The sequence below is a fragment of the Candidatus Falkowbacteria bacterium genome (assembly GCA_013336275.1).
GTDB lineage: Bacteria > Patescibacteriota > Patescibacteriia > Patescibacteriales > GWE2-39-37 > JAAXUA01.
In genome coordinates this window covers 115343-171391 of record JAAXUA010000001.1, presented here as the reverse complement: position 1 = coordinate 171391, position 56049 = coordinate 115343, and the positions used below count along the sequence as shown (strand labels likewise).

Sequence of the window (56049 nt, the reverse complement as noted above, 5' to 3'; positions counted from 1 at the left end):
TAACGGCTCAAACAAAGGCTATCACATCATCTTCAAAAGCAACGGCCACTTTGATGCCAAGCTGATAAGTGCCCTGAACAATGGTATCCAGCAGCTCAATGATTCTTGGAGCTCCTGGGTCAATACCGCCGAGAGTATCAAGACTGAAGGCGCTGCCACTGATTATGCCATCCCCGCTAACGGCATAATCTTCATCGAGGATGGCGACGCCTATGTCGAAGGTACGGTCAACGGTCGGGTCACATTGGTGGCCGCGACCTTGCCCGACCAGGTTAACAAGCGCCGCAGCATCATAATAAACAGCAACACCACCTATTTTGCCCGTGATGGCAACCACATCCTCGGTCTGATCGCTCAAAAGGACGTCAAAATCCCCAAACACGCACCTACCGATTTGACCATTGATGGATTTTTATTAGCCCAATACGGAAGAGTCTTCAGAAACATGTACAATCCGGCCGGGGTGCGCAACAATATCGAAGTCTACGGCGGCATTTTAACCAACCAGACCTGGACCTGGACCTGGGTCAATGGCTCAGGACAGGTTACTGACGGCTATGCCAGCACGACCTCGATCTACGATCCTCTGGCAACTTTCTCACCTCCGCCATCATTTCCCACGACAGGCGAATACACCTCAATCTCTTGGGCTGAAGAGTAAAAATATGCTATAATTTAAATGTGGTTCCGCATCTAAATATTTTATGCTACTCAGCAATACTTCCGAATTTCCCATCGGCCTGGACATTTCCGATTTTTCCCTCAAGCTCGTCCAACTGAACAAGGCCGGTGAATCATTTTCCATCCAAGCAATAAGCAAGATCGACCTTCCGGCCGGCATTATTGACGACGGCGAAATAAAGAACCGCGACGAACTGGTTAAATACCTGAAAAATCTGATAGACACTCCTCGCTTCGGCAAGGTCTCTTCCCATGAAGTGACCGCTTGCCTGCCAGAAAACAAAACCTTCGTAAAACTTATCGAGATTGACAACGGCCCGAACGACTTGAGAGAAACGATCTTGGCCGAGATGGAAAAGCATATTCCCTTGCCTGTCGACGAAATATACTTCGACTGGCAGATCGTCAGCAAGGATCAGGGCAAGAATCTCGTCCTGCTTGGCGCAGCGCCGAAGCAGATTGTCGACGACTACTCCAACATCTTTGATGAGCTGGGGCTTTCAGTCTTTGCCCTCGAGATCGAGTCCAGTGCCATCTGCCGAGCCCTCCTACCGGAAGAAAATAGCCGAATCAAAAGCGACCAGACCAACAACTATGCCATACTCGACATCGGAGCCAAGCGGACTAGCATGATTTTTTACGCGCACAAGACCATCCTTTTTACGGTCAGCTTGCCGATTTCCGGAGAGGCGGTAACCAAGAACATCGCCGACAACCTGAAGATAGACCGCGACCAGGCCGAGCGCGCCAAGATAATCTGCGGGCTGGATGAGGAAAAGGCCGAAGGCGTCATCCGTGAGATACTCGCAAGCCAGATCGGCGAATTGGTCAAAAAAATAAAAGAGGTCCTAAGCTATTATGAAACGCACTTCCCTGGGCAAGGCGCGATCGGCAGCGTTTTTTTGTGCGGAGGCGGTTCGAATATCGAGAACATCGACAAGATATTGGCCGATTCGCTCGGTTTGCCGGTTTTGCTCGGTGATCCGCTATTGAACATCAAGGATGACCGCGAAAAAATAAACCACCTTTTTGCCGAGACTTACAGCCTTTCACTTGATGCTGGTAAAAATAACTCCGGCGACGACCTTACATATACCCAAAACTCGAGCCTAGCATTCGCCACCGCTATCGGCCTCGGGTTGCGCGGATTATTCATTGATGAATTATAGTCGGCATGATTACCCTTAACCTAATCTCTGAACAAAAGAAGAAAGAGATAAAAATCAAGCACCTGCATCTTCTCCTTAAGAAAATCGACTTGGTCGTGATTATTTTCGTCTGCCTTATCGCCATCCTCATCCTGGTCGCAAAAATCTTATTGCAAAACACTTTCAATACCACCATCGACCAGACCACCCTCATCACCAAGAATACCCAGGGCTCAGCATCCAAGGTCCGCGACATCAACAACAAGATCACCTCAGTCGACCAGGTACAGACCGATTTCATCGTCTGGACCAAACTGCTGGACCAGCTGGCAACCTCGACTCCGGATGATATCGTTTTCACTTCAGTCAAGGCCAGCTCAGACAAGAATATCCGCATAACCGGCGTAGCCAAAACCCGCGATGCCCTCATCGCCCTGAAAAATTCCTACGAAGACGTCGTCATGTTCGACAAATTCGATTTTCCCCTCTCCAACATGCTGCAAAAGGAAAATATCAATTTCGAGATAGTTACAAAATTCAAAGTTGAGTCGTTAAAGCCATGAATCTTTCTTCCGTAAAAAAACTTGGTCTCAAGGAAAAAATACTGTTGATCAACCTGGTCCTGATCGGGATTTCAGGCTCGTTGATTTATTTCCTGATCCTGCCGAATATCGACGACATCAACAGGATCAAGAAAGAAATCGACACGCAGCTGATCGATCTCGAAGTAAAATACCAGCGCGGGCAAAGCATCAAGAAGCTTAATGCCAACCTTAAGAAAATCGAGCCGGATATCGCCACGCTTGACCAAGTCTTCATCAAGGAAACCGAGCAAGTCAACTTCATCACCAGCTTGGAGGAGCTAGCGACCAAGCATAACCTTAAGCAGAAACTTGCTCTAGGCAAGGCCCAGAAATCCAAAAGCAGCTTCAAAAAAATACCGTTGCAAATTTCCTTAGAAGGCTCATACCGCACTCTCCTGGCATACCTCCATGACCTTGAAACCTTAGGCAGTTACGTTAATGTCAAATCCATTGATATTATCAGTACCTCAGCCACCAATGTCGATGAGAACGGCATGACGCGAAACAATATTTCAGCGAACTTGTCGGTCGAAACCTACTGGCAATAATGCTAAATCTATGAAACTGAAATACAAGATCCCATACAAAAAAATAATTTTTTACGCCTACATCCTGATAGCAATTTCGGGTATTTTAGCCACCGCCTATACCGTCAACTTCCTTTATACCAACTTTTACCAGACGCTAACTTCCTCCGTTAGCCTTTTGGACCTAAAAGGCAAGGTCGCAAACGACTCGATCAACGTCAAGCGTTTTGACCAGATTCTTGGACGCATCAAAGCCAAGAAAGAACTGCCCGAACCCGATCGTACCCACGACATTTTTGATTAGTCCATAACAAAAACGCCCCCCAGCTTGGGGGCGTTTTTGTTATGGACTATTTCAATGGTGACATGTCCCTGAATCGCTTGATTATCGGTGGCAGGACAGTGATCAGCTTCTTAACGTCGGCCGGTGCACTGTGTTTACCCAGGGTAAAACGGATCGAAGTGTGGGCAACTTCCACCTTAATTCCCATAGCTATAAGCACATGCGAGGCCTTCAAGCTATTCGAAGCACAGGCCGAGCCCGTAGAGACGGCAATACCCTCCAAATCAAGGGCGATAAGGGTCGTCTCGCCCTCCACGCCGGGAAATGAAAAATGCGCGTGGGCTGGCGTGGCATTCTGGCGATCGGTATTAAGTATGGCCCCAGGAATATTTTTCAAAAGCCCCTCTGCCAGCAAGTCACGCAGCTTATAAATCTTGCGGCTATGCTTTTCTTGGTTTTCCGGCGTCAGATTACGCAAGGCTCGCCCCAGGCCGACTATGCCGGCGGAGTTTATAGTACCGCTGCGGCGGTTATTCTCATGGTGGCCACCAAGCTGCTGGGCCAGAAGTGCAACCCTTTTGTTTACATAAAGCAGGCCCACTCCCTTGGGACCGTAAATCTTGTGTGCCGACAAGGAAAGAAGGTCGACATATAAGGCCTGGGTGTTGCAAGAAAAAAAGTTGGCCGCCTGAGTGGCGTCAGTATGGAAATAGATAGGTCGTGGCTTTTCCGCGCGGAGTTCCGGCTTAAGATTATTCCAATCCTTCAATCTTCGGTCATTGATTTTAGAAATCGACTTTCCTATGGCCTTGATCGGCTGGATACTTCCGACTTCGCTGTTGACATACATGATCGAAACCAAGGCTGTGTTTTCCTTGATAGAGGCTTCGATCTTTTTCAAGTTGACTACGCCGTTCTTGTCTACTGGAACATGGGTAACCTCGACACCTGAACGCTCCAATTCGGCGATCGGTTCAAGGACGGAGTCGTGTTCGACCACAGAAGTTATGATGTGCAGTTTCTTGCCCGGCTCTTTCTTGCGCAAGGCCGCAATGACGCCTTTCAGCGCCAAGTTATTGGCCTCGGTGGCCCCTGAGGTGAAGACGACTTCATCTGTGGCGCAGTTCAGGAAATTAGCCGCCTCGGTCCTGGCTTGGTCAACTCCCGCCATAGCTCGCTGGCCGAACTGATGCACTGAAGAAGGGTTGCCATAATTCTCAGAGAAATATGGCAACATGGCTTTAAGGACATCGGCATCGACCGGGGTTGTGGCGCTATGGTCAAAATATATGGCTTTTTCTTTTTTCATATCAGGCAGCTTCAACGCTTTTGACTTCAGGGATATTCTCGCGGATTGTCGCCTCGATTCCCTGCTTCAAGGTGATTTGCGACATCGGGCAATGCGCGCAGTGGCCAAGCAGGCGGACTTCGAGTTTGCCGGTAGCCTCATCAAAGTTGACGAATTCGACATCGCCGCCATCCATTTGCAAGGCTGGACGGATCTTTTCGAGTTGTTTCTCAATCTTAGCTTTCATATTTTTGCTATTTTGAATTATATTGTTTGATCGCTTCATGCAAAGCCTCGAGACCAAGCATGGAACAGTGGATTTTCGGCGCTGGAAGCCCTCCTAAATCCTTAACGACATCGTCCTTGGTTATGGCCAAGGCCTCATCGATTCCTTTGCCCTTGACCCTGTCAGTCAGGGCCGAGGAAACAGCGATTGCTGCGGCACAGCCCAAAGTTTCGAACTTAATATCCTTGATTACCGGTCCGGGCTTGGACTTGGTCCCCTTCGAATCTATCTTCAGATAGATCTTCATCACATCGCCGCAAGCGGCATTGCCCTTTTGGCCGACAGCATCAGCATTCTTTATCACGCCCTGATTGTGGGGGTTCTTGAAATGCTTGATCACTTGCTTGGTATATATCATATTGTCTTTTGATCGCTTATTAATAAATTATTACAGCAGTGCCTACCTCGGCCCACTTATAAAGCTTTTCCGCTGGACCGACGCCCAAACGGATGCAGCCATGAGACACAGGCTTGCCCAGATGATTCGCCCCTTCTTTGTAACCGTTGGGCCACTCTGGCAATTCATGGAAACCGACTCGTCCGCCGGAAATGCCCATCCAATAAGGCATCCAGAGGCCGTAACTTTTCGACCAGGCGCGGCGGTTCTTGTTGGCTATTTTAAAGGTGCCCTTCGGGGTCGGCATCGATGGGCGGCCGGTAGAAACGGTTGAGGTGCCGAGCCTGACACTACCCAGGAAGTACGCGAGCTCCTGTTTGGCCAGATTGACCTCGATCCTTTTGGCCAGCTTCTCGTTCGGCTTGGTCGGGTCAAAGCCGTTCTTGACTTCTTCGTTGTCTCCGAAGCCATCGCCGTCTGTGTCGACCGCTACCGGGTTGGAACGGAAATTAAGTTCCATTCGGTCGGATAAGCCGTCTTTATCGGCGTCACCATCCTCAAGCCTAAGCGCTTTTTTGCCATCATATGGCGAATAGCCGTTCTTGAGTTCATCGCCATCGGTAAAGCCGTCATTGTCCGTGTCTGCATTCTGCGGATCAGTGTGGTAAACCAGGATTTCATCCTGATCAGACACCTTGTCATGGTCGGAATCCAGAGACGAATCGGCTTGAACGGCCTTAAAACCGAACATAACAACTAAAATAGCGAATACCGCTAACTTCGAGAGTTTTTTGTGTTTGATATGTTTATGATAAAAGCTTATCTAGCGTCAGATCAGTCAATGCGTTCTTGAGCGCATCATTGGTTTTTTTGAAAACCAGATTCACTCCGCAATGGCAATCCGCACTACAATGAATTTTACCATTTTCAGCCAAACAATAAAATAACTCCGTCTCGCCCTCAAGGGCAGAGATGATTTCAAAGACCGAAACGGCCTTCGGCTCACGAGATAACTGATAACCGCCACCTGACCCGCGGCTACCGACTACCAACTTCGCCTGTCTCATTTTGGCGAATAGTTGTTCCAAGTAAGACAAGGACATCTTTTCCTTTTGGGCGATCTCCGTCAATGACAAATCTCCCTGCTGCCAATTACGGCCAAGGCAAATCATCGCACGAAGGCCATAGGTGGTCTTGGTTGAAAATTTCATAATCCTACTAAATTACTTGGTATTAGAAATATATCAGATTATTTGCCCTTGTCAAGTCAAGACAAGAAATGGCTAGATTTATTAAGCAGTTCTTTTTCACTCCTTCGGGGCTGTTAAGAACCGAGTACTCACCCGCCGTCGAAATGTTGACATATGAGTAATTAAATGTTAAACTAAATTCATTATTAAATAAGCCCTACGGGATCTTATTTTTTTGTTTAATACTAGTAATAATTACTCGTTAAGCTCAAGTCGTGGCTTGGCAACAATTAACGGGCGGTTCCTATGTCTACAAAGAAATCGGGTGGCTCCACATCCAACGGCCGAGATTCGAACAGTCAACGTCTCGGCGTCAAACTTTATGGAGGTGAACAGGCTAAGCCAGGCGCAATCATCGTCAGGCAGCGCGGCAGCAAATTCCATCCAGGTGCCAATGTCCGCATCGGCAAGGATGACACTTTGTTCGCCACTGCGATCGGCGTCGTGAAGTTTTCAACCAAAAAAATCATTGGGTTCAACAATAAGCTTCGTCAGATCAAGATCGTCAATGTCGTTTCAGCCAAATAGTCTCATCTCAAAATAAATAAAAGAGCGGTTCGTACGAACCGCTCTTTTATTTATTATCGGGTCTTCTTTACTTGGATTGGGGCTTGGTCAGAAGCTCTATCGCCTTGTCCATCTGAGGATCCTTGTTGTTCTCATAGTCTTCACTCTTGAATTCCACGACCACATCAGGCGTTATGCCCTTCTCGCTTATATTATTACCCTTAGGCGTTAACCACTGGGCGATCGTGACCTTAAGCGAAGAACCATCCTTCAGCTTATCCAAAACCTGGACCGAACCCTTGCCGAAAGTCTGCTTACCGACAAGTTTGGCCACGCCAAGATCCTGCAAAGCGCCAGAAACGATTTCCGAAGCAGAGGCACTGCCCTGGTTCACGAGTACAACTGTCGGAATGCCCTTGAGCCTCGCCAGTCCGGCAGCGGGATACTCATCGCTTTTGCCATCACCGAACCGTTCGCTGACGACTACAGTACCCTTATCGAGCCAATTACCCGCCATGCTAACAGCGACATTCAGATAGCCACCAGGATTATTTCTCAAGTCCAAAATGATGCCTTTAGGCTTTTTGGCGACGATATCATCGACCGCCTGGTTGAATAATACTTCAGTATCATCATTAAAACTGGTAACTGCCACCGTATATATGCCATTTTTGCCCATCGAGGTCTTTACGCTTTTGACGACGATAACGCCTCGGGTTATCTTGATTTCCTTCACTGAATCTTCTCCGTTGTGATTGATAGTCAAAGTCACGACCGTATCCCTGGCACCACGAATCTTGCTCACAGCTTCGTCGACGTTCATGCCCAGGGTCGTGCTGCCATTGATTGCCAAGATGCGGTCACCTGCCCGCAGGCCAGCTTTCTCGGCTGGAGAATCGGGAAGCGGAGCGATAATCAGTAACCGCTCTTTCTTGATGCCGATTTCAGCGCCTATCCCCTCGAAAGTGCCTGCCAAATCATCGGCAAAAACCTTGGACTCTTTGGGGTCGAGAAATACAGTGTAAGGATCGCCAGCGGCGGCGACCATGCCCCTAATAGCGCCATAAAACAGGTCTTCTTCCTTCAGGCTGTCCTTTTTGACGTATTTCTGCTTCAATGTATCCCAGACATCCCAAAAAAGCTGAAAATCCACATTCCGGGCATTCGATTCAGGCGTGGCCTGATTGATGCCCAATATCTTTTCGATGACCTTGGACTTCGACTGTTCTGATGACAGTATCTGGTCTTGCCTGACATTTATTTTTCCGGCCACGAATCCGACTTGAAAAACGATCACTAAAAGGACCAGGCTTAAAGTAATAAAAACTAGCCGCCTCACAGGCCCGCGGCCTTCTTGGTTATAGTTCATAGTGTTGGGTTATTTTTTTTAATTATAACAATCATCTTATTTTTGGGCAAACGGCCAACCTTGAATTTAGGCTAAATTTGGTATAAAATAGTAGAGAATAATTAATAATCAAAATATGCCAAAATATATCATCGAAGGAGGACATGAGCTCGGGGGAGAAATCTCCGTAAAGGGTGCAAAAAACGCTGCCCTTAAGATTATTCCGGCCGCCCTCCTCTCAGCCCAGCCGATCTCCATAAGCAACCTGCCTCAGATCGAGGACGTGCACCAAGCGCTTGACCTGATCAAGGACCTTGGTGCTGAAGTGACGCTTGAGGGCGATAAATGCCGCATCCACGTACCCGAGGTCGCGACCAACGAACTTAAGCCGCAATTTGCCAACAAGCTCCGCGCTTCGATCGTTTTTGTCGGGCCGCTTTTAGCTCGCACCGGAGAAGTCCGCTTCCCTCATCCCGGCGGTTGCGTTATCGGCGCCGGCAAGAGGCCGATCGACTTGTTTCTCGAAGGCTTCGTAGAATTCGGGGCCAAGCTATCAGTCAAGGATGGCTACTACCACCTTGAAGCCAAGCGCCTCAAGGGCTGTTCCTATTTCTTTACCACCATCAGCGTAACCGGCACGGAGACCCTCATGATGGCCGCCACGCTAGCCAAAGGAAAAACCGTACTCAAAAACTGTGCTTGCGAACCGGAAATAAAGGCCCTGGCCGACTATCTGAATTCGCAAGGTGCCAAAATCGCAGGCGCCGGGACTCCGACCATGGTCATCGACGGCGTTGATAAGCTTTCGGCCGGGGATTTCCGCATTGTTCCTGACCGCATTGAAACCGGCACTTTCGCCATCTTGGCCGCTGCTGCGCAGGCGCACCTGAAGGTCACCGACTGCGTCCCGGAGCACATCGAGATACTGCTTAGCATCTTTGAAAAAATCGGAGTCAAATTCAAGACCGGCAATGATTTCTTGGAAATCTTCCCTAGCAGCAAACTCAAGGCTTACAGTATTAAGACTCATGAATATCCAGGCTTCCCCACCGATCTGCAATCTCCATACACCGTTCTAGCCACCCAGACCAAGGGCAGCTCCATCATCCACGAGACCATCTATGACCGCCGCCTGCTCTTTACGGACATGCTCACGCAGATGGGGGCCGACATCATCATGTGCGACCCGCATCGAGTGGTGGTCAATGGTCCGACGCCATTGGCCGGGCGCAAGCTGACTAGCCCTGACCTCCGCGCCGGCATCGCCATGATCATCGCCGGACTGATCGCCCAAGGCAAAACCGAAATCGATAATATCTACCAGATCGAGCGAGGTTATGAGATGATCGATTCACGACTGAGCTCGCTCGGAGCCAAGATTAATAAAGTTGAATAACCAGTCCATGACCTTAGCCAAACGAAGATTGCTATATTTCATATTTATCGGCGCTTTCTGCATCATCACCCCATTGGTGATACTTTACGCCAATGGCTACCAGCTGAGCTTCAGCAAGAAAGCTCTTGTCAAAACAGGAATGCTGATTGTCGACACCTACCCGCAGAATGCGGAAATCAAGCTTGATCTGCAGTCGCAAACCAGCCTCATCAACAGGTTGTTGAGCTTGAATGACAGAATCGCGACACCGGCAAAAGTAAAGAATCTGATACCTGGAGAATATGCCGTCCAGTTCAGCTTGCCTGGTTACTGGACCTGGAAGAAGATGCTGCAGATCAAGCCAGGCGAATCGACATACGCCGAAGATGTTACCCTTTTCAGGCAGGTGCAGCCAAGACTGCTGTCTGCTGGCGAAAAGACCGCGCTGGCTGCTTCGCCCGATGCGAAACTTTTTCTAGCTACGGGACACAAAACCGCTGAGGTGTTCGATGGCGAGATGCAAACGGTCGTCGCCAGCAGTTCGGCCAGCAGCTCAGCCAAGGCCATATGGTCAAGCGATGGCAAGCTTGCCCTGGCTGGCGAGACGCTGATCCGCCCTGGCCAAGACACCCAAGATATCAATATCGAAAAAATATTGGGCAAGAATATCTCGAATGCCAAATGGTCGGGTTCTAACGGGTCGATTTTGTTCTATCATATCGGCAACCAAGTCTTCCAATACGATATCAACGAGCAGAAAAGCGTGACGCTCTTTTCTGAATCAGCCATTCCACAAACCCTCAAGGGCCTGCCGCTCTTGGATTTCGTCCACATCGGCGACAAGCTCTATTTATCCTTTTATCGCCAAGCTAAATCTATCGTAGTCCAATACGACCTCGGGAGCGGAGCCGCGATACGGGAGACGGCCATACCGTCGTCGAAAGAAGTCGCCTTCATCAACTACGACCAAGGGCATGTGAACCTATTAGACCGGGCCAGCGGCAACTTGCACCTGTTGAATTTTGATAACTACTACCCGCTTGAAGATACTATCAGCAATATCACTAATGGCTATTGGGCCTCGGAAGATCGACTGCTAGGTTGGAATGAGTCCGAGATTTTCATTTACGAAAAGAATATCAAGCAGAAAAACCTCCTGACCCGCGTCGCCCGTCCTGTCCGCCAGGTTCTGTGGCACTCCAGCAATAATTATGTCATCTATGCGACTGACAACGAGATTACCAGTTTCGAACTTGATGATCGCGACAGGCACAATACGATCGTTCTAGCCGAAGGTGAAAACATCAAGAGCATCGCCCTAGACAAGAAATCGACCATGCTTTATATCATCGGAAAAATACAAGGCCAGCCAGGACTCTTTAGTCTCGAGCTCTAGCCATAAAAAAACGCGCCCACGAAGGGCGCGTTTTTTTATGGCTATTTCTTTTCCAACAAATCTTTAGCGAATTTTCTAACCTCCTTGCCTATATCTTTGCGGTCGAAGGCATATTTCATAATCGTAGTGATATAATTCAGCGGATCGCCAGTAGTCAGCCATTCGCCGTCTTCGACTGTCTTGGCCATGAATTTGCCCCCATTTTTGACATAAGTCCTGATGGCATCGACTATCCAGAGCTCGTTCCCTTTTCCCAGGGCGGTCTTTTTGAGGATGTCCACTATTTCCTGATTGAGGACCATGCGGCCGAAATCAGCCAGCCGTGAAGGCGCCTCCTCGATTGATGGCTTCTCGATGATGTCCTCGATTTCCATGGTCTTGCTCCTTAGCTTGACTATGCCATAGCGATTCACCTGGCTTTTCGGGACTTCTTGGACGGCGATTATGGGATTGCCATGTTTTTCATAATCCTTGACCATCTGCTTGGTGAATGATACTTTCGATTTCACCAGATCATCTCCGAAGCAAAAAACGAACGGCTCGTCCTCAACCAAGCTGGCTGCTGACAGGATCGGTGTGCCGTTGCCGTAAGGACCTTTCTGCCTGACGTAGATAAAATTAGCCATATCGGCGATCTTTTTGACCTCATCCAAAAGATGCTCCTTCCCTGCCTGCTTCAATTCATGGGTCAAAGCCCAGTTATAATCAAAATGATCTTCCAAAGGCTTCTTATCCCACTTGGTGACCAGGATAATGTCCTGGATGCCGGCTTCAACCAGTTCTTCGACAACCAGCTGGATGATGGGCTTATCGACGATCGGGAGCATTTCCTTGGGCATCGACTTTGTGGCTGGCAATAGGCGCGTTCCTGAACCGGCAACCGCCACGATGGCTTTCTTGATTTTCATAATTTTTATTTAAATTTCCATTTGAGAGAATATTTGAGCAAGGAACAAAGATGGACTCTGGACATCTTGTTGGCAAACAGCGCTACGAGCCAATGCTTCTTGGCGCTGGCCCGGCTATGGTGATGGACTACTCGCGCCGATGGCAGGTAGACCACTTTGAAGCCGGCAAGATTGATGCGGCGGCAAAGGTCGGTGTCCTCGAAATACATGAAAAAACGCTCATCAAAAAGCCCGACCTGATCCAAAACTTTCCGACGGATCAAAAGGCATGACCCCATGATCCAATCGACGGCCTGGGGTTTCTTAAGGTCAAGATTTTTTAATAGATAATAATCCAGATAATCTTTAGCAAAACCGCCCAAGAAAGTCCGCCTGACTAGCGGCAAGACCAGATTGGGGTAACGGTAGCATGAGTCCTGCGGGGTGCCGTCAGGATAGACCAGCTCCGGTCCGACCAGGCCTGTGCCCGGGTTTTGCCTGAGATAATAGACCATCGTCGCAATCGCCTTAGGCTCGACTTCCGTGTCCGGATTAAGCACTAGCACGAACTCGCCGCGCGACTGCCTGATACCGACATTGTTGCCCGCACCCATGCCGACATTCGCGCTGTTTTTGATAAAAACCAAGCCTTCAAGCGCCCTTTTAGCATCCTGTTCTATCGGTTCCGAAGAATCGTTGTCAACCAAAATAACCTCCTTCTCTAAGCCGAAAAAATCAGCACGAGCGAGCGAAGCCAGACAAGCCAAAGTCTTGTCGCGGGTATTATAATTTACGATGATGATGCTTAGGTCCATCTTGTTACCAAACTATTAAGCGCTTGATTGCACGCCAATAAACGGTGAAGATGATATTGGCAATCCGCAAAGGCAACGATTCCAGTTCCTGGAATTCGATCCTCGAGGCAAGCATATTAATTATCGCCCTGTCAGGCACTTTGCGCAAGTTTTTGACTCCGCGACGGCCGGCTAGGATATAGCGCCAGCTGCCGGGGTACAAAAAGTACGCATATACTCGAAGTTTCTCCTTAAACCAACCGCCCTTGGCCGCGAACAGAAGTTGTCCCACCTCCATAATCAACATAGCCGGCAGGATCAGGATAATAGTCGCCAGCTTATAATTCTTGAAAATTACGACTAGGCGGTTACGGTCCATCCAATAATATTTACTGATGCTGCGGCTGAACTCATATTTATGAAAAACCACCGCCTGCGGTGCTAAGTGGCAGCGGAGACCAGCCAGCCAAATTCGCCAGCCTAAATCCTGATCTTCGTTATACATCCAAAGCACCTCATCAAATAATCCGATGGTGCGCAAGGCCTCGGCTGTAAACATGACAGCCGCCCCTGAAGGATAAAAGATCGCCTTGTCCTCCATGCTTTTCAAATCAAGTTTCGCGCCGTCATTACCGTAACCCTCGCAATAACCGAAGCCCATGAAATGGGTAGCATTGCCCAGGCTGTTAACCTTCTCCTTATCCGGCCAAAGCATCAGGCGTGCTTGCACTGCGCCAATAGACTCATCGCGCTCAACCGCCTTGACCAATTCCGATACGGCGCTTTGGTGGGCGATAGTATCCATGTTCAGAAGCAGGACATAATCAAAACCTTGCTCCATCGCGCTACGCATGGCGACATTGTTGCCCTTGGCGAAACCTGCATTGTCGACGTTCCGAATAATTTCAGCCTCAGGAGCTTGGCTCTTGAGGTATGCGTAACTTTCCTCACTAGTCTCATTATCAACTAAAAAAAGCTTGGACTCACCGGTCCAATCTTGCGTTCTGACACCGACCAGGCAGTCGGTTAAGTATTTTTTGGCATAATCACGCCAATTCGGGCTGATTATGATAGCGACTTTTTTCGCCATAATATAGCTTAATTCAGATTATATTTTAGCTTATCTTAGATGATAAATCAATATCATTGAGCAACGTTGGTCAGACCGCAAGCCCCGTCGGCCCATAAGCCGCGCCCGCTGTTTTTAGCCTCAAGCTGGGCGGACTTGAACTCTTTCTGATACTTGTAGGGGTTATCATAAGTATACTCGTAAGCGTACCCCTGCTTGATTATTTCTAAGTTATAAAATAGCCCCTCTTTAGTCCTGACATAGCGTAGCAAGCGGCCGTACTTATCGCGGTCTGTCTGGGTCGGGTCGCTCTCAAGCTCGACCTCCTGACCGTTCAGAAACTCCTTCGCTTTGACGGAGGCCTCTTTGCCGAAACATTCCACCGGGCGGCGCGGGTCGACAGTTTCGGGCGTATTGATGCCGATCAATCTTAGACGCTGGGCTTTGCCCTCTATCTCCACATCGATCGTATCACCATCGATTACCTTAACGACTTTATAATAAGTCTTTTCAACCTTGATGGGGTCCTGTTCTGCCGTAGTCTTGGGTGCCGTGGGGAGGAGCTCCGCTTCTTCATTTATAGTTTTGACCCTCTGGTTGTTATACTCCGTAATTTCCTTGCCTTGGTTCAAGGCACCGACCAGAGTCTGGCTGTAAGTCTTTTTTGCCGGGCCTTCCGTTTCGGCGGCGCAACCTGCCAAGAGGAAAGCTAAAAGCGCAAATAGGTATATTTTTTTCATGGTTTTACAAAAAATAGCTAAAATTATATAATATCAATATCTTAATTTTACTTCATTAACCCATAATACTCAACTCATGAAAAATAACCTGCTAGAAATTGCCGTCTTTGTCAGCGGCGCGGTCGTCATGATTTTCGAATTGGCTGGATCAAGGATTCTAGCCCCCTACCTTGGCACCTCGCTTTATGTTTGGACTTCGATCATCGGTATAATCCTCGGCAGCTTAAGCATCGGCTATTGGCTCGGTGGAAAATTAGCCGACAAGAACCCCAGCCTTAAGCAGCTTTCTTTAATAATTTTTTTCAACGGTTTGTGCATCGGGCTGGCTGGAATCATAAAAGACCCGCTCCTGACTGCGGCTTTTCCGGTGATGAGGCACTTCACTTCGGTGTTTGCCATCGTTTCCTCATTGATTCTTTTTGCGCCAGCCAGCATCTTGGCCGGCCTCGTCTCGCCTTATGCCGTCAGACTCAAGATCGATAGTGTCGGCACCTCTGGCAAGACTGTCGGCAATCTTTACGCCATATCGACAATCGGCAGCATCGCCGGAACTTTCTTTGCCGGGTTTTTCCTAATTCCCACTTTTGGCACAAGCAACATCGTCTTTGGCCTGGCCATAACGCTGATTATCTTGTCTCTCGTGGCCTACCGGCAGGACTCGGTCATTCAGAAATCAATAGCCATCGCCGCTTTCGCACTGTTGATTTTGGTCCCAACTCCCATAACTAAGCCCTATGTCCGAGCGGACATCATAGATATCGATACCAGGTATAACCGGCTTTGGCTGCACCAGATAACGGATGAAGAGACGGGAAAGCCTGTACTGCTAATGCAAACGGATTTTAAAGGCGCCCAATCCGGGCGCTTTCTTGATTCTAATGAGCCGGTTTTCGATTATATGAAATATTACCAGCTGGCAGAGTACTTCAATCCGAAATCCACGAAGTCGCTGATGCTGGGCGGTGCAGCCTACACCTACCCCTCCTATTTTCTTGAACACTATCCCAAGTCGAGTATCGATGTCGCGGAAATCGATCCAGGCATGACCGAGGTGGCGAAGAAATATTTTCATCTCGATGCCGCCAATCCCCGCTTGCGCATCTTCCATGAAGACGCCAGAATCTATATGAACAACACTACTGAAAAATACGATGCCATTTACAGCGATGTTTTCGCTTCAACCAATATCCCCCACCAAATGACGACCGTCGAGACTGCCAAGCAGATGAGTTCCATCCTGAACGAAAACGGCGTAGTTATGCTCAATATCATATCGGGCATCGAAGGCAAGCGGGGCAAATTTCTGCGAGCTGAAATTGCGACTTTCAAATCTGTGTTTCCTCAGGTTTACCTCTTCCCGGTAAAGCCAGGCAAAGACAGTCAAACGACCCAGAACGTAATGCTGGTCGCCTCGAAGAACCCATCACGATTCGATTTCAAAACCGACGACAAACAATTGCAGACCATGCTCGACGCCAGATGGGTCAAACCTATAGAAGACGACATGCCGATTTTGACTGACGATTTCTCCCCCGTGGAGTACTATCACCAGCAAGCGCTATAACTTAAAAGACCATCCGACAAGGATGGTCTTTTAAGTTTTGGCGGTAGGTCTGACTTTAATCTTCTCTGCCAAGACGGCAGCGGTCCTGCCGATCGGCCAAGCCGATTTCAATATCCAATACTGCCAACCCGGGTGCCATTTTTTGAAATATTTGAGCATGCTGTCCTGAAAATATTTCTGAGTCGTGCCGCGCTTGACTTGCTTGAAGCTTTGTCCGACATAATCCACACACTCTGATACGGGCGTATACCAGACCTCTAAACCCTTCTTCTCTGCCCGACGGCAATAATCGACTTCTTCGAACCAGATAAAATAATCTTCGTCCAACAAGCCGATGTCGCGGACAGTCTCTTTACGGAGCATGAAAAATCCGCCACGGACCGAATCGACACGTGCTGGCTGGGTGTAATCAAAATCTTCTCTCAGATAGCGACCAAGAATGCCGCTGAAAAGATGGGGCAGCTTCAGAACGATCGCCAGCTGGTCGGCAAAAGCCGGAAAACGGCGCACATGCTTTACGGTAATACCTGTTTCATTGATGAGATGGCACCCGGCAATGGCCGCCTGAGGATTGATTCTCATCCAATCAACCATCTTGACCATGGTGTCAGGTGCGGGTTTCATGTCCGGATTGAGCAATAAAATGTAGTCACCTCTGGCCGAAACGATCGCCTGATTATTGGCCTTGGCAAAGCCGAGATTTTCCTTGTTGGCAATCAGATTAATCCAAGGAAACTCGCTTGCGACCATTTCGGCAGTGCCATCGGCCGAATCATTGTCCACGACAAAAATCTCGAAGTTCAACTCGCCGGTGCTAGCATGCAAGGCCTGCAGGTTTTCCCTGAGCTTGTCCTTTACATTCCACGAAACGATAATGATTGATAGATCGACTTTATTCATAGTATTTCAGCCCTCGCCTCTTTATGGCAATCTGCCTCAATTCAAGTAAGAGATAGGGTTCGAATAGGCAGACATACGCCAGAAGATAGCATTGCTGCCTGACTAGCCTCAATTTTTCAATAAAACCGAGCGTTCGCCAATATTTGCAATATATCAGCTGCTGATTGACGAACGACCAACTTCTGACCAGCCTCGATTTCCCGCTGCGGCTGCTGATGCGCGAAAGCAATCCTTCGCCCTTACCTGCTGCGGTGCGATCGTGATAGCCGACCGCACTGGCCACGAGCCGAGATTTGCTTCCTCTAAGTACTAAACGCATAGCAAGATCGCAGTCTTCCTTATACATGAAGAAGTGCTCATCGAAATATTGCCCCTCCTCCTTTATTCCCTCCAAGGATTCGAGGCGGAAAAGCCCTGCTGCACCCGATGGTCCGAGGATGTCAGCCTTATCATACTGCCCGTCATCATTTTCACCCTGCCCTAAGTCAAAAAATTGCAAGCTCGGCCGCAGCACGATGCCGCAACTATCGATCATGTCGGTCTTTTCAGATTTTTCAAAATTCCAGCGCCTCAGCTTAGGGCAAGCTGATGACAATGAGCTGTCGGCATCCAGCACCCCAGCCAACACGCTTATCGCTGACGCTTCCAGGATAATATCGGGATTCACTACGAAAAAATATCTTGCCCCGTCAGAAACTGCACGAGCGATCATTAAATTATATGCTTTGCCGAAGCCGAGATTCCTCCCGGCTGACAAAACCTCGACCTCAGAGCGGGAGTGCAGATAGTCAAAATTGGCGCTGTCGGTCTCGGTATTATCAAAGGCCACGACCTTCAGTTCGACGCCAGTTTGCCCGGCTAGCGAATCAAGAAAATACGGGAGGTACTTTAAAGTCGACTCGCCGTAAGCGATGAAACCCACCCAAATTTTCTCTTTATGGTCAGTCATTTAGATTACCATCTTGTCCTGCATCTTTTCTTTGGCAAAATTCTGGGCGTGCAGGAGGCTTTCGAAAGTACCGGCATCAAGCCACTCGCCATTGACCATGGCGACGTCTAATTCACCCCTTTCCAAATACCAGCGGTGAAGATCGACTATTTCATACTCGCCGCGAGCGCTCGGCTTGCAGTTCTTAGCCACTTCGACCACGCGATTGTCGTAAACGTACAATCCTGTCAGCGCGTAATCGCTAATCCAATCCTGCGGCTTCTCTTCGACTTGCACCGCATGCATCTGGTCATCAAACTTGACGACGCCGAAGCGCTCAGGATCAGAGACTTTCTTAGCAAAAACCTTGGCACCTGACTTGAAATTTTTGATATCGCTAGAAAAGTCGTCCTCAAATATATTATCGCCCAAGATCATGGTTACGTCGTCGCAGCCGATGAACGACTCGCCGATGACGAAAGCTTCCGGCAAACCGGCCGGCTTATCCTGGATTTCGTAGGTAAATTTGACCCCGAATTCTTTGCCTGACCCTAGAAGATTGAGGTAGTCGCCGGCCCGCTCCGGCGCGACGATGATCAGGATTTCCTTGATACCCGCCTTGATAAGGGTATTCAAGGGATAATAGATCATCGGCTTATTATAGACCGGCAGCAACTGCTTCGACGTGATTTTGGTCAGCGGCCTCAACCGTGTTCCCGACCCTCCTGATAAGATGATTCCTTTCATAGTTATTTCTTAATAGCTAAATATTCCTTCAAAGCATCCTGCCAGCTGCGCATCTTCTTGAGCTTGGTATTGAGCAGCGCTGAATATTTCGGGCGCTTGGCTGGACGCGGAAACTTATCCGAAGTCACCGGGATTATCTTGATTTTCAAACCTGCCTGTTTGAATAGTTCCTTTGCTGCATGGTACCAGGTGACAGGCTTGGCGTTAGTGACATGGTAGATGCCATAACCGTAATCTCCGTCAATGATATCCTTGGTCCTTTGGGCTAAATCCGGCGTATAGGTGAAGCAGCTAACTTCCTCATTGACTATCTCCAGCTCTTTCTTCTCGCGGGCTAATTTGAGCATCACATCGAAGAAACTCGGCTTGGCCAATTCGCTGGCGCCCTGCGGACCGAACAGTTTTGACGTACGGATGACATACCACTTCAACCCCCTGCCAGACAAGCGGATGATCTCCTGTTCGCCCTGCAGCTTGCTTTCGCCATATTTGCTGATCGGTCTGGGCTCATCGTCCTCCTTGTATCCGGCTTCGTTGTCGCCGGCAAAGACGTAGTCAGTCGAAAAATGAACCAAGATCGCTCCGATAGAAAGGGCCTCTTTAGCCAGATTGGCCACAGCCTCGACATTAAGCTTCTTGGCCACAGCCCAGCCTTCGTCAGTCTCCATGTGGTCAACAGCGTTATAGGCTACGGCGTTGATGATTACCGATGGCTTGAGGTCATCGATCTTCTTTTTGATCAAGCCCTTGTCGGTCACGTCGATCTCGCTCCGGTCCCAACCTATCACCGAACACATCGGGTCGGCGCTGAAAACCTTCACTAATTGTTGACCCAGATTACCCTGGGCGCCCAAAACTAATATTTTCATAAATTTCCGACTTTGTGGGTCGTCGTCAAGCCAAGTAGTATTTTCTTAACCGTGGTGCCTAGACTTAAGTTTCTGCCACCATTCAGGATTTTCCTTGTACCAAGCCACGGTTTTCTCGAGACCTGTCTTAAAATCTATCTTCGGGTACCACTCGAGCTCTTGTTTAGCTTTAGAAATATCCATAGCATAACGGAAGTCATGACCCTTACGGTCCTCGACATATTCAACCATCTCATCGCCGACACCCATCATCTTGAGGATATCGTTAGTGATTTCCAAATTTGAAAGCTCATTCTCTCCTCCCAAACAATAGGTTTCGCCGATTTTGCCGCGTTCGATTATCGCCTCGACGCCAGCATTATGGTCATCGACATAAATCCAATCACGGATGTTGGAGCCGCGTCCATAAACCGGGACTTTTTTGCCCTCCATAAGATTGGTGACGAATAACGGAATCAATTTTTCCGGGAATTGGTAAGGGCCGTAATTGTTAGTGCAGTTGGAAATGGTTACCGGCAGCTTATGCGTATGCCAATAAGCCCGCACCAAATGGTCAGAGGCCGCCTTGGAGGCGCTGTAGGGGCTCCTTGGGTCGTAAGGCGTGGTCTCGCGGAACTTGTCCCCATCCAGCTCCAGTGAGCCGAAAACCTCATCGGTCGAAACGTGATGGAAACGGATATTGCCATTATTTTTGGCGGCGTCAAGCAATACTTGCGTGCCAAGGACATTGGTCCTGACAAACGGACTCGAATCGCTGATCGAGCGGTCGACGTGCGACTCGGCCGCGAAGTGGACGATCAAGCTGACGCCCTGGACTAGATCGTGCACCAATCCTGCATCACAGATATCACCTTCGACCAATTCGTAATTATAGTTCTTCTCCTCGATATCTTTGAGGTTGTCGGCGTTGCCGGCATAAGTCAGCAAGTCAAGATTGACGATATAATCGTCAGGATGATTCTTGAGCCAGTAACGGATGAAATTGGAACCGATGAAGCCGGCGCCGCCGGTAACGAGTAGTTTCATATTATGATAATAACTTTTTAACATTAGTAACCTTGACTACGATGGCGCTCCTGACGTCATAACCTTCATTGTCCGGCATCTCTTTGACGAACTCGAACCACTTGCCTTCGGTCTGGCTTTCAGCCGTGCCTCGAAGCTCGAAGCCCACGCAAGCCTCCTCCCACTCCTTGTTCCAAACCGCCATAGCGACGCGGTCATCGGCCTTGAGATTTCCGACAGACTCTTCCATGTGGGAGTTAGTGATGATGACCTGGTCACCGAAAACTTTGCAATATGCAACGGCAATCGAATGCGGCGAGCCGTCAGGACTGATCGTCGTAAACGCCACTGCGTTGTTCTCTATCAATTTCTTTATTCCCGGTTCTATCAGCGTCATATTATTCGGCTAACCTACTCAGAATTTGCTGCATCTCGCCCTCGCCGTATTTCTTGGTCGGCCAGAACCCGGCCAAGCCGTCATCATAAAATCGAGGAATCAGGTGGATATGGAAATGCGGCACGTCGAGCCCGACGACGGACACGGAAACGTAATCGGCCTCAAGCCCCGCCTTGATCTTGATCATGAGTTTTTTGGCTTGGACATAGCAATAGGCCAATAAGTCATCGGGCACGTCCTGCATCATCTGGTGATGTTCTTTGGGAATGACCAAGGTGTGACCATAATTAACCGGGTTAATATCCAAAAATGCGAAAACTTTATCATCCTCATAAATTTTAGCCGAGGGGATCTCGCCTTTGACGATTTTGCAGAAGATGCAGTCGCTCATATTTTTCAAATCATTATTAAACGATATGGTATGGCGAGTCCGGCTTTTCCTCCCAGCGAATCTCGTCTATTTCCTCCTGCTTATTCTCTCCCTTGTAAAGCTTGTCCGGCAGGTTGATGGAATACGCCGGGCCCTTGATGCACTTATAGCCATGCACCACCCCAGGCGGCACGATTGCCATGGCCGGATTGTTCTCTCCCACCTCGACGTTGACGTATTCGCCATTGGTCGGGCTGCCTTCGCGGCGATCCCACAGGTGTAAAGAAAAGGTGCCTGGTCCGACGAAATAAAAACAGTCGGCCTGCGAGACGTGCTCATGCGGTCCACGGACTATGCCTTCGTTAGTCAAACTGACGTAACCCATGACGCTGCGGTAATCGGTTTCGTCGTTGCGATAGATTTCAGCCAGCCAACCGCGGTCATCTTTGTACTGGGCCAGCGTTTTGATCACGACTCCTTCAATCATAATAATTGCTAAAATTAAACAAATTAAAGCCCTTTTTCTGAGCCTTTTCTAAGTTTTAGGATACCAAAAACCAGCCAAAAAAGCAAGACTGCATTTATGTTAATATAAGCCAAAACAACTCCCGGCCAGGCCAACTCAAGCGCGGTAAAAACCGCCAGCGCACCTGTTAAAGCATAAAATGCCTCGGTTATGATCACTTCCTTATTTCTCATAAAAAATATTTTTAAATTTGCCCCACCAGCTGCTGCCGCTGAATTCGATAGCTATTTCCTTCAAGACCAGTTTGCGTTGAGGCTCCTCCTCCGCTTTCAGCCCAGGTATAGATATCATGAAGCTGTATTTGTAAAATTCCCGGTAAGCTGACTGGCCCAGCTCGAATTCGGCTTCAGCCGTCCGCCAGCCATCCTTATCCGTTTTTGGCGGGGTGTAATCAGCTACTACGAATTCGACGCCGCGCTGGCCAGGAAAGAAATTCGGGCCTACTTTCAGAAAGCCCGGGTCAACGAAACTGCCAACCAAGGAAAAGACGCCGTCACCCGAAACGATCATATCGTCTTGAGGCAAGACTACTCTTGTCAGTCTGTCTTTCGTCGTGACGCTGTATTGCCGATAAGTTTCGGTTACGGCCAATTTGTTTTGGCCGACCGTCACCGTCGAGAGCTTGGAGGGATTCAAAGTCTGAACATTGACCTCTTGGCTATCCGTGTCCAAGACTATCGGTTTCTTAGCGCCCTCGGCGAACCAGACTTTATTAATGAAAGCCAGCTTTGATTGTGGTGTCTCGATGCTGTCTGTCACGATATCATCGTTCCCTGCCAGCTCAAGCCGATAAGCGGCTTCTGGCAGCCTAGAAGCCTCCAATTTGAGCTCGCGGGGCTGTGCTGCTTTGCCCGTATCGCCGGCGACTCCGTCATCTTGAAGCTTAACGCTCTGCAGCAATCTTGAACCTTGCCAAAGCTTCAGCTCGACAGGATCCGAATCTCGATTAAGATTAAGGTCACGGATCGCGAGATGGAAAGATAACTTCTCGTCCTTAATGTAGGTATGAAACTGGTAACTCCCCCGTATAGGATAGGCGAACTGATTGGTCGATGTGCCCGGTTGATAATCGAAAAGCTTGAAGGGCGCCGCTAAGCCGAAATTATAAACAGCCACCCGGCGCGGCTCTGGCAGGTTGCGGAAAAAATCATCGAGATTCGCGAACTTTTTCTCCTTCTGCAAAAGCAGAGTCTGCCCCTGGCGTATGGAGGACCAACTATCCGACAGCTCATCCAGATTGCGATTTTCCAATGGCTTGGTCTGGTAGCGCCAGACCCTTTTGTCAGTAAGTACCCCCGCTTCGATTACTTTGATATCATCCGGGGCTTTATACTTGACAGTAACCTTGGCTCGAGCGAAGGCTCGAGGCGTGCGCACGGCGAAATATGCCGGATCGCCGACAATCGACTGTTCCCCGCCGCTTGGAGGCAAAACGCGCTCCTCGGGCGTGAGCTTGCGAATGAAGTACCCAGGATTTTTAAAGTCGATTTTATAGGTAATCCGCCCGCTTGGCACCACCCCCATATACAAAAGCCACCCCGTAACCAGGGCTAAAGCTGACCATAAAATTAACCTTATCTTAATGTTGGGTGACATAATATAATTATAGCCCTAACCTTGGCATTATGCTATAATTTAAGCAAGTTAAGCCAATAAATCAATATATGACCAACCAAAAAGATAGCCTTATCGAGCTCATGGCCACCCATGAGGAGACCTTGAGCCAACTTTACCAGATTTATAGCCAGAAATACGACTATTATCAGGCCTTTTGGCAAGATATCGCCTCGGAAGAGATAGATCATGCCCGCTGGTTGCACGCCCTCAACAAAAGGGCTAACCGGGGTGAATTGTCTTTCGACGAGCACCTGTTCAAGCTGCCCGCCATCACGACTTCCTTGCAATATCTTTCCCAAAAAGTCACAGAGGCGCGATTGGAAGATATTCCGGTCTTGAAAGCGCTCTCGATATCGCGCGACTTGGAAAATAGCATGATTGAACAGAAATTCTTTATCGTTTTTCAGACCGATTCCCCTGAATTGAAAAAGGTTTTTTCCGAGCTTGAAGACGCAACTAACCTTCATGCTCACAAGATCAAAGACTTGCTTGATGCCCAAGGACAACTGCCAGTCTAATAAATAATCATAAATCAAACATATGGCTTACGCCGCAAAAAACTTTGATAATCTTCTGGGCATACCAGGCATTTCCGACCAATTGCTTACGAATCATTTTACCCTTTACCAAGGCTACGTCACCAATACCAACAAGGTACTTGAGGAACTCAAGAGCCTCCTCGCCGCCGGCCAACAATCTTCGCCTCAGGCTGCCGAGTTGCGCCGGAGGATGGGCTGGGAATGGAACGGCATGCGCTTGCATGAGCTCTACTTCGCCAATCTGACAAACAAGCCGGCTCCTTATGATTTCAATTCCGCCTTGATCCAGAAAATAACCGCCGATTTCATCTCGATGGAAAACTTCGAAGCGGAGCTGCGTTCCGTCGCTTCGATGCGCGGCATCGGCTGGGCAGTCCTCTATCACGACCCAGCCGCCGACCAGCTGCTTATCTCTTGGGTCAACGAGCACGACCAAGCCCACCTGGCCGGTGCTAAGCCATTGCTCGTCATTGATGTCTTCGAACATGCCTTCATGATCGACTACGGCTTGAAGCGGGCTGATTACATCGATGCAGTCATGAAGGTCATCGATTGGGAGGCCGTTGCCGCCAGATTATAATTATTATTCCGAGGGAGCATCGCTCCCTCTTTTTTTCTTGCTTATGGACAAAAATATCACCATAATTTCTCTCGGCGGCTCCCTGATCGTGCCTGATGGCATAGACACGGCATTCCTTAAAGGCTTCAAGCGGTTGATCGACGGCCTGACCGCCAAGGGCCAGCGTTTCGTTATCATCTGCGGCGGCGGCAGAACCGCCAGGGTTTACCAGTCAGCCGCCAAAAGCGTAATCAAACTGACTGACGAAGATATCGATTGGCTGGGCATCCACGCCACCCGGATCAACAGCCATCTGATGCGCACCATCTTCTACCAAACCGCCCATCCCGCAATTATCAAAGACCCGACCGAGAAGATCGACTTCAAAGAAAGCGTGCTGATTGCCGCTGGCTGGAAGCCAGGCTGGTCGACCGATTATGATGCCGTCTTGATCGCCGAACAGCTTGGCGCCAAAAGACTGATCAACTTATCCAATATCGAATACGTTTACGACCGTGATCCGAAGAAATTCAAGGATGCCAAAAAAATCGAAATGTCCAACTGGCAAGATTTCCGCAAACTGCTTCCTGAAAAATGGTCCCCTGGTTCGAACTCTCCTTTCGACCCGATTGCTAGCAAGCTTGCAGAAAGGCTAGGAATGGAAGTTGATATTCTCGACGGCAAGGACTTGAAAAACCTCAAACTCTGTCTCCAAGAAAAAAAATTCAAAGGCACTACCATCAGATAAGAAAAACGGCCTGCTCGGCCGTTTTTCTTATTCTCCTAAATAAATTTTCGTTGGGGTAAATCAACCGGAATGGTTATTCACCTTACGCTTCTTATCAATTTCAAATATTTTTCAGATGCGGCCGGCCAGGTGAATCTTGCAGCCTGCGCCAAACCCTTCTTTCTCAAATCAGCCGAGGCCTCTTCATCTGCCAGTACGGACGCCATGGCCTTGGCCATATCAGCTGCATCAAACGGGTCGGCATAAGCTGCAGCCGTACCGAGCACCTCCGGAAGGCTTGAGGCGAAGCTGGAAACGACGGGGGTGCCGCAAGCCATGGCTTCGAGCGGCGGAAAGCCGAAACCTTCGTAAAAAGACGGGAAGACGAATAGCTCGGCCGAACTGTACAACGACGATTTGTCACGATTGTCTACGTAACCGATGAACTTGATCTTGTCACGGTATCTGGAAGTCTGCCACGTCTTTATAATCGCCTCGCTCTTCCAGCCGCGACCGCCGGCAATGACAAGCTCCAGATCGCCCAAACCCTGATTGTTATCAAGCATGATTTCAAACGCCTTGATCAGCCCCTCGATATTCTTTCTTGGCTCGACCGTTCCAAGGGTCATGATGAATCTACCAGCCAATCCGTATTTTTTTCTGGCTTCAAGAACTGCCTGGCTGCGGCGTTCCACCGGAGCATATGACGAAGCGATTCCGGAGTGTATGACCTCTATTTTTTCAGGCTTTACCCCGCAAAGTTCGACTAAGTCAGTCTTAGTGTTCTCGCTGATAGCCACAACCTTCGTAAACTCATGTACCAGTTTCTTGGCTGCCAGTTGCGAATGCCAGACATTTTTGCGCCAAGAAAAGAAATGCGGATATCGCAAAAACGACAGGTCATGCACGACCAGAATGCTCGGGCATGATCGGGATAGGGCATAAAAATTTATGTGAGGAGCAAAAAAAACATCTGCTTCGGCCGAACGATCAAGCTTGGGCCAATGCAAATGCTTTTGAAATATGTAGTTGAAAAGCTTATTCGGATAATGTGTCGAGGTGACATGGACATTCCCCTGTTTGAATTCCGGGAAACGGTGCTCAACCTGCCTGAATGAATTGTAATACAGACGGAAATCATCTTCTTGGTCGAGCGCCAGCATGCCCAAGAGTATTTCTTTAGTAAACTCTGAAACTCCGCTATAGCTCGAGTCCATCAGCGGTCGGATGTCGAAGCCGATTTTCATATCTTAAAGCTTGCAGACTTTGTCCGAAAAATTCTCGTACTCCTTCTCTATGAATTGCTTGATTTCACGAACGAAACGCTCCCTTGAAAATTTCAGTGCGTGCTGCCTGATCATTTGCGGGTCATATTTGGACGGGTCGAAACGGTTCAGGACGGCCACGATGGCCGAAGCAGTCTGCTCATAGAAGAATTCTCCCGTCTCGCGGCCGATGATGGTCTCCTTGGCTCCACCGCGGCACAAGGCAATGACCGGGCGGCCTGATGCCATGGCTTCGACAGCCGTGATGCCGAAGTCCTCCTCCTGAGGGTTGATAAAAGCCAAGCATCGGCTATACAAAGCCGCCTTCTCCTGGTCGTCGACGCGGCCGACGAATTCGATATTTTCATGGCCCTCGGCCATCTTCTTGAGGCGGGCCATATCGATCCCATCACCGAAAACCTTAAGCTTCTTCCCCGTCTTCATAAAAGCCTCGATAACTATGTCCACCCGTTTATAAGGCGCCAAGCGACCGCCAATCAGATAATAGTCGCCGACTTCCTGGCTAATGTCAAAACTGCCCGTCTCGACCGGCGGATAGATGACGGTCGAATCGCGATGATAATATTTCTTGATCCGCTGGGCGATAAACTGAGAGTTGGCGATATACGAATCAACGCGATCGGCCGCCAAGCGATCCCACAGCCTGAGCGAACTCAGCATGTAGGAGATGACTTTCTTGAGATATTTGTTATATCTGAGTTCCTTGATGTATTGATGCGTGTCGCTCCAGAGGTACCTAGTTGGGGTGTGGCAATAGCAGATGTGCAAGGTCTCGGTCGAAGTGATGACGCCCTTGGCGAAAGCGCTGGCGTCAGAAATTACCAAGTCATAGCCGGAAAGATCAAAGAACTCCACCGCCATCGGCATGAACGGCAAATACCATTTATAATGCTTTACTCCGCCAGGAAGCTTCTGAATGATCGAGGTTTCGATCCGCTTGTCCTTAAAGTTCTTGTCCGCATTATTCTTCTCGTAAAGCAAAGTGTAGATAGGGGCGGTCGGAAAAAGTTCGGTAAAAACCTTCAGAACTTTTTCAGCTCCTCCGTCCTGTGCCAAGTGATCATGTACTAAGGCGACGCGCATATGTTTCTATGTGTTTCTAAAATTTCCGAATTATTCTGCCTTGCGGCTCTTGAGCACTGCCCATGGCGTCTTGAGCAAGATCGAGAGGTCGAGCAGTAACGACCAATTCTCAATATAATAGGTATCGAGCTTCACTTCTTCCTCGAATGAAAGATCGCTCCTTCCGGAGACCTGGGCCAAGCCGGTGATACCCGGCTTGATGGTCAGCACTTTCTTGTGCGACTGCTCGTACTTGGCAACCTCTTCCGGCAGATGCGGCCTCGGTCCCACGAGACTCATGTCTCCTCGAAAAACCAGGAAAAGCTCAGCCAGCTCGTCGATGCTGTAACGCCTAATGAAGCGGCCGATCCGAGTGACGCGCGGGTCATCCTTGATCTTGACCAGGGGTGAACCAGAGCGCAAGTCGCGGTCGGCAAGGTCGGTATAGCGCATACTGTCGGTACCTGGACGCATTGAGCGGAATTTGAAATAGCGGAACAACCTGCCGCCTTGGCCGACACGGAAGACGGGCGAGCCGTCATCGCGCTGGGAAAAGAAGACCGGTCCGCGCGAATCCATCTTGATGATGATTGCCGTCACAATCGTGATCGGGCTGGTCAAGATAATCAGGACCACCGAACTGACGATATCGAAGAAGCGCTTGATGATCCGGCCCCAGCCCTCCAGAGAAGTTCGCTGGACCTCGACGATCGGGATGCCGGCGATCTCGTCGACCTCGGTCTTCAAAACCTTGGCATCAAGCAGATCGGCGGCGTATTTGAAAGTCAGATGATGTTCATCAGCAAAATCAAACAAGCGCAATATTTCAGCTTTGGAAAGGTTGGGGTCAGCCTGGATAATCTCATCAATTTCCTTGTTTTTAAGAAACTCTTCCAGTTCCTGGGAAGTTTCGATGCTGAAATCGCGCAGGCGCTTCATCACCTCATAACCGCTAGCCTTCTGGCTGGAAAAGCGGTTGATCAGAATGTCGGCTGTCTTACTATTGCCGACTACCACGACCTTATGCACGCCGATGTCGTAGCTGAAAAGCACCCGTTGTATCAGGCGGATAAGCGAGCGGGCGATGACGATATACAATATGGCCAAGAGCCAGGCCGCCAATACGATGAAACGAGAGGAAAATAACTCACGGGAGAAGAACAGAATGATCACCACCAGGACCAGACCGGTAGAACAGGCCTGCACGATACTGTAGAGCTCCTCAACCAAGCTCTTTGTGCCCTTGATGCGGTAAAGGCCGGCAAAAGCGAAAATCATCAGCCAGGCCATGGCGATGGCCAGTAGGATCTGCAAGAACTCCGCGAAAGGCAAATTAAAAATTACCGGCCGGATTTCGGTGGTAATCTGAGCGAAGCGCAAGTTGTAGGCCGAGATGCCGGCCAGGACGATCATTAGGAAATCCAGCGGCACCAACAAAAATGAGAACACCAGCTCCGATCGTTTCATAATTGGAAATTAAAACTCAATAATTCCAAGGCAAGCTGTAAGCCGGATTCTGTCTGCCGCTTCGCGGGAGGCAATTATCTATCTGGGTGTGCCGTTGCCGACACCCTCAAGCGAGCCACTTTTCATCATCCGCCCTAAAGCGGATGGTTTGCTCTTGCTCCGGATGGGGTTTGCCACGCAGCCCGTTCACACGGGTGCGAACCAAGTAGCTTTCGTTCACTGGCATGCCGTTAGAACCAAAACACCCTGGCACTTTTCACCTTTCACCGTCTTTGACGGCTAGTATCGTCTCTGTGGCACTTTCCGTAGGATTTCTCCCCGTGGCCGTTAGCCACCATCGCTTTCAAGAATTTTCATTCTTTCGGAGTCCGGACTTTCCTCTAAAATAGCGTTTTACTATTTCAGCAATTGCCCGCTTGCCTTGGAATTATTGATTTTTAAAGATAGTTTACCACTAAATACTAGCACCCGACAGGCTAAAAGTCAATATAAAAATATTACCTAATGTTAGATAATATTTTACTAAAAAAGGCTTAAAAATTTTGATAATTACGGCTTTTATGTTCTAATATGCATTTAATAAACTGACTAACACGACCGAAATAACCCCCAAAACCATACTGACTGAAGGGGCCAAGCGATTTCGGCTGGCAAAAACCGAGTTCGGAATCAGTTCGAAAGCGGAAATAAAAATCATAATTCCGGCGGTGATCGCAATGAAAAAACCGACTACATCAAGAGGCAAGTCATGGAAGAAATAATAGCTTAGGACAAAACCGAATACCGTCGGCACCAAGGTAGACATCGTGACCAGGACAGACTGGAGCTTGTTCCCTGTCAGTTGATAATACGGCACCGTGGTCGCTATCGCTTCAGGTATGTCATGGATAGCTATGGCTAAGGCAACCCTCAACGACATCTCCCAGCTAGAGAGGGCGCTCAAACCGATCGCCATGCCTTCGGGGAAATTATGGAAGAGTATGCCGACGATAAGAAGAATGACAACACGCTCGAACTTGCGGCGCTTGAGCTGATACCAGGGCGTCACGGTTTTGACATGCCTCATGATCCGGCTTACGAAATTAATCATCAAACCTCCCAGCAGTACGCCGAAAAGCATGGTGGGAACATTGACGAATTGGAGGCTTTCCGGAATCAGCTCATAAAAAGAGACCATAAGCATCACTCCGGCTGAAAATGAAAGCATCAGCAAAGAATATCTTTGATCGGGTTTCTTAACCACACCGATAAGCGAACCGACCAGCGGCCCGACCGAAAGTATGAACATTATTGAAAGCAAGTTCGTCATGATCTTTAAAATTATCTCGTGTCTACATATCAGTATAGCAAAGAGATGCCGCATAAACAATTTATTATCAATTGCTGCACCACAAACAAAAAAACACCTTGGCGGGTGTGATTTGTTTGTGGACGATACAGGACTCGAAGGGGCGGAAGCCCCGTCTCTCATGAAAAGTTTTAACCGCAAATAATTTATCTGAACAAGATACCAACAATGATTTTATGGATCTTAACTCATTCCTTTGCAGGTTTTCGCAATCTGATACCGCCACAAACAAAAAACACCCTGGCGGGTGTGTTTTGTTTGTGGACGATACAGGACTCGAACCTGTGGCCTCACCGATGTGAACGGTGCGCTCTAACCAACTGAGCTAATCGTCCGAACTCTACCTATTATCCAGGGCTAAATTCACTAGCTTATCCGCCTCCTGATTCTGCTCTCGCCGAACGTGAGTGTACCTGACCTTGCGAAAGCCGAGACTGGCATTGTATATCTGAACGAACAACGGAGCCAAGTCTTTATTCTTGACCTTATAATTGCCGTTGAGCTGTTCGACTACCAACTGGCTATCCAGGAAAAAATCAACTTCTTTCGCACCCAGCTCCTTGGCCTTTGCAATGGCTGCCACAACGGCTTTGTACTCCGCCTGATTATTCGTGGTCTCGCCGATGTATTCGGAAATCTCCGACAGGACTTGGCGCTGCTCGTCATAAATGACGGCTCCGATAGCGGCTGGTCCGGGGTTGCCTCGCGCGCCCCCATCGGTAAATATGATCAATTTTTCATTCATGCGTTTGATGGCTTCAAGTCGATGATGCGTAGCTGCACCTCCCTTTTGCCGTTGAATTCGTTCAATTCCATATAATAAGCTAGGTCTATTGTATCACCGATTTTCAAATCTGGCCATTCTTCCGCCTGGCCGAAACCGAGAGCGGTCTTGACCTTGGAGGTTGAGTTCCTGAGTTTCAGGCGCAGGTGGCGCCCGTCCCAGCCCAATTTGGCGACGTCGACGATATTGATCTGACGACTTAAGAAAACCGGGCGGGGATTGCCTTCACCGAAAGGAGCGAATCGCTCGATCTGGCTAAGAAAGCTCTCATCAACCAAGGACAAGTCAATCTCGGTCTCGATTTTCAAGCTTGGCTTCAGATCTAGGCCGCCAAGGGTCTTGTTGGCCGCTTCAGTGATGTCCTTGATGAAACGCTCCAGATTTTCCTGGCCTTTGATGCTGAAACCGCAAGCGGCGGCATGACCGCCGTACTTGTGCAACGAATCCTTGACGGCTTCCACTGCCTTGATCAGATTGAACTGATCGATGCTGCGGCCTGACCCTTTGATTTCATCATTGTTTCCGGTTATGACAAGCGCGGGAAGATAGTATTTTTCCGACAACCGCCCAGCCACCAATCCGACCGTGCCCTCGTTCCAGGGTTCGCCCTGTCCGTAGACGCTAGGACTCACCGCAACGATTATCTTGTCAGCGGTCCTCTCTGCCTCGACGTTGGCGATTATCGCCTTCACTATATCTTCAGTCACCTTCTGCCGTTCCTGGTTGCGCTCATTCAGGCCTTGCGCCAATTTCTCGGCCACAGCCTGGTCGCGGGTGACTAGCAATTCGAAAGCGGTATTTGCATGATCCATGCGTCCGGCAGCATTCAATCTAGGTGTCAGCTGGAAACTGACGTTCCAGCTGTCGATCGAGCGTTCGGGGTTGATCTTGGCTATCTTGATCAATTCTTTCAAACCGATCCGACGCGTCTGGTTCAATATCTCGAGACCGCGCTTGACCAAGACCCGATTCTCGCCTACCAAAGGGACGCAGTCGGCGATCGTGCCGAGAGCAACCAAGTCCAGTATCCGCTCTTCCAGCCGAAGCTTCATCTCCTGATCCAATTTCGAGCGCTCGATTATGGCCATAGCTAATTTGGCCGAGACTCCGACGCCGGCCAAATATTTGAATGGGTAGGTTTCCGTTGCCACCATCGGATTGATTACCAAGCAGTCGGGCATCGCCTCGTCCTCGGGCGGCGGAACGTGATGATCGGTAATGATAACTTCGAGGCCGATTGACTTGATATAGGCAACCTCCTCTTTATTGCGGATGCCGTTATCGACCGTAATTATCAATCCAGCGCCATTGGCCGCAATCTCATCGATCGCTTGGCGGTTCAAGCCATAGCCCTCGGAAACGCGATCGGGAATATAGATGTCGGTCTTAGCCTTGAGCGTCGACAGCACCTCCAAGAGACAGGCGGTGGCGGTTACGCCGTCGGCGTCATAATCACCGTAAATAACAATCTTCTTGCCCGCCTTGATCGCCCCGATTATCTGTTCGACTGCGGCTTCGATCTGACTGAACAACGAAGGCGCATGCTTATACGTCAGGTAATCCGACGAAAGAAAGGCCTCAGCCGTCTCTGGTTCGGTAATGTGGCGATTAAACAGGAGTTGTGCGGTTATTTGGTCATAACTCGACAAGGCGTCAGTTGCGGCAGTGGTGATGCTATCACGGAGCTGCCAATGACGTTTTGACATTTTAGCTTATTTTAAAAAATTAATAACTGAATTTGCAACCTTATCTGAAACGAATTATGCGGATTACTGCATGAAGGCGATCCCGACTGACCAAATGACCATTGAAAAAATTACCATCAGGCTGACGATAGCCCAGGCGACTCTGATTTTTCTGCTTCTTTTAGTGTCAAACATAAGTTTGTATGTTATCTTTTTAGAATTTTGACGAATGTGTCGCTCGGGATGTCAACGCTGCCGCGACCCATGGCCATCATCTTCTTCTTGCCCTTCTTCTGCTTTTCCAAAAGCTTTCTCTTGCGGGAAACATCACCGCCGTACAGTTTGGCCGTAACATCTTTGCGCATGGCCGAGATGCGCTCAGCCGCGATCACCTTGCCGCCAAGCGCTGCTTGGAGCTTGATCACGAACATCTGCTGCGGCAGGGTCTCTTTCAGGACCTCGACCACTTCTTTGCCGCGGCGGAAAGCGTCATCGCGATAGACGATGGTCGATAACGATTCGACTATCTCTTCCGCCACCAGGATGTCGAGCTTGACCACGTCAGCCGGGCGATAATCCAAAAATTCATAATTTATCGAGGCATAACCGGAGCTGATGCTTTTTATCTTGTCATAAAAATCGGTCAGGATGGCGCTCATCGGCAATTGATAATGCAGCACCGCCCGCTCCTGGTCCAGATATTCGGTATTCACATACACACCCCGCTTCTCCTGGGCGAAACTCATTATGGATCCTAAATAATCCTTGGGCGTGACCACATCCAGCTTGACCCATGGCTCCTCAAGTTCCTTGATTTCACTCTGCTGAGGCAGGAGCTGGGGACTAGACACGATCAGGGTTTCGCCATTGGTCTTTTCGACATGGTACGAAACGCTCGGCACCGTGACGATCAGATCAAGATTGTGCTCGCGACGAAGACGCTCCTGGAAAATCTCCAAGTGCAGCAAGCCGAGAAAGCCGCAGCGGAAGCCGAAACCGAGGGCTTGGGAATGTTCCGGTTCGTAAATCAGGGCGGCATCGTTGAGCTTCAATTTAGAGATCGCCTCGCGCAAAAGCTGGAATTCGTCCCCTTCCTTGGGAAAGATACCAGCGAAAACCATAGGCTTGGCCTCTTTGTAGCCGGTCAACGGCTGGGCATTCAATGCATCCTTCGAAAGGATTACCGTATCGCCGACTCGGCAATCAGCAACTTCCTTGAAGCCGGTAACGATATAGCCGATCTGGCCGCAGGCCAATTCCTTGGTTGATATGTAATCGGGCTTGAAAATACCGACATCGATCGCTTCGCTTTTAGCGCGAGTGGCAACCAAAGTGATCTTCTCGCCGTTACGGACAGCGCCATCGATGATGCGTACGTAAGCGACCACTCCGCGGTATTCGTCGTAGTTAGAATCAAAAATCAAAGCCCTTAGTGAAGAATCGGGCTTGCCAGCCGGAGACGGAATCCGTGCAATGACAGATTGCAGCAACTCGGTCACGCCCTCGCCGGTCTTGCCCGAGACTGCCAATACCTCATCTTCGGAACAGCCGAGCAATTTCATTATTTCCCTTTTGGTCTTGGGCACGTCGGCTGCCGGCAAGTCGATCTTGTTGACTACCGGGATAATTACCAAATCTTGTTCCATGGCCAAATAAAGATTGGCGAGAGTCTGCGCTTGGATACCCTGAGTGGCATCAACTAGCAAGACAGCGCCTTCGACAGCGGCCAAACTCCTCGAAACTTCATAACTGAAGTCGACGTGGCCGGGGGTATCAATCAGATTAAGGCGATGACCCTGGAACTCCATGGTCACTGGCGCTAATTTTATGGTGATGCCACGTTCACGTTCCAGGTCCATCTTATCCAAAACCTGCTCCTTCATCTTGCGCTTCTCTACTGTCCCGGTCAGCTCAAGCATACGGTCAGCCAGAGTTGATTTGCCGTGGTCTATGTGAGCAATAATGCAAAAATTCCTAATTTTATCCATTTTTTTACCTGAAATCCTCAATAATAAATAAGAGGAGCCAGTTTGGGCCCCTGGTATTTGAGTGACTATATCTTACAAGTTTTATGCCAAACGGTCAAATGGCCCCTAGGCACCGACCTTGTCTACAAATGAGTTCTTATCGAAGTAATCGTCGACCAGCGCTCGAGCTTCGTTCATTACCACGAATTTTTCATGATCTTTATAGCTGGTCAGGATTTCTTCGAGTTCGATATCCAGGATATCTTTAGTCAAGGGCAGGAGCTTGCTATCGGGCTTGACCTCCAGGGCAAACCCGGTCGGCTTATGCTCGTAAAGATTTTCGCTGATCTTTTTCCAATTATCCAAAAGTCCGACAGCCTCCTTGACGCAGCTGCCTGGTTGCAATGTCCGATTCTGCTCAGCCAGATAAATATAGACGGAGTGCATATGGAAAGCCAGATCGCTTGCGAAACGCATAGCGAGTCTCTTCTCTTTCTTGCGATTGTACCACAGAAGTATATTGATCATATCAGATTCCTCGAGCCTCGCCCTGATCTTCGCTTTCAAGCTGTTTCCAGGGCAACCGCCTCTTTAATCCTTGCCAGAACGAATCGAGCTCTTCGCTCTTAAGTATAGCACACGTCCCCGCGTAAACCAGCAATCCGATCATGCCGGCCGTGAAGCCTTGAGTAAAGACACCCAGGCCAGTCTGCATGTCGATGAATGGCAGAAGGATAATCTTGACATACTGCGCTACCAGCATGGCCGTCAGGCCAGCCGCCACGAACTTCGAAGATGAGAGCAGGATCTTGCGGCCGTCCAAGCCGTCAAGCTGCCGGCTCAAGATGGTCCAGAGCATCAGATAATTGAAGACGTTGGCGATAGAAAAAGCCAACGCAATGCCGGCAACTCCTAGGGTCCTCGATAGCCAGAGAGAAAGAATTATATCCATAAGCACCGAGGTGATTCCGATATAGAAAGGGTGCTTGCTGTTCTGACGGGCGTAGAACATCCGCACCAGCAAAGGGATGCTGGCTTGAGCGAATAAAGAAAAGCTGAAGAAGGTCAAAGCTTCGATAGTAAACACCGTATCTTCCCAATTGAACTGCCCCCAGCCGTAAAGGACACGGACGATCTGGGCGCGAAGGACCCAGACCAGCATAGTCGAGGGGATGATAAAGAAAAGGATCTGCCGCTGGGTGTTGGAAAATATCTCGACAAGGCCCTTGCGGTCCTTGGCTTTGGACGAGAGCAGCGGGAATACGGCTGTGGCGAACGAGATGCCGAAGATACCTATGGGAAAAGACTGGATATTATTAGCTAGATTAAAAACGGTCAGCGAGCCTGAGGCCAGGGTGCTTGCAATGGCCGTACTGACCAAGAGGTCGACTTGGGAGATTGCCAAAGACATAGTTCGAGGCACCATCAAGCGTCCTAATTTCCGGACAGATGGTTCCTTCCAGCCCAGCCTCGGACGATATTTGAAGCCCAACTGGATGGCAGTCGGCAGCTGGATGGCAAAATGGAGGAAGGCGCCGATAACCACGCCCCAGGCCAAGCCATAAGTTCCCCAAATAGGCACCAGCCAGACTGCTCCGGCAATGATACCGAGATTATACATGATCGGCGCAAAAGAATAGACTAGAAATCTCTTGAACGACTGAAGGACGCCGCCGATGACTCCCGACAGGCCAAGAAAGAAGGGGGAAAGGAACATAATCCTCGTCAGGTTGACCGTCTGGTCAAGTTTTTCGGGCGAAAACCCGGGAGCGAAAGCTTCGGCCAGGGGGCGGGCGAAGATGATGCAGATCGTTGAAATCGCAATAAGCCCCAGAGCGAGGATGTTGATTATGTTACTAGCCAGAAGCCAGGCTTCATTATTCTTACGTGTGTCGTTCTCATCCTTGAGCAGATCGGTAAACAGGGGGATGAAGCCGGCTGAGAGGGCGCCCAGCACGAGAAGATTGAAAACCAGGTCAGGCACCCTGAAAGCGGCATAATAGACATCAAGAGTGTCGCCTGCACCGAATTGCCCAGCCAGGATGCGGTCGCGTACCACGCCGAGAAAACGGGAAAACAATGAAGAAAAGGCAACCAGGATGGCTGCCGTCGTCACGCTATTCGTCTGGTGTGAAAAAATCCTTTTCAGCATCTTATCTGGCAATGGTTAATTTTACTTTGCGGGCGATATTCAGCTCTTCGTTAGTATTGATGGCAAGAATAGGTAGGGAGGACAGGTGGCGGAGCTTGCGCATGACTGCTTGCCGGGTTGCCGGGTTGCCGGCTCCGATCGCTCCGGTAAAGACGATTGCGTCTACGGCTCCCTCCAAGACCGCATAGTAAGCTCCGATATATTTGGCAATGCGGTAAGTGAACACATCGAATGCCGCCAGCGCTGCGGGCTGGCCCAACGAGACTTCTCTCAGCAGATCGCGGAAATCGCAAATGCCTCCGGTCAGCCCCTTCCAGCCAGACTCTTCGTTGATTAGGCGATAAACTTCGCCGACCTTATCCTCGTTGATCTCACCTGGCAGCAAGTACATCAATTCGATGACCAACCCAGGGTCGATATCTCCGGTGCGGGTCTGCATCATCAAGCCTTCAGCCGGGGTGTAGCCATTCGAGATATCGACCGGCCTTCCCTGCTTTATAGCCGCGACCGAAGAGCCGCCGCCAAGGTGGCATGATACCAGATTGATCTTGTCCGTCTTTTTGCCGAGCTGGGCCGATGCTTCACCCATGGCATACTCATGGCTCAAGCCATGGAAGCCATAGCGGCGTATATGATATTTACTGGCGATATCTCGCGGCAAGGCATAAGTTTTGGCCTGATCCGGCAATTCGCTGAAAAAACCTGTATCGAAAACCGCTATCTGAGGCGCTTGCGGCAAAAAATCCGCTACGGCCTCGATGCCGGCCAGGTTGTGCGGGTTATGCAGCGGAGCCAGATAATTGAGCTCTGATAGTTCATTCATCACCGCCGAGGTAACGATGGTCGGCCGGGAGAATTGCCAGCCGCCATGGACCACGCGATGGCCGACAGCTTCGATATCGCCAAAAGCGACCACCTGGCGCAGAAGCTGTTTGATGTTTGATTTGAAATCCTTTTCAGCGAACTGGCCTCCCGCCAACTCTGTCTCATCGGCGGCAAACAGCTTGTATTTGACCGAGGTCGAACCTGAATTAAGGACTAAGACATTGGACATAAGTTAGAAGATTATTTCAGCAGTCGTGCCAGGTTCGGCTCCGGCAGCGTTTCCTTCGTCGACGTCAAGATGCAGATGCCAATCGTAATTATCAGACACCTTGAACATGACATTCTCATACACTACCGCTCGAGGGCCGCCAATCCTGGCTTTGACGAACTGGCCATGCTTGACGGAGAGCTCTTCGGCGCGTGACGAGGAGCAATGGATATGGCGATATGCCAAAACCACGCCCTCTTCCAGCTTGACGGTACCGTTCGGCCCGATCAGGGTAATCCCTGGCGTGCCCTTGATGTCGCCGCTCTCACGGATAACCGGGATCAAGCCTAAAAAATAGGAATCTGTCCTTGAGACTTCAACCTGGCTGTAGCTTCTGACGGGACCGAGCACCCGGACCCCTTTCATGGTGTTTTTCTCGGTCTGGATATCCAGGACTGCGCTTGAGGCGAATTCTCCAGGCTGGGAAAGCGGCTTGATGGGTGACAGTTCATAATCCTCACCGAAGAGTTCAGCTAGGTGTTCAGCAGTGAGATGGATGTGTCTTGCCGACACTTCGACCGGAACGGTCAGGTTGTTTTTTTTCATATCGATAATTTTACTAAATCAGCCTTTCTTATCAAGCCGTTCTGCGCTCCCTTGATCGAAGCCACTCGAGCGGCATTGTTAGCTGCCAGTTTCATCGCTCTCGCCAGATCATCCTTATATATAATTAGGCCGGCGACGACTGACGATCCGAAAGCGTCACCCACGCCCACGGTATTGATTTTCCTTTTCAAGTTGATGGCTTTGACCTTGTACGCCTTGCCATCACGCCAAGCAGTAGCGCCCTTGCCGCCATTAGTGACGATGGCAACCTTCGGACCCCACGAAGAAATGATCTCCGCCATTTTGGCCGGATCATCGAAGAATGACAGAGGTTTTCTCTTGTAGGCCTGTTCGGAGATGACCAGTTCCCTGGCCTCATCCAAATTAAGCACGACCAGCTCCGTCTTCTTAAGATACTTGGCCAACGCCTTCTTGCCAGCAGCAAGCTGCGTGTGGCCTGGATTCCAGGCAATTTTAGGACCGTCGACTGAGAATAACTTATCCAAGAACTGCTTCCAATCTCCGGATAGCGAAGTCAGATATACCCATTGGGATTTTTTGAGCTGTTTGGCCGTGCTGGGGTCGATATCCAAAAACGAGTTGGCGCCACGGACGGAAAATGAGATATGTTCGTTGTCGGGACCGACGATGATCGGCGAAAAGCCGCTCATCTGGCCCTTGACCGTCTGTACTAATCGATGGTTTATCTTTTCGCTTTTCAGGTGGCGGACGATCTGCGATCCTCGCTCATCATTTCCGACCGCTATTCTCGAGGCGGTTTTGAGTCCCAGCCTGGCAAACGAGACCGCTGCATTGGCTGCGCCGCCCCCGAACGCCAATTCGACCTTGTCTACCGCTAATTTTGCTCCGTATTCGAAACCGAGAAGTTCCTGGCGCAGAACGTCATGCTTATTGTCGATCAGTACGCCTTCATGAGTGAACAATGTCATGTCTTCAGTCGCGCCGCCGACGGTGACCACGTCATATTTCATAATGATTTATATTAATTCATTATACCGATTATACCATTTATACGGCCAAATATAAAGCCAGGCACTGTTCGGTGCCTGGCTTAGAAGCTGCTATTTCAATTGGTCCGGTTTCTTACTCAGTTCGTCGCGGTCGGCTTTAGCTATGAGATAAATCAAGTCATTATCCCCCCTCTTGGCGTAGAATTGCCCTTGGCCGTCCTCTTTGCCGATCATCAAAGTGCTATCCAGTCCATCGCCAGTAACCTGGGCGATGAGAGAGGCTTTGTCAAGACCGGTCGGCTTGAAATCCTGGGCCGGAATTTTGGCGGCAGTCAGCTCGGTCAGGCGAGCTATCACTTTTGCGACCTTGTCCTTGTTCAACTTGTTTTTGCCATCAAACCAGTCTTCACCCTTCTTTTCCAAAACATACTGCTTGTCCTGGAATTGCAAGCGGACCTTCTGAGCCTTAGTTGCGTCGCCGCCCTTGAAGATTGCCAGGTCACGCCAATCCTCAGCCATGAAGACTGACCAGAGATTTGCCTGGACGGTCCGATAGGTGTTGTCATCGTCCTGACGGCTGATATATGAGCTCGAATAATCGCTCGACATCTTGCCGATTACGACGGTCGTCTTGTTGTCCCTTTGATAGAATGAGACTTCGATTCCGCTGCTGTCGGTCTGGAATTCCGATTTACGATCCTTGTTAGTGCTGGCCAATTCAAACTGATTCTTCTGGGCGGCTTTGAGCTGAGTGATCATTTGTTCGATAGCACCCGAACTAGCGTTAACCGCTTTCTTGTCAGTACCGACTTTCCAATCATCGCCCTGCTTTACTAAGACGGTCTTGGCCTTGCCGATCTCAACCTTATCAATCTTGCCGAAATCCACATCCGAAAGGAAATTTTTCGGCTGTCCAGCTTTCTCGCGCCAGGACTTGATCGGCCCGTTGTAGGCGAACCCTAGACCGACAAGAACCAATAAAATAGCCGCTAAAACCAGGTTATTTTTCTTCATAGATTTAATTAATGAGATAGATTGTTCTTGATTTCATCGAAAAGTTCAGCTTTGTCTTGCATACCGACTCGACGCATTATTTCTTCTCCTGATTGGGACAAGTAGATCGTAGTCGGGACGGTGGTGATGCCGAAGGCCTTGGCTTGATCGGCCTGGTCATCAAAATCGTACTCTTCAATGGCCAAATCAGGATATTGCTGGCGCACTTCCTGCCACATCGGACGCATCACGATGCAATCGGCGCACCACATGGCTGTAAATTTGATAATTCTGATCATGCGTTATTCGGTTTCCGGCTGACGCTTGTTGCGTCGACGGGCATAATAGCGATACAAGCCGAAGCCGACGGCTAAAAGCGTGATACCAAAAACGTTGCCGTAACGGATGGCTATCTTGGAGCTGTCAGAAAGCTGTTCCTTCAGCGGATGGCTCGAAATGGCCTTGGCGCGGATACCGATCAGCTGTTCATCGAGACCGAGGTAATCGACCATATTCTGGAAGAACGCCAGGTTGTCACCGGTGTCCAGTAAGCCGTCCTTCAAGAAATCGCTGTCGCCAACGATGATGAGCCTCGCCTTGTCTGTCGATCCCTGATCATAAGGGCTCTTCAGCTTGCCCTGGACTGCGGCGGCCAATGTGTATTGGTCGGCGCTATCAGCCGTAGGAACCTGGTCAGGACGCAGATTGAAGTTGCTGGTCGCATGCCAGGCGCGGTTGGTGGTCTTAGCCAGATAAGCGACCTGATTCTGAGTGGCCACCTCCTGGCTGATGCTGATGCTCGAGGCCCACGGCAGGACTATGCTCTGAAGGCGCGAAACGACCGGGTTGGATTTATCCAAGCCGTTCGTGACCTTGGGCCAGAATGGATATTCGATATTGAAAGTCATGAAACCCTGATTGAATGACGCCATGCCGGCCGAAACATCCAGCACCAAATCCTTGTTCAAGGTGACGCCGTAACCAGACAGCAACTCTTCCATGCCCAACTCATTCTTGCTGGCAGATAATCCGTTATCGATCTTGACGCCGTCAACCAAGAGAAGCAGGCTGCCGCCGCCCATGACGAACTTATCAATAGCCTTGAGCTCATCTTTGGTGAATTTTTCCTTCGGCCCGGCGATAACGAGAGCCTTGATGGTTGAAGGAATAGTCTTTTCCGTCTTCAGGTCGACAACCTGGACCTGATAAAGCTCTTTCAATGCCTTATCGGCCTTGGTCGCTTCCTTTTCCCATTCCAGCGTACCATGGCCTGCCAGAGTGCCGATAACAATCGGTTCCTTGGCGGTTAATTTCTTGATATCCGAGCTGACCAGGTATTCGAAGTTGCTGACATCTTGCAGAACTGGTACGACCTCAGACTTGTCGCCGTAGCTCAGAACCATGCCCATATAGCCATTGACCACTTGGTATTTGTCTTTTTCCAAGACATTGAACTGGATCTCAGGAATTCCCTTTGAACGCAGCTCCGAGAGGACCTCCTTATCCTTCAGGGGGTCGATGACCTGAACCTTGATTTTGCCCTTGGAGTAATTCTGATACTCATCCAAAAGGTCAAGCACCTCCTGTTTCAAGCTGATGTACTGGCTTGGAAGATTGCCGCTGAAATAGACCTTGATATTGATGATGTCCGGCAATTCCCGCGCCAAATCCTTGCTGGCCGAAGAAAGCGAGTAGTTCTTGTTGTTGGTCAAGTCAAAACGGTGGAAAAGCTGATAAGAAAAGAAGTTCAGGGCGGCAATGACGCCTAGGACCAGTAAGACGTTCAAACCGAAACCGGCCTGCTTCTGCCACTTGGTGATTTTGTTTATCTTTTGCATCATATGTTTGCCTTATTGCCAATTACGCTGCGAGATGACCCGAGCGTTCAGCCAGAGGAAGAAAAAGATGAAGGAGAAATAATACAACAGGTCCTTCGTATCGATTACGCCCTTGGCGATGTTATAAAAATGGCTGCCGAGACCGAGGAACTTCATGATCGGAGCCGCGAATTGAGGTGCGCTAATAAGCACGAAATCGGCTCCGACGACAAAGAAGCCGAAACAGCCGGCCAGTGCCAAGACGAAGGCGATTATCTGATTCTTGGTCATGGCTGAAATGAAGAGTCCGAGGGATAGATAGGCTCCAGCCAGGAGCAAGGCCCCCAGATAGCCGCCGACAACCGGGCCGACTTCCAAATCGCCCAAGTAGCTGACAGTCACTGGCAGCGACAGGCTCAGGAGCAACGCGGCCGCAACGAAAGCCAAGGCCGAAAAGAACTTGGCCAGCACAGCCTGCCAGTCGGTTATCGGCAAGGTCAGAAGGAATTCGATCGTGCCGGATTTTTTCTCCTCGGCCCAAAGGCGCATGGTTATGGCCGGAGAAAGGAAGAGGAACAGCCAAGGCAGGATCGCGAAATAATCGCGCATGCTGGCCTGGCCGATCAGAAAGAAAGAGTTGAAATAGAGCCAGTTGCCGACGATGAGGTACGCGCCGATAAAGATATAGGCGATCGGCGAATTGAAGTAGCCCCAAAGCTCCTTCTTGCCCAAGACGTAAATCGTTTTTAGATATTCCTTATTCATACGCTTAGTGGTTAATTGCGGTTAAGGTGCGGAAGACGTCTTCGAGAGAGTGCTGCTTCTGGGTGAATTCGACGATTCCCCAGCCGGAATTGATAACGACGCGCATCACGGCTTCTCGCGGATCGTGGCCGTCGACCGGCTCGATTTCCAGATTCACGATGCCGTCCTCGAAGCGCTTGACTTCGACTCGGGCGACTGATTCGACTCCGCGGATCTTCTCAACCACGTCGAATTGGTCGCCGCGCACGGATAGCGTCAGGAATTCCTTGACGCCGGACTTGGCTACTAGCTCGCTCGGACTGCCCTCGCCGACTATCTTGCCGTTGTTGATGATGATGACCCGGTCGCAGGTCGCACTGACCTCCGATAAGATATGTGTTGAAAATATGACTGTTTTTTCTTTGCCCAGACGCTTGATCAGGTCGCGGATCTCGACGATCTGATTCGGATCAAGCCCGGTCGTCGGTTCGTCCAGGATCAGGATTTCCGGATCATGGATGATGGCCTGGGCCAAGCCGACACGCTGGCGGAACCCCTTGGACAGCTCATCTATCGGCCGATGCAAAACCTTCTCCAGGTTGCACAGCTCGGCTACCTCCTTGATGCGGGATTTTATCTTATCGGAATCAACCTGTCTCACCTCCGCGATGAAACGGAGGTATTCATCTACCCGCATATCATCATAAAGCGGGACGTTTTCAGGCAGATAGCCAATCTTCTTGCGGGTCTCAAGCGAGTGGTCGGCGACATCGAGGCCGTCGATCGAAACGCTGCCGCTGGTCGCACCCCAGAACGAGGTGATGATTTTCATGGTGGTGGTCTTACCGGCACCATTTGGCCCTAAAAAGCCAAGGATTTCCCCCTTGTTGACCGTAAAACTCACCTGGTCCAGCACTTTGGCCGTGCCGAACTTCTTTACCAGATCTTTGATTTCAATCATAGTTTTAGGCTTTTATACAAAGAAATCCGCAAAATAGTGGATTTCTTTGATATTATACTCTATTCAGTTTTGAAGCGCAAGAATTTCCTAGGCTTTTTACTGTTTTGACGAAGCGGTATTGTTGAAATCATTCGCCTCGATAAGCACGCCTTTCGTCGTGTCCGTGACTGATGAGGCGTCGATCTTTACTACGTGCTTGGTAATCCTGAAACCGCCGGTGCCGTATTTCTTGAAGATTTCAGTCATATCGGTCTTGACCTCGCCCAGCGAGCCTTTGTTGAGCCAGCCTGATTTAGAGGAAAGATAGCCGATGGCCGCAGTGGTGCTGGCTTTGCCGCCAGCGATGAAACTGATACGGAAAGCGACCCTGACCGTAGTAGAACCGATATAGGCCGGGGCGCCCTGATTTGTCACATTAGCTACTGCGAAATATTTAGGCTGGGTAACGGCTGGACTGCAATAACCGAGCTTGGTCAAGCCAAGTGAGGCGTTCGTTACCTTCTGCTGTTCGCTGATCTCGACCTTGCTGTTGCCGTCAATATCGACACAGCACATATTGACCGGTTTCAGTACCCCCAGGTACGCCTGAGTCATCAGGGTGGCGTCATTCGCAGTCACTTTTCCGTCATGATCAAGGTCTCCCTTCAATTGCCCTGGGTAGCAAGCGAATGGGGTCGAGCTGGAAATGACCTTTGGCATCAATGGCAGGTTTTCCTTGACGCCAAGAAGTCTCGGGTTGCTGATTGAAAAATCCGGCTTGCCGATGGATTTATAACCGACCCAGTTGTTGTTGCTCAGATTGGATTCGATAAACCCGTCATACGGTGGATTATAAGGATTCTGCAATGGCAGATCGATGCCGTTGATAACGCCGCCATTAAGGTTGTCCCTGGCCCAGATATAATTGAAATTCACCTGAGCCTTTAGGCTTAAGCCGGTCAAATCTTTGGCATTCAAGGGCAAGGGCAAGATGGCCTCAGTCTCAAAACCGCTCTTGAATCTCGGCATGATCGCTCCTGTCGACGAGGCCGATTTAACGACCACGCGGTAACCGGACTTTACCTTATTCTTGTCGATGGTCCTCAGAGCAACCAACAGATTCCTTGGATCAAGGCCGGCATAGTTGGAATTATAATTCTTAAGGTCGCTGATACTATAAGCTGGGCCGCCGATATTCTTGATCTTTACTGCTGCGGCATACTGCTGATTGGTGGCCGCATTGCTTTGGATTACCCTGACATCGGTGACGACGAAGTCGGGCATCGATTCCAAGGCGCGGCCATCTTTGATTTCGAAGGTTTTAGTGAACTTTTTGTAGAGGCTGTTATCCGCCAGCCATTTGGAGTTAGGCATGATACCCGCTTGGACATACAAATATGGCGTCGATGTCGGGATAATCAAAGAGGCGCCAGCAAGCCCTCTGTAGTCTGGGGCCGGAGCTGCCACGCCGGGCGAATAGGTAAAAGCCGTAATCGGGTTGGCGGGGGTGTAGGCGACGGCATATTCAGCGCCAGCCGCCAGCATCGGGAACTCCCTGACTGCGACCGTTCCATAGCCGCTGCTATCATTTATATTTAGCATGATTGCCGGGGTCGTGGTGGTGTTGTTAGGAGTCATGGCACCGCCCTCGTTCTTGACCATCAAATAAACGCGGTAGTTATAGCCGTAATTGTCGCGGCCCAGATATTCGAGCCTGATGCCTGTCGGCTTAAGCAGAGGAGCTGGCGGCGGCGTGGCGGCGCCTTGAGTCACATTAAAAGAGATTGCGAAAATAGCAATCATGAAAAGCGCAAGCAGACTTTTGCGCTGGAGATAAGTTCTGCTCATAAGCATGAAAATGAGCTGGCTCATTTTTAGTTAGTTATAGTCCCTCCGGAAGCCCGGATGGACAGATGATTCAATTATAGCAAAAATTGCACTTCGGGTGAAATTACAGCTTGAACTCGTCCAGGGTAACGGCCGCTTTGATCGTCTTGCCATTCCTCCAGATTTTAAGGTTCAGTACATTGCCCGGCTTGAACTTCTGGGTCACGGACAGGAGGGTGTTACGGCCTTCGATCTTGGTGCCATTGGCTTCGATTATGATATCCCCCGCTTTTATTCCGCCTTTCTCGGCCGGAGAACCTGTTGCGACTGCCGGCTGGCCACTACCGCCATTATCAACCAAAGCGCCGTTGGACAAGGTCAGTTTCTTTTCCCTAGCGATATCCGGCGTAATCATGACATAACGGACACCCAGTCTCGGTCTGACTATTCGGCCGACTTCACGGGCGCTCTTGATGACCGGTTTGGCATCGTTGACCGCGATGGCGAAGCCGATCGATGAGCCTGAGGCGTCGACAGCGACATTGATGCCGACCAGCTTACCCTCCAGGTCGATCAGCGGCCCGCCGGAATTGCCGAAATTGATTTCGGCATCGGTCTGGATCACGTTGCCCAGGTTCTCAGGAGAACCAGCTTGATCGCTGGCTATGATATCGCGATTCAAGCCGCTGACGATGCCCTTGGTAACGCTATTCTGATAAACGCCGAGCGCGTTGCCGATGGCGATGACCGAGATTCCTGGGGCCAATTTGTCGCTATCGCCCAATTCGACGAATGGCAGATTCTTATCGAAAATCTTCAGGATAGCCAGATCGTTCAGCGGGTCCTTGCCGATAAGCTGGGCGTAATACTGTTTGCCATTCTGCATAATGACCTTATACTCGGCTTTGCTCGCATCCTGGACCTCGATGACATGCTTATTAGTCAAAAGCAGGCCGTCGGAAGAGATCAGGAAGCCTGTGCCGGAGCCGACTTTTTCTTTTCTGCTTTCGGTCGTGGAAGTACCGCTGCCCAAGAGGATCAACGGTGTTTTCACGTTCTGATACACATCGATATTGACCACGGCCGGCGAAACCTTTTTGATCGCCCGCACCGTCGCTTCTTGCTCATCAAGCCGCAGATTATCGGCCTCAAGCGCCGGCCGCGAAGGCACGGACAGCAGCAACCCCAGAGACAGGCCGAAAACAAATAGCGCTGCGCTTGATATCAATTTGATCCTTAAATTTTTCATATGATTATTTCCTTTCTTCTTCTTCATTGTGCGAGTAGCTGATAAAGGGGCCTCCCCGCCTGAATAATTTCGGGTTGCCATTATCTGCCGGCTCACGTATCTCTGCAGCCTTCTCAACCGGTGTTTCGACAGGCCGTTCTTTGAGTTTCGGATAAGCGGGGGCGAAAAGCGGCAGGTCGAACTCGCGTGCCAATCTGGCCATTTCATAATTAACATCCTTTTGCGCTTTGCGCCGAGCAGCCGGCTCATCGCTGACGCCAGCCACCTCCCGATAATGGGCCAGTGCTATGACCTGGTCATAGGCGTCAAAACCCTCGCCGCTTTTTTTCAGCTCGGTCAGCAGGCGGGGCAGGTCGAAATCCTTTTTGTCTTTGTCCGCGATAGCGAGTTTTTCCTGCAAGAATAGCCTTATGGCCGCCAAAAAGGCAGGTGAAAACCTGCCCTCCAATTTAGACTCGACTGCCGGTTTTTCCTTTTTCGGCTGATTGAATAATTCTAATTGCTCTTCAAACATATAATCAGTATAAGACCGATTAAGCGTGCCGTCCAGAGCAAAAAAATAGGGCCGCTTTGATAGCGGCCCGGTTCGTTAAGATGGGTTTGTTACTTAGTGCATGGTTTCATTGCCTTCGCGGTGAATCTGGCAGCCTTTGGCGCAAGCGGCGCCGGGCACTTCTTGTGCGCTCATGGCGGCGCCGGCCACTGCTTCGATTATCGAAGCTAGGGCGGCTGGCGATTTGAGCTGCACTTCGATGACATGAATCTGGCCACGCTCCTCGGGGATGATCACTTTCCATCCTTTACTGACGTCAAGCGGTTTGTCCCAGTTGTCGAGACGGTCGTGGATGGAGAAGAACATCCGCTCTTCGACCCGATCGCGCTTCGATGCCAGCACCCTGATTTCCGCCTCGGCCGGACCGACCTCGTTGGACTTGAGGTGGCCGCCCTTGATGGCCTCGCGAAGCTCTTTGATCCGCTGGTCGAGGCGCATCATGACAGTGAAGGCGCACTTCTCGAAATGATTCATCTTCTCGATCGGCTCGAACGTTCCTTCGGCCATCTGCGGCTCGATAAAGTCTTCGGGCCGGACGGCTCTGATCTGGTCCATTAAAGGACCGGGGCTGCATGCGCAATTTTCCATCGTCTTTTCCTCCTGTGGGTTACCCTGCGAAAAACGGGCATATTTAGTTGCCTATGTGCAGACAGTGAAATTTCAAATTAACGAGTTTATAATATAACCTTAAAATGTATTTTTGTCAATAATACGAAGACTTGTATCCTATTTAACAAAAAATCCTCAGGAATATGCTTCTCGAGGATTCTTTAAAATCGCTATTACAGGCCCAATTCTTCCAATAATTTCCTTTGTTGCCGGTTGAGCCCTGTCGGCGTCTTTACGACAACCGTTACCAAATGGTCTCCGCGGCCGCGGCCGTTAAGCTTCGGCACGCCCCGTTCGCGCAAGATAAAAACCTTGCCCGACTGAGTTCCATCGGGAATTTTCAGTGTCACTTCCCCGTCAACCGTCAGGACCGGCACCTTGTCTCCCAAGGCGGCTTGAACCATCGTGATTTCAATCTTGGAAATGATATTATCGCCTTCACGGGTGAACTTCTTGGAGGGGACGACTCGGATGCGCAGATACAGATCGCCTGCTGGCGCGCCATGCGGCCCGGCTTCGCCTTGCCCAGTCAGACGGATCGTCTGGCCGTCATCGATGCCGGCCGGTATCTTGACGCTGAGCTTATCGACTTCCTTGGTCACGCCCAAGCCGTCGCACTTACTGCATTTCTTCGAAGGGATCTTGCCTTCGCCGCGGCAAGCCGAGCAAGCCGTCTGAGTCTGGATATTGCCCAAAATAGTCCTCTGCACTCGAGTAACGCGCCCAGTGCCATGGCAGGTTGAACATGTCTCGATCTTGGCTCCTGGTTCGGCGCCGTTGCCATGGCAACGATCGCAGGCCTTAAGGCGCTTGAGCTGCAATTCCCTCTCAAGGCCGAAAATCGCTTCTTCGAATTCTATAGTCAGGGTCATCTCCAGGTCCTGACCGCGGCTCTGGCGCTTGCTGCGCCCGCCACCACCGAAGCCGAACATCCCGCCGAACATATCGCCAAGGTCATTCAGGTCGAACTCTACTCCATTCTGGCCATTGAAGCCCTGAGCGAAACCGGAAAAATCCCGAAACCCCTCGAAGCCGTTGAAACCGCCAGCTCCCTGAGCCTGCTCGAAATTCGAGCCGAAGCGGTCATACTGGGCGCGCTTGTTAGCATCGCCCAACACCTGATAGGCCTCGTTGATTTCCTTGAATTTAGCTTCATCGCCATGCGGTTTATCCGGATGAAACTCATGCGCCTTCTTGCGGAAGGCCTTCTTGATGTCGTCCGGTGATGCGCCCTTGTCGACGCCTAATATATTGTAATAGTCTTTGCTCATCTTATTCTTTGAATCCGATTTCCTTATTAGTCTCCGGCGCTTCCTCGATCTTGCCGAATTTGGTCTCATAATCCTCAACCAGCTTGCTCATCAAAACGGCAATGCGCTTGAAGTGTCCCGGATTGGTGATAATTTTGGAAACCACTCGGCCGCTGGTGCCGGAGATGGTGATGAAATTCAAGTGGAACTCATCTTTGCTCGGCGTACTGACCTGCATCAGATTAGCATACTCGGCCCCAGGGATGTTGTCAGCGATCTGAATTTCTTGCCTGCCTCCCGGCTGGGATGGCGTTGGCTGAGGCTGGGGTTGCGCTTGGTTTGACATGGGAATATTTTAAAATTTAATTGACGAGGTCGGGGCATGCTTACACATGCCCCATAGCTTAAGCTTCATCCTCTTCGCCATCTTCGGGCGAAAGAAGTTTGAAAAAGATCCAGATCGTCTGCGGCACTCCGAGAAAAAGCATCATGAGGCCTTCCTTCGGACCACCTTCCTTAAAAGCTCCTGCGATGGAGCCGTACGATTGCCTGATCATCCAGATGTTAGCCGCCATGTACAGGGTGGCTAACGAAACAATGGTCGTCATGACCCAATGACCCAAGAGCACCGGTGCCGAAGCCTCGAATAAGGCTGCGAACAGGTTCCAGACTCCGTTTCCGAATTCACCGAACGCGCGTGATTCCATGTGCTGACCTCCTTGGCTGAGAGTTTGACATCTTAATCAGAAACAAGAATGAATTCCACTACCGCCCTGTTGGCTGTCGTTTTCATGGAAGCTCCTTTTGGTATGGAATGAACAACTAACCTTCTCAAGCGATTGCCCGAACGCGAGTTCGGGCAATCTATGAGAATATTAATTCACGACTTCGCCTTCGACCGGACCTTCGTCCTTCTTCGGCTCTTCCCCGCCTGGGGCGGAGCTGTCACCTGCTGCCTGTCCGCCCTGGGCGGAGTACATGGCCGCGCCAATCTTCTGTGCGATATTTGAAAGCTCTTCCATCTTGGTCTTGAGCTCTTCGGCATTCTTGGACTCTTTAGCCTTCTTGATCTCCTCGAGCTTGGCCTCGAGCTCAGTCTTGTCCTCCGGCTTCATCTTGTCACCGGATTCCTTCAAGAGTTTTTCCGTAGTGAATATCAAAGAATCAGCCTGGTTCAAGGTCTCGATCTCATCCTTCTTCTTCTTGTCCTCGTCGGCATGCAGCTCGGCTTCCTTCTTCATCTTCTCCACCTCGTCCTTGGAGAGGCCGGACGAAGCAGTGATAGTGATCTTCTGTTCCTTGCCGGTCGCCTTGTCCTTGGCGTGGACATTCAAGATACCGTTAGCATCGATGTCGAATTTGACCTCGACCTGCGGGATGCCGCGCGGTGCCGGCGGGATGCCGTCAAGGATGAAGCGACCCAGCGACTTATTGTCAGTCGCCATCGGGCGCTCGCCCTGGAGGACATGGATCTCGACCGATGGCTGATTGTCAGCGGCTGTCGAAAAAGTCTGCGACTTGGAAGTCGGGATGGTGGTGTTGCGCTCGATGATCGGCGTGGCCACCCCGCCCAGGGTCTCGATGCCCAGGGTCAATGGAGTGACATCCAAGAGCAGGACATCTTTGACGTCGCCCTGCAAGACGCCGGCCTGGACGGCTGCACCCAAAGCCACAACCTCGTCCGGATTGACGCCCAGATGCGGCTCCTTGCCGAAAAATTCCTTGACCTTGGCGAGCACCAAAGGCATGCGAGTCATGCCGCCGACCATAACGACCTCCTGGATCTGCGAAGCGGTCAAGCCTGCATCCTTCAGGGCGTTCTTAGTCGGTTCCAGGGTCTTCTCTACCAGGTCCATAACCAGCGACTCGAGCTTGGCGCGAGTCATCTTCATGACCAAGTGTTTCGGCCCGTTGGCATCGGAAGTGATGAACGGCTGGTTGATTTCGGTTTCCATAGCAGTCGACAGCTCGATCTTAGCCTTCTCAGCCGCCTCTTTGATCCGCTGCAAGGACAAGGTGTCCTTGCTCAGATCGATGCCTTGGTCTTTCTTAAACTCTTCAATGATCCAATTAATAATACGCAGATCGAAGTCTTCGCCGCCTAAATGAGTGTCGCCGTTGGTCGACTTGACCTCGACGGTATCGGCCGAGATGTCCAGGACCGAAACGTCGAAGGTGCCGCCGCCCAAATCGTAGACCACGATCTGCTGGCCGGCCTTCTTGTCGAAACCGTAAGCCAAAGCAGCCGCGGTCGGCTCATTGATGATGCGCTTCACCTCCAGGCCGGCGATCTGGCCGGCATCCTTGGTGGCCTGGCGCTGGGCATCGTCGAAGTAAGCCGGGACGGTGATGACCGCCTCGGTGATCTTTTCTCCGATCTTGGCCTCGGCATCAGCCTTCAGCTTGGACAGGATCATGGCGGAAACTTCCTGCGGTGAATATTCCTTGTCGCCCATGACGACTTTGACGCCTTCGCCGGATTTGACGATCTTATAAGGCATCACGCCTAGGTCGCGCTGAACCTCGCTATCTTCGAAGCGGCGGCCGATCAGGCGCTTGACCGCATAGACGGTGCTCGCCGGATTGGTCACCGACTGGCGCTTAGCAGCCAAGCCAACCAAACGTTCGCCAGTCTTGGAGATGGCGACGATCGACGGCGTCGTGCGCGCGCCCTCAGCGTTTTCGAGGATCTTCGGTTGGCCGCCCTCGATGATGGCCATGGCACAGTTGGTCGTGCCCAAATCGATTCCTAAAATCTTTGCCATATTGTTTTTACTAATTATTTAAAATTATTTTTTGCTCTGAGCTAGCTTGATGTTCAGCATTATTTTTTCTGCGCATACGTACTCGTCTAAGCAGAAAAAATAATGCTGAATGTCGAGCGGGGTTGTTCGGATTAAGAACGGTTTTTGACGAACGGATTTTCCATTTCAAAAGTTATCTTCGGCGTGCGGTTATTGATTTCATCCAAGGCGACGCCGTATTTCAGCTTGTACAGATAGCCGACAGCGCAGAACAGCGCCTTGCTGTAATCGAAACCGAGCTGCTCGCTGACGTGGCGCACGGCCGTCTCCGATTCGCCCTCGACTTCGACCAAAGGCTCGATGAACGGCCACTCATCGATAGTGATCTCGACGCCATCCAGCCGCCAAAGCTCGCGCCGTGTCTCCTGGTAAGCCTTCTTCGTGCAGCCGACGGTCAGTAGGAACTTCTCCGCTTCGCCAAAACTGTCTACCGTCAGACAGATTTCCTTCTGGTCGGTTATCGTATCGCCATCGACGACCTTAAGGCTCATCGTCACCTTATCACCCTCGTCGCGCACGCGCAGCCAGCCGCCGTAGATATCGTGCCCCTCAGGAAACTTGAAGGTGACCCGCTTTTGCATGAACTCCGGCCTGACCAATTCGGCTCCGGCCAGGCGCAGACGCTCGCGCACCTCGTCCTTCTCGACCGGAAAAAAAGTCGCTTCGTATTCGATGTTCATAATTATCGGCTTAACTCTTGGCCGGAACATCTCCGGCCAAACGGAAACCGGCGATTATTTCTTCTTGGTCTGGATCTTGATATTCCTTGGCTTGGCTTCTGGGGCCTTGGGAATGGTGATTTTAAGAACCCCGCCATCGGCTTCGGCCGAAGCCTTCTCGCCGGAAACGTGGGTCGGCAGCGGAATCGAACGGTAGAAGCTGCCGCGGCGGATTTCCTTGCGGTAGTAATTCTTCTCGTCGATCTCGCTCTTCTTCTCGCTCTCCCCCTTGATCGACAAGATGTCGTTCTCGATCGAGATGCTGACCTGATCCGGGTCGATGCCGGCCAGCTGCGTCTCGACTATGATATTGTCCTTATCCTCATACATGTCGACCGCCGGCATGAAGCCACCGCCCATCGAACGGGTGCTAGGCAGGAAATCGTTAAACATCTTGTCCATCTCCTCGAACGGCTCGAGCATCGGAGCCCATTTGATGATTGCCATAGATTTTTGTGGTCCGTTTCCCGCGCTCGGCGGTTGGCGGTCCGGTTAAAAATTAATGGTGTTATTCTAAAACTCGCTTATTAACTAATGGTTAAACTATTCCTGGACGGCTTTTTCGTAAATTACGACCCGTGCCGGGGTGATGACTTTGCCATGGAGCAGGTAGCCGGCCTTGATTTCTTTGGCGACCACGTCATCCTGCTCGTCCGTTTCTGCCGGCTCGGTTCCGACCGCCTCCATCAGGTTATGGTCGAACTTCTCGCCAATCGTCTTGATTTCGGTCACGCCGTGCTTGGCCAAGACTTCCTGGAACTGCTTGATGACATACTGCACTCCGACCAGCCAGTTGCTCTTCTCTGCGGCGGCGTCGATATGGGCAAGCGATAATTTCAGGTGATCATAGACCGGCAGGAATTCATGTATCAGCTGCTCGTTAGCGTATTTGGCGAACTCGTGCTTGTCCTTGGCCGTCTGTTTCAGAAGATTCTGATAATCGGCTAACGCCGTCTTGTAGCGATGTTCCAGTTCATTGAGCTCGGTTTCGCAAGGCTCGCACCGTTTGTGGTCGTGCCTTTTCTTAGTTTCCTCTTTATCGTGCTTTTTCGTTTCCATAGGTTATGCTAAATGTTGTTTGATAAATCTGACCAAAGATAGGTTGCGCTCATAATTCATGCGCATCGGCCCCAAGATACCGAAAAGTCCGGCATGATCGCCGATGCGGTATTTGACGATGATAGTCGAACACAGCGGACTGAAGGGATTATCGGTGCCGACAAGCACTGTCGGCTCAAAAGGGATCTCGTTAAAAATATGATCGATGATCTCGTCGACGCTATCGATGATGGCCGAGACATCGTAGATCAGGCCCGACTCGCGGAACTCCGGCTGCGACAGGAAGTTGGCCACGCCGGTATAGAACAGGTTGTTGCGGTGGAAGGCCCAGAAGACGGCAGCGTTGCTGGCTTGCGCCAATGCCTTGGCCACCTGTTTCAATCCGGCCTCGTCGCGCTGCTCCAAGAGCTTGGATAATATCTCCGCCTCGATCTCGCTGACTTTCTTCTCGCGAAGACTTTCCAAACAATGGCGATAGGCCTTCTCCGTCGGGATGCGTCCGGCCGAGGTGTGCGGCTGCGCTATGTATCCGGTATTCTCCAGCTCCGCCATCTCGTTCCTGACCGTAGCCGAGGAAACACCGAGCTTGTACTTGGACACCAAAGCTTCTGACCCCACGGGTTGTCCGGTCTTGATGTGTTCCTTGACTAAGGTTTCGAGTATTTGTTCGGTCCTTTTATTCATAAAATATCCTTCCATTGCTGATTGTACCGCAGCTAGCACTCAAGTGTCAAGAGTGCTATGTACTATATTTGTTTTTGGCTAAAATAAAGGTAAAAAATGCGTATATTTTCAATAATTTGCCGCCGCCTTTTACAAATTTTATCAAATGTGCTATAATATAATTATCTAGTGCTCATTGCATGGGTTTAGGCTAAATCACCTTCAAGGAGGTGTTTCATGTCAGATATGACTCTCATCAGGGAATGCCAGCATTGCAAGCGCGTTTACGGCTGTCACGACGGCCACAACGCAAACGATTGCATCTACTGCAACAGCTTCTCAGGCTGCAATCTGAGAACCAAGACCGAATTACCGGTCACCAACGGCATCTGCTCCTTCTGCATTCCCCACGCTCTTGCCGCCGCCAAAATCGGCTCCACCTTCGTCCACTACCGTGAACTCCAATTCAAGCCCCAACGTCAACCCCAACTAGCCTAACCCTGCCTCTAATCGCCGACCAACCCATCTGGTCGGCTTTTTTTTGCAAAAAAAAGACGGAGCCGATAGTTCGGCTCCGCAAGATTCATGCCGCGTCTAGGCGGCTAAGGCATGTGTGTAGTTGTTCGCGATGTCCGTGGCATAGATCGCCAAGGCGGATACTGGCAGTTCGTCGGCCCGCATCTTGGTGAACGAGTCACAGATCAGATCCAGCTCGATGCATTCCTCGATCACATCGAGAACCTTTTCCCGCAAGCGGTCATCAGTCTCTTTGTGCAGCCATTCAGCCAAAAGGTTAACCACTCTTCTTCCCTTGATAGACAACAGACCCTCGATAGCACGCTCCCGCTGAGCCGCGTCTCCGAGACGCAACAGCTGGGAAAAATGTTCAAACTGCATGTTAAGCAACCTCCTTCGGTTATTTGCCAGCTCGTCTGCGCGACGAGCCAGGTCTTCTTCGTTATACCGCTTGATTCTCGACAGCCATGATTCATCCTTCGTCACACACACCTCCATTGAAGTTAAAGAACAGAGAAACAAAAAAGAACAGCTTGACTCACCTCCCTTCTTTCGAGTTCCCGAACGATAAAAACGCCCATTAATGGCCGTTTTTTCGTTTGAGTCAAAAATTATTTATATCACAACTCGAGGATATTGTCAACACTTCGGACTGACGGATAAAAAAAGCGCCCGCTCGCATAAGCGACGGGCACTG

The 56049-nt window shown here is 50.2% G+C and carries 63 protein-coding genes, 1 tRNA gene and 1 other RNA gene (1 of these 65 running past the window's edge); 13 read left to right on the top strand and 52 right to left on the bottom strand.

Going from position 1 to position 56049, the window contains the following annotated elements; genetic code table 11:
* The 5 genes in view from HGA34_00830 to HGA34_00810 are tightly spaced (at most 43 nt apart) and all read left to right on the top strand, a layout consistent with a single transcriptional unit that may run on beyond the window.
* Positions 1 to 661 carry the 3' portion of a hypothetical protein gene (locus tag HGA34_00830; GenBank protein NTW22072.1) on the top strand. Its footprint begins 794 nt before the window's first position, so 661 of the gene's 1455 nt are visible here — the last part of the coding sequence; its start codon lies beyond the left edge, outside the window; its stop codon occupies positions 659 to 661.
* 43 nt (positions 662 to 704) lie between these two features.
* Positions 705 to 1850, top strand: a complete 1146-nt coding sequence (pilM, locus tag HGA34_00825) for a type IV pilus assembly protein PilM (protein NTW22071.1) — start codon at positions 705 to 707, stop codon at positions 1848 to 1850.
* A 5-nt stretch (positions 1851 to 1855) separates the two neighbouring features.
* Positions 1856 to 2392 carry a PilN domain-containing protein gene (locus tag HGA34_00820; GenBank protein ID NTW22070.1) on the top strand — a complete coding sequence of 179 codons (537 nt, stop codon included), beginning with the start codon at positions 1856 to 1858 and terminating at the stop codon, positions 2390 to 2392.
* Positions 2389 to 2961, top strand: coding sequence for a type 4a pilus biogenesis protein PilO (gene pilO, locus HGA34_00815; protein ID NTW22069.1), 573 nt, complete (start codon positions 2389 to 2391; stop codon positions 2959 to 2961). The genes HGA34_00820 and pilO overlap by 4 nt, the downstream gene beginning before the upstream one ends.
* A gap of 10 nt (positions 2962 to 2971) precedes the next feature.
* Positions 2972 to 3244 carry a hypothetical protein gene (locus HGA34_00810; GenBank protein ID NTW22068.1) on the top strand — a complete coding sequence of 91 codons (273 nt, stop codon included), beginning with the start codon at positions 2972 to 2974 and terminating at the stop codon, positions 3242 to 3244.
* Between the two features lie 46 nt (positions 3245 to 3290).
* Here HGA34_00810 and HGA34_00805 read toward each other — a convergent pair whose 3' ends face one another.
* From HGA34_00805 to HGA34_00785, 5 genes are read right to left on the bottom strand one after another with little or no spacing between them, the layout of a single operon-like run.
* The gene (locus HGA34_00805) at positions 3291 to 4532 is read right to left on the bottom strand and encodes a cysteine desulfurase (GenBank protein NTW22067.1); all 1242 of its coding nucleotides are present in this window, start codon (positions 4530 to 4532) and stop codon (positions 3291 to 3293) included.
* A gap of 1 nt (position 4533) precedes the next feature.
* A complete protein-coding gene (locus HGA34_00800; GenBank protein NTW22066.1) occupies positions 4534 to 4758 on the bottom strand; it encodes a NifU family protein in 225 nt (74 codons plus the stop codon).
* Positions 4759 to 4765: 7 nt separating this feature from the next.
* Positions 4766 to 5152, bottom strand: coding sequence for an iron-sulfur cluster assembly scaffold protein (locus HGA34_00795; protein ID NTW22065.1), 387 nt, complete (start codon positions 5150 to 5152; stop codon positions 4766 to 4768).
* A 22-nt stretch (positions 5153 to 5174) separates the two neighbouring features.
* On the bottom strand, positions 5175 to 5885 hold the full coding sequence (locus tag HGA34_00790) for a L,D-transpeptidase (protein ID NTW22064.1): 711 nt from the start codon (positions 5883 to 5885) through the stop codon (positions 5175 to 5177).
* A gap of 55 nt (positions 5886 to 5940) precedes the next feature.
* Positions 5941 to 6345 carry an Rrf2 family transcriptional regulator gene (locus tag HGA34_00785; GenBank protein ID NTW22063.1) on the bottom strand — a complete coding sequence of 135 codons (405 nt, stop codon included), beginning with the start codon at positions 6343 to 6345 and terminating at the stop codon, positions 5941 to 5943.
* Positions 6346 to 6630: 285 nt separating this feature from the next.
* Here HGA34_00785 and rpmA point away from each other — a divergent pair, with 285 nt between their 5' ends.
* Positions 6631 to 6912, top strand: a complete 282-nt coding sequence (gene rpmA / locus HGA34_00780; protein ID NTW22062.1) for a 50S ribosomal protein L27 — start codon at positions 6631 to 6633, stop codon at positions 6910 to 6912.
* 67 nt (positions 6913 to 6979) lie between these two features.
* On the opposite strand, the gene HGA34_00775 is transcribed toward rpmA, so the two are convergent.
* A complete protein-coding gene (locus HGA34_00775; GenBank protein NTW22061.1) occupies positions 6980 to 8260 on the bottom strand; it encodes a S41 family peptidase in 1281 nt (426 codons plus the stop codon).
* A gap of 115 nt (positions 8261 to 8375) precedes the next feature.
* Between HGA34_00775 and murA the strand changes: the two genes are divergently transcribed.
* Positions 8376 to 9635 carry a UDP-N-acetylglucosamine 1-carboxyvinyltransferase gene (gene murA / locus HGA34_00770; protein NTW22060.1) on the top strand — a complete coding sequence of 420 codons (1260 nt, stop codon included), beginning with the start codon at positions 8376 to 8378 and terminating at the stop codon, positions 9633 to 9635.
* Positions 9636 to 9642: 7 nt separating this feature from the next.
* Complete coding sequence (locus tag HGA34_00765) at positions 9643 to 11010, top strand: hypothetical protein (protein NTW22059.1); 1368 nt, start codon at positions 9643 to 9645, stop codon at positions 11008 to 11010.
* 41 nt (positions 11011 to 11051) lie between these two features.
* Here the strand turns inward: HGA34_00765 and HGA34_00760 are convergent, their stop codons facing one another.
* Genes HGA34_00760 through HGA34_00745 form a run of 4 tightly spaced genes read right to left on the bottom strand, consistent with a single transcriptional unit; the run spans position 11052 to position 14500 of the window.
* Positions 11052 to 11921, bottom strand: coding sequence for a UTP--glucose-1-phosphate uridylyltransferase (locus tag HGA34_00760; protein NTW22058.1), 870 nt, complete (start codon positions 11919 to 11921; stop codon positions 11052 to 11054).
* 2 nt (positions 11922 to 11923) lie between these two features.
* Positions 11924 to 12712 carry a glycosyltransferase family 2 protein gene (locus HGA34_00755; protein ID NTW22057.1) on the bottom strand — a complete coding sequence of 263 codons (789 nt, stop codon included), beginning with the start codon at positions 12710 to 12712 and terminating at the stop codon, positions 11924 to 11926.
* Positions 12713 to 12716: 4 nt separating this feature from the next.
* The gene (locus tag HGA34_00750) at positions 12717 to 13781 is read right to left on the bottom strand and encodes a glycosyltransferase family 2 protein (GenBank protein ID NTW22056.1); all 1065 of its coding nucleotides are present in this window, start codon (positions 13779 to 13781) and stop codon (positions 12717 to 12719) included.
* Between the two features lie 53 nt (positions 13782 to 13834).
* The gene (locus HGA34_00745) at positions 13835 to 14500 is read right to left on the bottom strand and encodes a hypothetical protein (GenBank protein ID NTW22055.1); all 666 of its coding nucleotides are present in this window, start codon (positions 14498 to 14500) and stop codon (positions 13835 to 13837) included.
* 88 nt (positions 14501 to 14588) lie between these two features.
* Between HGA34_00745 and HGA34_00740 the strand changes: the two genes are divergently transcribed.
* A complete protein-coding gene (locus HGA34_00740; protein ID NTW22054.1) occupies positions 14589 to 16064 on the top strand; it encodes a fused MFS/spermidine synthase in 1476 nt (491 codons plus the stop codon).
* Between the two features lie 30 nt (positions 16065 to 16094).
* On the opposite strand, the gene HGA34_00735 is transcribed toward HGA34_00740, so the two are convergent.
* The 10 genes from HGA34_00735 to HGA34_00690 are packed head-to-tail and all read right to left on the bottom strand — an operon-like array spanning position 16095 to position 23402.
* Positions 16095 to 16964, bottom strand: coding sequence for a glycosyltransferase family 2 protein (locus tag HGA34_00735; protein ID NTW22053.1), 870 nt, complete (start codon positions 16962 to 16964; stop codon positions 16095 to 16097).
* Positions 16957 to 17913 (bottom strand): glycosyltransferase, encoded by a 957-nt coding sequence (locus tag HGA34_00730; GenBank protein ID NTW22052.1) that lies wholly within the window; start codon positions 17911 to 17913, stop codon positions 16957 to 16959. Before HGA34_00730 ends, HGA34_00735 begins: the two co-directional genes overlap by 8 nt.
* A complete protein-coding gene (locus tag HGA34_00725) occupies positions 17914 to 18639 on the bottom strand; it encodes an NTP transferase domain-containing protein (GenBank protein NTW22051.1) in 726 nt (241 codons plus the stop codon).
* A gap of 2 nt (positions 18640 to 18641) precedes the next feature.
* The gene (gene rfbD / locus HGA34_00720; GenBank protein ID NTW22050.1) at positions 18642 to 19508 is read right to left on the bottom strand and encodes a dTDP-4-dehydrorhamnose reductase; all 867 of its coding nucleotides are present in this window, start codon (positions 19506 to 19508) and stop codon (positions 18642 to 18644) included.
* 45 nt (positions 19509 to 19553) lie between these two features.
* Entirely contained in the window at positions 19554 to 20534 is a 981-nt protein-coding gene (gene rfbB / locus HGA34_00715; protein NTW22049.1) for a dTDP-glucose 4,6-dehydratase, read from the bottom strand.
* Position 20535: 1 nt separating this feature from the next.
* On the bottom strand, positions 20536 to 20910 hold the full coding sequence (locus HGA34_00710; GenBank protein ID NTW22048.1) for a pyridoxamine 5'-phosphate oxidase family protein: 375 nt from the start codon (positions 20908 to 20910) through the stop codon (positions 20536 to 20538).
* A 1-nt stretch (position 20911) separates the two neighbouring features.
* On the bottom strand, positions 20912 to 21301 hold the full coding sequence (locus HGA34_00705) for an HIT domain-containing protein (protein ID NTW22047.1): 390 nt from the start codon (positions 21299 to 21301) through the stop codon (positions 20912 to 20914).
* 16 nt (positions 21302 to 21317) lie between these two features.
* Entirely contained in the window at positions 21318 to 21767 is a 450-nt protein-coding gene (locus tag HGA34_00700; GenBank protein ID NTW22046.1) for a dTDP-4-dehydrorhamnose 3,5-epimerase, read from the bottom strand.
* Between the two features lie 23 nt (positions 21768 to 21790).
* The gene (locus HGA34_00695; protein ID NTW22045.1) at positions 21791 to 21979 is read right to left on the bottom strand and encodes a hypothetical protein; all 189 of its coding nucleotides are present in this window, start codon (positions 21977 to 21979) and stop codon (positions 21791 to 21793) included.
* On the bottom strand, positions 21969 to 23402 hold the full coding sequence (locus HGA34_00690; GenBank protein ID NTW22044.1) for a hypothetical protein: 1434 nt from the start codon (positions 23400 to 23402) through the stop codon (positions 21969 to 21971). Before HGA34_00690 ends, HGA34_00695 begins: the two co-directional genes overlap by 11 nt.
* A 68-nt stretch (positions 23403 to 23470) precedes the next feature.
* Here HGA34_00690 and HGA34_00685 point away from each other — a divergent pair, with 68 nt between their 5' ends.
* From HGA34_00685 to HGA34_00675, 3 genes are read left to right on the top strand one after another with little or no spacing between them, the layout of a single operon-like run.
* A complete protein-coding gene (locus HGA34_00685; GenBank protein NTW22043.1) occupies positions 23471 to 23941 on the top strand; it encodes a hypothetical protein in 471 nt (156 codons plus the stop codon).
* 22 nt (positions 23942 to 23963) lie between these two features.
* Positions 23964 to 24542 (top strand): superoxide dismutase, encoded by a 579-nt coding sequence (locus HGA34_00680; protein NTW22042.1) that lies wholly within the window; start codon positions 23964 to 23966, stop codon positions 24540 to 24542.
* Between the two features lie 43 nt (positions 24543 to 24585).
* A complete protein-coding gene (locus HGA34_00675; GenBank protein NTW22041.1) occupies positions 24586 to 25269 on the top strand; it encodes a UMP kinase in 684 nt (227 codons plus the stop codon).
* A gap of 77 nt (positions 25270 to 25346) precedes the next feature.
* Here HGA34_00675 and HGA34_00670 read toward each other — a convergent pair whose 3' ends face one another.
* The 31 genes from HGA34_00670 to HGA34_00520 all read right to left on the bottom strand — a co-directional run bounded on the left by HGA34_00670 (position 25347) and on the right by HGA34_00520 (position 54857).
* Positions 25347 to 26495 carry a glycosyltransferase family 4 protein gene (locus HGA34_00670; GenBank protein ID NTW22040.1) on the bottom strand — a complete coding sequence of 383 codons (1149 nt, stop codon included), beginning with the start codon at positions 26493 to 26495 and terminating at the stop codon, positions 25347 to 25349.
* Between the two features lie 3 nt (positions 26496 to 26498).
* Positions 26499 to 27617: a glycosyltransferase family 4 protein gene (locus HGA34_00665; GenBank protein ID NTW22039.1), complete on the bottom strand. Its 1119-nt coding sequence runs from the start codon at positions 27615 to 27617 to the stop codon at positions 26499 to 26501.
* Between the two features lie 30 nt (positions 27618 to 27647).
* Positions 27648 to 29063 (bottom strand): sugar transferase, encoded by a 1416-nt coding sequence (locus HGA34_00660; protein ID NTW22038.1) that lies wholly within the window; start codon positions 29061 to 29063, stop codon positions 27648 to 27650.
* A 22-nt stretch (positions 29064 to 29085) separates the two neighbouring features.
* Positions 29086 to 29487, bottom strand: an RNA gene (rnpB, locus tag HGA34_00655) — RNase P RNA component class A.
* Positions 29488 to 29628: 141 nt separating this feature from the next.
* Positions 29629 to 30372: a ZIP family metal transporter gene (locus tag HGA34_00650; protein ID NTW22037.1), complete on the bottom strand. Its 744-nt coding sequence runs from the start codon at positions 30370 to 30372 to the stop codon at positions 29629 to 29631.
* A gap of 300 nt (positions 30373 to 30672) precedes the next feature.
* Positions 30673 to 30746, bottom strand: a tRNA-Val gene (locus HGA34_00645).
* 5 nt (positions 30747 to 30751) lie between these two features.
* Complete coding sequence (locus tag HGA34_00640; GenBank protein ID NTW22036.1) at positions 30752 to 31156, bottom strand: ribonuclease HI family protein; 405 nt, start codon at positions 31154 to 31156, stop codon at positions 30752 to 30754.
* Positions 31153 to 32901 (bottom strand): single-stranded-DNA-specific exonuclease RecJ, encoded by a 1749-nt coding sequence (gene recJ, locus HGA34_00635; protein NTW22035.1) that lies wholly within the window; start codon positions 32899 to 32901, stop codon positions 31153 to 31155. Before recJ ends, HGA34_00640 begins: the two co-directional genes overlap by 4 nt.
* A 185-nt stretch (positions 32902 to 33086) precedes the next feature.
* A complete protein-coding gene (gene lepA, locus HGA34_00630) occupies positions 33087 to 34868 on the bottom strand; it encodes an elongation factor 4 (GenBank protein ID NTW22034.1) in 1782 nt (593 codons plus the stop codon).
* A gap of 105 nt (positions 34869 to 34973) precedes the next feature.
* Positions 34974 to 35375 carry a hypothetical protein gene (locus HGA34_00625; GenBank protein NTW22033.1) on the bottom strand — a complete coding sequence of 134 codons (402 nt, stop codon included), beginning with the start codon at positions 35373 to 35375 and terminating at the stop codon, positions 34974 to 34976.
* Position 35376: 1 nt separating this feature from the next.
* Entirely contained in the window at positions 35377 to 36999 is a 1623-nt protein-coding gene (murJ, locus tag HGA34_00620; protein NTW22032.1) for a murein biosynthesis integral membrane protein MurJ, read from the bottom strand.
* Between the two features lies 1 nt (position 37000).
* A complete protein-coding gene (locus tag HGA34_00615; protein NTW22031.1) occupies positions 37001 to 38053 on the bottom strand; it encodes an acetate/propionate family kinase in 1053 nt (350 codons plus the stop codon).
* Between the two features lie 3 nt (positions 38054 to 38056).
* A complete protein-coding gene (pduL, locus tag HGA34_00610; GenBank protein ID NTW22030.1) occupies positions 38057 to 38638 on the bottom strand; it encodes a phosphate propanoyltransferase in 582 nt (193 codons plus the stop codon).
* Complete coding sequence (locus tag HGA34_00605) at positions 38635 to 39630, bottom strand: carbohydrate kinase family protein (protein NTW22029.1); 996 nt, start codon at positions 39628 to 39630, stop codon at positions 38635 to 38637. Before HGA34_00605 ends, pduL begins: the two co-directional genes overlap by 4 nt.
* A gap of 90 nt (positions 39631 to 39720) precedes the next feature.
* Positions 39721 to 40623, bottom strand: a complete 903-nt coding sequence (locus HGA34_00600) for a DUF4340 domain-containing protein (protein NTW22028.1) — start codon at positions 40621 to 40623, stop codon at positions 39721 to 39723.
* Positions 40624 to 40631: 8 nt separating this feature from the next.
* Complete coding sequence (locus tag HGA34_00595) at positions 40632 to 40901, bottom strand: thioredoxin family protein (GenBank protein NTW22027.1); 270 nt, start codon at positions 40899 to 40901, stop codon at positions 40632 to 40634.
* A 3-nt stretch (positions 40902 to 40904) separates the two neighbouring features.
* Positions 40905 to 42443 carry a GldG family protein gene (locus tag HGA34_00590; protein NTW22026.1) on the bottom strand — a complete coding sequence of 513 codons (1539 nt, stop codon included), beginning with the start codon at positions 42441 to 42443 and terminating at the stop codon, positions 40905 to 40907.
* Between the two features lie 9 nt (positions 42444 to 42452).
* The gene (locus HGA34_00585; GenBank protein NTW22025.1) at positions 42453 to 43184 is read right to left on the bottom strand and encodes an ABC transporter permease subunit; all 732 of its coding nucleotides are present in this window, start codon (positions 43182 to 43184) and stop codon (positions 42453 to 42455) included.
* 4 nt (positions 43185 to 43188) lie between these two features.
* Complete coding sequence (locus HGA34_00580; protein NTW22024.1) at positions 43189 to 44124, bottom strand: ATP-binding cassette domain-containing protein; 936 nt, start codon at positions 44122 to 44124, stop codon at positions 43189 to 43191.
* 96 nt (positions 44125 to 44220) lie between these two features.
* Positions 44221 to 45951: a hypothetical protein gene (locus HGA34_00575; protein ID NTW22023.1), complete on the bottom strand. Its 1731-nt coding sequence runs from the start codon at positions 45949 to 45951 to the stop codon at positions 44221 to 44223.
* Positions 45952 to 46054: 103 nt separating this feature from the next.
* Positions 46055 to 47179 (bottom strand): PDZ domain-containing protein, encoded by a 1125-nt coding sequence (locus HGA34_00570; protein NTW22022.1) that lies wholly within the window; start codon positions 47177 to 47179, stop codon positions 46055 to 46057.
* A gap of 4 nt (positions 47180 to 47183) precedes the next feature.
* Complete coding sequence (locus tag HGA34_00565; GenBank protein ID NTW22021.1) at positions 47184 to 47693, bottom strand: hypothetical protein; 510 nt, start codon at positions 47691 to 47693, stop codon at positions 47184 to 47186.
* Between the two features lie 93 nt (positions 47694 to 47786).
* Positions 47787 to 48320, bottom strand: coding sequence for a hypothetical protein (locus tag HGA34_00560; protein ID NTW22020.1), 534 nt, complete (start codon positions 48318 to 48320; stop codon positions 47787 to 47789).
* A gap of 194 nt (positions 48321 to 48514) precedes the next feature.
* Positions 48515 to 49681 (bottom strand): molecular chaperone DnaJ, encoded by a 1167-nt coding sequence (gene dnaJ / locus HGA34_00555; GenBank protein ID NTW22019.1) that lies wholly within the window; start codon positions 49679 to 49681, stop codon positions 48515 to 48517.
* Positions 49614 to 49937 (bottom strand): DUF3467 domain-containing protein, encoded by a 324-nt coding sequence (locus HGA34_00550; GenBank protein NTW22018.1) that lies wholly within the window; start codon positions 49935 to 49937, stop codon positions 49614 to 49616. The genes dnaJ and HGA34_00550 overlap by 68 nt, the downstream gene beginning before the upstream one ends.
* Before the next feature lie 58 nt (positions 49938 to 49995).
* Positions 49996 to 50298 (bottom strand): hypothetical protein, encoded by a 303-nt coding sequence (locus HGA34_00545; GenBank protein ID NTW22017.1) that lies wholly within the window; start codon positions 50296 to 50298, stop codon positions 49996 to 49998.
* Positions 50299 to 50466: 168 nt separating this feature from the next.
* A complete protein-coding gene (gene dnaK, locus HGA34_00540) occupies positions 50467 to 52356 on the bottom strand; it encodes a molecular chaperone DnaK (protein NTW22016.1) in 1890 nt (629 codons plus the stop codon).
* Positions 52357 to 52487: 131 nt separating this feature from the next.
* Entirely contained in the window at positions 52488 to 53075 is a 588-nt protein-coding gene (locus tag HGA34_00535; GenBank protein NTW22015.1) for a CYTH domain-containing protein, read from the bottom strand.
* A gap of 54 nt (positions 53076 to 53129) precedes the next feature.
* Positions 53130 to 53561: an Hsp20/alpha crystallin family protein gene (locus HGA34_00530; protein NTW22014.1), complete on the bottom strand. Its 432-nt coding sequence runs from the start codon at positions 53559 to 53561 to the stop codon at positions 53130 to 53132.
* 96 nt (positions 53562 to 53657) lie between these two features.
* Positions 53658 to 54173 (bottom strand): nucleotide exchange factor GrpE, encoded by a 516-nt coding sequence (locus HGA34_00525; protein ID NTW22013.1) that lies wholly within the window; start codon positions 54171 to 54173, stop codon positions 53658 to 53660.
* A 3-nt stretch (positions 54174 to 54176) separates the two neighbouring features.
* Positions 54177 to 54857, bottom strand: a complete 681-nt coding sequence (locus HGA34_00520; protein NTW22012.1) for a hypothetical protein — start codon at positions 54855 to 54857, stop codon at positions 54177 to 54179.
* 216 nt (positions 54858 to 55073) lie between these two features.
* Between HGA34_00520 and HGA34_00515 the strand changes: the two genes are divergently transcribed.
* Positions 55074 to 55334, top strand: coding sequence for a hypothetical protein (locus HGA34_00515; protein NTW22011.1), 261 nt, complete (start codon positions 55074 to 55076; stop codon positions 55332 to 55334).
* A 96-nt stretch (positions 55335 to 55430) separates the two neighbouring features.
* Here the strand turns inward: HGA34_00515 and HGA34_00510 are convergent, their stop codons facing one another.
* On the bottom strand, positions 55431 to 55838 hold the full coding sequence (locus HGA34_00510; protein NTW22010.1) for a hypothetical protein: 408 nt from the start codon (positions 55836 to 55838) through the stop codon (positions 55431 to 55433).
* Positions 55839 to 56049 lie beyond the last annotated feature (211 nt).

Bases quoted from the DNA above. Each gene is read 5' to 3' on its own strand.
- pilM (NTW22071.1), top strand. From the start codon at position 705: ATGCTACTCAGCAATACTTCCGAATTTCCCATCGGCCTGGACATTTCC.
- HGA34_00820 (NTW22070.1), top strand. From the start codon at position 1,856: ATGATTACCCTTAACCTAATCTCTGAACAAAAGAAGAAAGAGATAAAA.
- pilO (NTW22069.1), top strand. From the start codon at position 2,389: ATGAATCTTTCTTCCGTAAAAAAACTTGGTCTCAAGGAAAAAATACTG.
- HGA34_00810 (NTW22068.1), top strand. From the start codon at position 2,972: ATGAAACTGAAATACAAGATCCCATACAAAAAAATAATTTTTTACGCC.
- HGA34_00805 (NTW22067.1), bottom strand. From the start codon at position 4,532: ATGAAAAAAGAAAAAGCCATATATTTTGACCATAGCGCCACAACCCCG.
- HGA34_00800 (NTW22066.1), bottom strand. From the start codon at position 4,758: ATGAAAGCTAAGATTGAGAAACAACTCGAAAAGATCCGTCCAGCCTTG.
- HGA34_00790 (NTW22064.1), bottom strand. From the start codon at position 5,885: ATGTTCGGTTTTAAGGCCGTTCAAGCCGATTCGTCTCTGGATTCCGAC.
- HGA34_00785 (NTW22063.1), bottom strand. From the start codon at position 6,345: ATGAAATTTTCAACCAAGACCACCTATGGCCTTCGTGCGATGATTTGC.
- rpmA (NTW22062.1), top strand. From the start codon at position 6,631: ATGTCTACAAAGAAATCGGGTGGCTCCACATCCAACGGCCGAGATTCG.
- HGA34_00775 (NTW22061.1), bottom strand. From the start codon at position 8,260: ATGAACTATAACCAAGAAGGCCGCGGGCCTGTGAGGCGGCTAGTTTTT.
- murA (NTW22060.1), top strand. From the start codon at position 8,376: ATGCCAAAATATATCATCGAAGGAGGACATGAGCTCGGGGGAGAAATC.
- HGA34_00765 (NTW22059.1), top strand. From the start codon at position 9,643: ATGACCTTAGCCAAACGAAGATTGCTATATTTCATATTTATCGGCGCT.
- HGA34_00755 (NTW22057.1), bottom strand. From the start codon at position 12,712: ATGGACCTAAGCATCATCATCGTAAATTATAATACCCGCGACAAGACT.
- HGA34_00750 (NTW22056.1), bottom strand. From the start codon at position 13,781: ATGGCGAAAAAAGTCGCTATCATAATCAGCCCGAATTGGCGTGATTAT.
- HGA34_00745 (NTW22055.1), bottom strand. From the start codon at position 14,500: ATGAAAAAAATATACCTATTTGCGCTTTTAGCTTTCCTCTTGGCAGGT.
- HGA34_00735 (NTW22053.1), bottom strand. From the start codon at position 16,964: ATGAATAAAGTCGATCTATCAATCATTATCGTTTCGTGGAATGTAAAG.
- HGA34_00730 (NTW22052.1), bottom strand. From the start codon at position 17,913: ATGACTGACCATAAAGAGAAAATTTGGGTGGGTTTCATCGCTTACGGC.
- HGA34_00725 (NTW22051.1), bottom strand. From the start codon at position 18,639: ATGAAAGGAATCATCTTATCAGGAGGGTCGGGAACACGGTTGAGGCCG.
- rfbD (NTW22050.1), bottom strand. From the start codon at position 19,508: ATGAAAATATTAGTTTTGGGCGCCCAGGGTAATCTGGGTCAACAATTA.
- rfbB (NTW22049.1), bottom strand. From the start codon at position 20,534: ATGAAACTACTCGTTACCGGCGGCGCCGGCTTCATCGGTTCCAATTTC.
- HGA34_00710 (NTW22048.1), bottom strand. From the start codon at position 20,910: ATGACGCTGATAGAACCGGGAATAAAGAAATTGATAGAGAACAACGCA.
- HGA34_00705 (NTW22047.1), bottom strand. From the start codon at position 21,301: ATGAGCGACTGCATCTTCTGCAAAATCGTCAAAGGCGAGATCCCCTCG.
- HGA34_00700 (NTW22046.1), bottom strand. From the start codon at position 21,767: ATGATTGAAGGAGTCGTGATCAAAACGCTGGCCCAGTACAAAGATGAC.
- HGA34_00695 (NTW22045.1), bottom strand. From the start codon at position 21,979: ATGAGAAATAAGGAAGTGATCATAACCGAGGCATTTTATGCTTTAACA.
- HGA34_00690 (NTW22044.1), bottom strand. From the start codon at position 23,402: ATGTCACCCAACATTAAGATAAGGTTAATTTTATGGTCAGCTTTAGCC.
- HGA34_00685 (NTW22043.1), top strand. From the start codon at position 23,471: ATGACCAACCAAAAAGATAGCCTTATCGAGCTCATGGCCACCCATGAG.
- HGA34_00680 (NTW22042.1), top strand. From the start codon at position 23,964: ATGGCTTACGCCGCAAAAAACTTTGATAATCTTCTGGGCATACCAGGC.
- HGA34_00675 (NTW22041.1), top strand. From the start codon at position 24,586: ATGGACAAAAATATCACCATAATTTCTCTCGGCGGCTCCCTGATCGTG.
- HGA34_00670 (NTW22040.1), bottom strand. From the start codon at position 26,495: ATGAAAATCGGCTTCGACATCCGACCGCTGATGGACTCGAGCTATAGC.
- HGA34_00665 (NTW22039.1), bottom strand. From the start codon at position 27,617: ATGCGCGTCGCCTTAGTACATGATCACTTGGCACAGGACGGAGGAGCT.
- HGA34_00660 (NTW22038.1), bottom strand. From the start codon at position 29,063: ATGAAACGATCGGAGCTGGTGTTCTCATTTTTGTTGGTGCCGCTGGAT.
- HGA34_00650 (NTW22037.1), bottom strand. From the start codon at position 30,372: ATGACGAACTTGCTTTCAATAATGTTCATACTTTCGGTCGGGCCGCTG.
- HGA34_00640 (NTW22036.1), bottom strand. From the start codon at position 31,156: ATGAATGAAAAATTGATCATATTTACCGATGGGGGCGCGCGAGGCAAC.
- recJ (NTW22035.1), bottom strand. From the start codon at position 32,901: ATGTCAAAACGTCATTGGCAGCTCCGTGATAGCATCACCACTGCCGCA.
- lepA (NTW22034.1), bottom strand. From the start codon at position 34,868: ATGGATAAAATTAGGAATTTTTGCATTATTGCTCACATAGACCACGGC.
- HGA34_00625 (NTW22033.1), bottom strand. From the start codon at position 35,375: ATGATCAATATACTTCTGTGGTACAATCGCAAGAAAGAGAAGAGACTC.
- murJ (NTW22032.1), bottom strand. From the start codon at position 36,999: ATGCTGAAAAGGATTTTTTCACACCAGACGAATAGCGTGACGACGGCA.
- HGA34_00615 (NTW22031.1), bottom strand. From the start codon at position 38,053: ATGTCCAATGTCTTAGTCCTTAATTCAGGTTCGACCTCGGTCAAATAC.
- pduL (NTW22030.1), bottom strand. From the start codon at position 38,638: ATGAAAAAAAACAACCTGACCGTTCCGGTCGAAGTGTCGGCAAGACAC.
- HGA34_00605 (NTW22029.1), bottom strand. From the start codon at position 39,630: ATGAAATATGACGTGGTCACCGTCGGCGGCGCGACTGAAGACATGACA.
- HGA34_00600 (NTW22028.1), bottom strand. From the start codon at position 40,623: ATGAAGAAAAATAACCTGGTTTTAGCGGCTATTTTATTGGTTCTTGTC.
- HGA34_00595 (NTW22027.1), bottom strand. From the start codon at position 40,901: ATGATCAGAATTATCAAATTTACAGCCATGTGGTGCGCCGATTGCATC.
- HGA34_00590 (NTW22026.1), bottom strand. From the start codon at position 42,443: ATGATGCAAAAGATAAACAAAATCACCAAGTGGCAGAAGCAGGCCGGT.
- HGA34_00585 (NTW22025.1), bottom strand. From the start codon at position 43,184: ATGAATAAGGAATATCTAAAAACGATTTACGTCTTGGGCAAGAAGGAG.
- HGA34_00580 (NTW22024.1), bottom strand. From the start codon at position 44,124: ATGATTGAAATCAAAGATCTGGTAAAGAAGTTCGGCACGGCCAAAGTG.
- HGA34_00575 (NTW22023.1), bottom strand. From the start codon at position 45,951: ATGAGCAGAACTTATCTCCAGCGCAAAAGTCTGCTTGCGCTTTTCATG.
- HGA34_00570 (NTW22022.1), bottom strand. From the start codon at position 47,179: ATGAAAAATTTAAGGATCAAATTGATATCAAGCGCAGCGCTATTTGTT.
- HGA34_00565 (NTW22021.1), bottom strand. From the start codon at position 47,693: ATGTTTGAAGAGCAATTAGAATTATTCAATCAGCCGAAAAAGGAAAAA.
- HGA34_00560 (NTW22020.1), bottom strand. From the start codon at position 48,320: ATGGAAAATTGCGCATGCAGCCCCGGTCCTTTAATGGACCAGATCAGA.
- dnaJ (NTW22019.1), bottom strand. From the start codon at position 49,681: ATGAGACCAAATTCGGCAAGATCGAGGAAGCGCCGGAGACTAATAAGG.
- HGA34_00550 (NTW22018.1), bottom strand. From the start codon at position 49,937: ATGTCAAACCAAGCGCAACCCCAGCCTCAGCCAACGCCATCCCAGCCG.
- HGA34_00545 (NTW22017.1), bottom strand. From the start codon at position 50,298: ATGGAATCACGCGCGTTCGGTGAATTCGGAAACGGAGTCTGGAACCTG.
- dnaK (NTW22016.1), bottom strand. From the start codon at position 52,356: ATGGCAAAGATTTTAGGAATCGATTTGGGCACGACCAACTGTGCCATG.
- HGA34_00535 (NTW22015.1), bottom strand. From the start codon at position 53,075: ATGAACATCGAATACGAAGCGACTTTTTTTCCGGTCGAGAAGGACGAG.
- HGA34_00530 (NTW22014.1), bottom strand. From the start codon at position 53,561: ATGGCAATCATCAAATGGGCTCCGATGCTCGAGCCGTTCGAGGAGATG.
- HGA34_00525 (NTW22013.1), bottom strand. From the start codon at position 54,173: ATGGAAACGAAAAAGCACGATAAAGAGGAAACTAAGAAAAGGCACGAC.
- HGA34_00520 (NTW22012.1), bottom strand. From the start codon at position 54,857: ATGAATAAAAGGACCGAACAAATACTCGAAACCTTAGTCAAGGAACAC.
- HGA34_00515 (NTW22011.1), top strand. From the start codon at position 55,074: ATGTCAGATATGACTCTCATCAGGGAATGCCAGCATTGCAAGCGCGTT.